A 55,299-nucleotide genomic window follows, 5' to 3' on the forward strand; every position below is an offset into this window, starting at 1 on the left:
CGGCCATCTGGTAGGCGGTTTGCAGGGCTACTTTCAGGCTGCCGGTGTCGATGTTTCCGCTGCCAGCCAGATCCAGCGCAGTGCCATGATCGACGGAAGTGCGGATGATCGGCAGGCCGAGCGTGATATTGACTGCCGCGCCGAAACCTTTGTATTTCAGCACGGGCAGGCCCTGGTCGTGATACATCGCCAGCACTGCATCGCAGTGCTCCAGATATTTGGGGGTAAACAGAGTGTCGGCAGGCAGCGGGCCTCGCAAGTCGATGCCTTCGCTGCGCAGACGCTCCAGGGTTGGTTCGATGATGTCTATTTCTTCGCGGCCCAGATGACCGCTTTCGCCGGCATGCGGATTGAGGCCGCAGACCAGAATGCGTGGCCGGGCTATGCCGAACTTGTTGACCAGATCGGCATGCAGGATGCGTGTGACGCGCTCCAGGCGTTCCGGTGTAATGGCATCGGCAATGTCGCGCAGCGGAAGATGGGTGGTGACCAGCGCCACGCGCAGATCGCCCGTAGCCAGCATCATCACGACTTGCTCGGTGTTAGTCAGTTCTGCAAGAAATTCCGTATGGCCGGAGAAGGCGATGCCGCCCTCGTTGATCACGCCCTTGTGGACAGGAGCGGTAATCATCCCGGCGAACAGCCCGTCGACACAGCCTTGAGCGGCGCGAGTCAGGGTCTGCAGTACGAAAGTGGCATTGGCCTTGTCCAGCGCGCCAGTAACCACCTTGGCCTGCAAGGGCGTATCCCAGACATACAGGCTGCCGGCAGGCGCCGGTGCGTCCGGAAAGGCGTCAGGGGTGACGGCAAGCAGATTGACAGCCACGCCCAACTGCGTGGCCCGCTCCAGGAGCAGGTCACGGTTGGTAATTGCTATCAGGGGGTATGGCTGAGGCTGCGTGGCGAGCAGCAGGCACAGGTCAGGACCAATGCCGGCCGGCTCGCCGGGTGTCAGTGCGAAACGCTTTGGCTTCACTGTGCAGCCTGGGCTGCGCCAGGGAGTTTGATTTCAACGTAGGCTTCGTCACGGATCTGACGCAGCCAGGTTTGCAGCTCTTCGTCGTATTTGCGGTTACGCAGTACGCCCAGGGCTTGCTGGTCACGGGCCTGGCTGGTGGCGTCGGTGGCGCGGCGGCCAAGAACTTCCAGAATGTGCCAGCCGTAAGCTGTCTTGAAGGGTTTGGACAGCACGCCTTGTGGTGTGTCGTTCATCGCTGCGCGGAACTCTGGAACCAGAGAGTTCGGATCCACCCAGTTCAGGTCGCCACCATTGAGCGCCGAACCCGGGTCTTCCGAGAAGCTCTTCGCCAGTTCGCCGAAGTTCTCGCCAGACTCGATGCGATCATAAAGCTTGGTAGCCAGACGGCGTGTCTCTTCTTCGCTGCGGATTTCGCTTGGCTTGATGAGGATGTGACGCACATGCACTTCGTCGCGTATCTGGGTCTGGCCTTCGCCGCCGCGTTTTTCCAGCAGCTTGAGGATGATGAAACCGCCCGGTGTACGTGCCGGTGGAGTCACCTCGCCTGGACGCATCGAACTGAGCATGTCACCGAAAGGTGGTGGGAGTTGAGCTGCCTTGCGCCAGCCCATGTCGCCGCCTTCCAGTGCGCTTTCGCTTGCCGATCGTGCAACGGCCAGTTGAGCGAAGTCGGCACCTTTCTGCAATTGACCGTAGATGTCCTGAGCCTGACGGGCCGCCGCCTGAATCGCATCGGACGAAGCGCTGTCTGGTGTCGCGATCAGGATGTTGGCCAGATGGAACTCTTCGGACAACTGAGCCTTGCCCAGATCCGAGGCCAGGAAGTTCTTCACTTCCTGTTCGGACACCTGGATACGCTCGGCCACACGACGCTGGCGCACGCGGCTGATGATCATCTCGCGACGAACCTGCTCGCGGGCATCGTTGTAGGACAGGCCGTCATGAGCCAGGGCTGCACGGAATTGCTCAACGCTCATGTTGTTACGCTGGGCAATGGTGTCGATAGCCTGGTTCAGCTCTTCATCGGTGATGCGAATGCCGGAGCGCTCGCCAATCTGCAGTTGAAGGTTTTCCAGGATCAGGCGATCGAGTACCTGCGGCTGAAGCGCTTCGGCCGGTGGTGTGCCGGCCCCGCGCTTGGCAATGGTCTGCTGGACTTCGCGAACACGCTGGTCCATCTGGCTTTTCATGATCACGTCGTTATCGACGATGGCCACTACGCTGTCCAGAGGTTGGACCGCTGCATGAACAGCGCCGCTCAGGAGTAACGCGCCCAGCATCAGCGGGCGCAAACAATCAGAAAGCTTGGTCTTCACGTTCACGATAACCTTGAATGCCTTTGTCCAGGAAGGTCTCTACTTTGGCGCCGGTAACGCCACCAAGTCCCTTCAGCACAATTTGTAGGAATATGCCGCGGTCGCCTTTTTCGTTCTGAGGGGCTTCCTGGCTGTATTCGTCGTAGTCGACCCAGTAACGGTTGATCAGACGCAGTTTCCAGCAGCAGTTGTCGTACTCGAAACCACCAAAGGCTTCAAGGGTACGGTCGCGGTTGTAGTCATACTGCCAGCGGCTGATCAGGCTCCATTGCGGCACGATTGGCCAGATGACCGAGAAATCGTGTTGCTGGATCTTGTAGTAGTCCTTCACGTAGCCCGGCTGGCCAGGCGTACCATAGTTGCCACCGCCCACTGTCCAGCGGCCAGTGTTCTCGTCGTAGCGGACCTGGTCGTTGCGATAGCGGTAGCCGGCGTTGATGATCTTGCCCGGGTTATCTTCAGGCTGGTAATGCAGCATCGTGCTGCCCGAACGGGTGCTGCGGCTGTCCGGATCCCAGTTGAAGTCGGAGTTGATACGGAAATCGCGGTTGAAGCGATATTCGTGCTCCAGTGCATAAGGCGAAACATTGGCCTTGGCATCGTCGCGGTCGGCGAAGGTGATGCCCGGCAGTTGAACCTTGCGATCACTGAAGTACACCGCCTGACCAATGCTGAAGCGCTGACGTTCAAAGCCGTTTTCTTCGATCCAGCGGTTGGTGACACCGAAGGAAAGCTTGTTCTCGTCACCGATACGGTCGTAACCGGTAAAGCGGTTGTCGCGGAACAGGGACGAGTAGTTGAACGTGCTTTCACTCGTGTCGAAAACCGGAATGTCTTCCTGATCTCTCTCGGGTGAATAGAGATAGAACATGCGCGGTTCAAGAGTCTGGCGATAATCCTTGCCGAACCACTGGGTATTGCGGTCGAAGTACAGGCCGCTGTCCACGCTCACGATTGGCACGCTGCGGGTCTGCTTGCTTTCGAAGTCAGGCACGGCGGCTCTGCCGCGGCTGTCCAGATCCAGGTCGTACTGGGTGTAGACATACTTCAGCTTGGGCGTCAGGAAACCATAGGTCCAGTTCATCGGCAGGCTGACCGACGGAGCCAGGTTCAGACGATCACCGTTGGCGCGTGCAAGGCCGCCTACGTTGGTGTCCAGACGGGCTTCCGGGTTGCCATCCCTGTCGAAGTAGGTGCCGGTTTGCAGGTCACGCTCGAAACGCACGGCTTCGGTTTCATAATCGAAACGAAGGCCCGCCGGCCTGAAGGGCAGTGTGCCGTTGAGGGTCAGCTGTGGCAGACGGTCGTATGGCGTGATGTTGGCGATCGATGCCATCTTGTAGGCATGGACGTTGAACATTGCCCTGTAGCTGTCACCGCGATAGGTCAGGGACCCTTGCTGGTTGAGGAACTCAGGTGTGTTCACGCCGATCTGATCGGTTTCCAGATCCTGGAAGTAGTACGGGTCGCTGATGTCGGTGTAGTCGACCTTGGTCATCCAGCGGGAGTCCAGGCCACCCACGTGCTGCCAGTTCATCATCCAGCGGGTTTTTTCGTACTCGGACTGCAGCCTGCGCTCGTCATTCTCGTCATTGAGGTAAGCGCCGCCGAACTGGCCTTCGCTGCTCTTGGTGAGGTAACGGAATTCGCCTTCCATCAACAGGCCGCGGTCGGCCATGTAGCGTGGATACAACGTGGCGTCGTAGTTGGGCGCCAGGTTGAAGTAGTAAGGCGTGACCAGCGTGAAGCCGTTGTCGCCACCTGCAGCAATGGTCGGTGGCAGGAAGCCTGACTGGCGACGATCGTCGATCGGGAAGTAGATATACGGCGTGTAGAGTACCGGTATGTCCTTGACCCGCAGCGTAACGTTGGTCGCGGTGCCGAAACCGGTAGCCGGGTTCAGCGTGATGTTGTTGCCCTTGAGCGTCCAGGCATTGCTGCCGGGTTCGCATGAGGTGTATGTACCATCCTTGAGGCGGATGATCGCGTTCTCTGCACGTTTTGCGTAACGGGCGTTACCGCGGATGTTCGACTTGTGCAGGACATACTCGGCGTTGTCGACCTGGGCTTCGCCGGTGTCGAGTTGCAGCTCTGCCCTGTCGCCAACGATCAAGGCGCCGTTGTCGCGCAAACGGACATCACCGTTGAGTTCGCCACGGTTCTCGGCCTGATACAGGGCCGCTTCCTGAGCCTGGACCTGCATGCTGCCCTGACGCAATACGACATCGCCTGCCAGGGTCGCGATCTGCTCTTCCTGCTGGTAACGCGAGACCTTGGCTCCGATGAATGTCGGGGCGTCGCTCTTGGGCGTCTTGTCATCCATGCCCGGACGGATCGGCTCTACATAGGCACCGGAGCAATAAGGACCGGTTTCGGCCAGTTGCGCAGGCGTGAGCTTTTCACGGGGAACCCAGTCAAGGTGGCTGTAGTCAGCACTACGCGATGCCAGGCCTTTGCCTTTGGCTTCGGTGACCAGCAGCGCTGTATTGGCAGGTTTGCCAGCCGTGGTGCCTTGCGAAATCACTGTGCCGTTGGAACTGACCTCGGTCGCGTTATGCACGGGACGTGGAGGCAGCTCTACAGCAGCTGTATTTGATTTCGGCGCACAGTTCCAGGCACCCGAAGCAGAGACTGAGCAGTCATACTGTTCCGCGGCAACCACGAACTGAGTGGCCAGAGGTTGCATCGCCAGCAGACTGCCGGTTACGAGCAACGGAAATTTTTTACGAAACGCGGGGGATTTCAATGCCATCTTATTAGTCCGGGCTTCCTGCGCGCCATCTGCCCGCGGGGGGGCCGCACGCCTCTCGATGGGCTGAAAAAGATCCCGGATAATAAAGCATGACCCGCTTGACGGCTAGCGCCGTCGGAGACCCTTGTAATGTCAGACCAAGATATACGCCTTCAATCCCTGAAAGTTTGGCTCGATGAGCAGTTGCCAGCGCTCTTTGCCAGGCAACAATGGGGCGCCGTACCCCCGGCCACGTTGACTGCGGCCAGTAGCGACGCAAGTTTCCGTCGCTATTTCCGCTGGGAAGGCGGCGATAAAACTTTTATTGTCATGGATGCGCCTCCACCGCAGGAAAACTGCAAACCCTTCGTGGATATTGCTCATTTATTGGCCAGATCCGGCATTAATGTTCCGAAAATTTATGCCGAAGACCTGACGCAGGGCTTTTTGCTGCTCAATGATCTGGGGCGTCAGACCTATCTGGACGTGATCGATGCGGACAACGCCGATGCGTTGTTTGGCGATGCCATCGAAGCGTTGCTGGCCTATCAGCAACTGCCGATGGATGCGCCATTGCCCAGCTATGACGTAGCCTTGCTGCGCCGTGAGCTGGAGCTTTTTCCAGAGTGGTATGTGAAGCGGCATCTGGGTATCGAAATGGACCCGGCGCAACAGACCAAGTGGCAACATGTCAGCGACCTGTTGATCGAAAGTGCTCTGGCACAGCCCAAAGTGCTGGTTCATCGCGACTATATGCCGCGCAACCTGATGATCAGTGAACCGAATCCGGGCGTGCTGGATTTCCAGGATGCGGTATACGGGCCGGTTACTTATGACATCACCTGCCTGTTCAAGGATGCTTTCCTGAGCTGGCCTCAGGAGCGTGTGAACGGCTGGTTGCAGACCTACTGGGACAAGGCGCGTGCGGTGGGCATTCCGGTTCATGAGGATTTCGCCAGTTTTTCGCGAGCCAGTGATCTGATGGGCGTGCAGCGGCATTTGAAGGTCATCGGGATTTTTGCCCGTATCTGCCATCGTGATGGCAAGCCGCGCTATCTGGGTGATGTTCCGCGCTTCTTCTCCTATATAGAGGCCGTTGTGTCGCGACGCCCGGAACTGGCGGAGCTGGGACAATTGCTGAACAGTTTGCAGCACCGCGTCGATGCGTCGGCGTGACGTGTGATTTTTAAAAGGGATCGATTGTGTTGAAGAGGATTGAATGAAAGCGATGATTCTCGCCGCCGGCAAAGGCGAGCGGATGCGCCCCTTGACCCTGCACACACCAAAGCCTTTGGTGCGTGCCGGTGGTGTTCCCCTGATCGAATACCATCTCAAGGCATTGCATCAGGCCGGGTTTCACGATCTGGTCATCAATCACGCCTGGTTGGGACAACAGATCGAAGACTATCTTGAGGATGGTCAACGTTGGGGGCTGAATATCCGTTACTCCCCGGAAGGCGAACCACTGGAAACAGGTGGCGGCATTCTCCGGGCTTTGCCACTGCTGGGCGATGAGCCTTTTGTGGTGGTAAACGGCGATATCTGGACCGACTACAACTTTGCCGAACTGCGCAGGCCCATAGCCGGGCTTGCCCATCTGGTGATGATCGATAATCCCGCGCACCACCCGACTGGCGACTTTTCCCTGATCGACGGCCAGTTGCAGGATGGCGTTCCAGATGCGCAGCGCCTGACCTACAGCGGCATTGCCATCTTGCATCCACGCTTGTTTGCAGGCTGCGAAGCCGGTGCGTTCGCACTGGCTCCGTTGCTGCGTCAGGCGATGGCGCAAGGGCAAGTGACGGGCGAGCATTTTCGCGGCACCTGGATCGACGTCGGCACTCATGAGCGTCTTGGCGAAGTCGAGCGATTACTGTCGGGGACCCGCTAGATGCTGTGGCCAGGCACACTGTTCGGCGCCGGTGCTGGATATGCCATTGCCGATATTCCAGGGGCGCTGCTGGGTTCTTTGTTGGGGCAGGCTCTTGATCGCCGCCTGCAACTGCACACCTGGGCTCATGTGCGTGAGCGTCTGGGCGGGCGCTCTGCCGTGCGCGACGAGGATCTGCTGTTCGTGCTGCTGGGGCGTCTGGCCAAGAGCGGTGGTCGGGTCGTTGCCAGCCATATTCATCAGGCGCAGGCGGAAATGCGCCGCTTGAATATGGATGAGGCGGCACAGCGTCTTGCGATTGCGGCTTTCAATCGTGGCAAGGACGGCGCTGACGGGCTGCGCAGTTATCTGCGTCGTCTGCGCAGCCAGCCGGGCATGGCTGAGGGCTTGCTGCGAGCTTGTTGGCGTATGGCCTGGGCTGACGGAAAGGTCACTCGCATCGAGCGTGAACTGATCGGCGCGTGGGGGATGTGGCTGGGCTGGTCGGAGCTGAAAATCGAGGCGCTGGCTGCCGAGCATGATCCGATGAAAAGACGGCCCGTCAGCAGCACGGATGAATACAGCGGAGCGTTGTCACTCCTGGGCGTGGAGGCCGATACGGATCCTGCGAGCATCAAGCGCGCCTATCGTCGTCTGCTCAGTCGTCACCACCCCGACAAGATTGCCGGGGGCGGTGCCAGTGCATTGCAAGTGCGTGTTGCCACTGAAAAGACCAGCGAACTGCATAGCGCTTACAGAGTGATCAAGGCGCGTCGCGGGTTTCGTTGATTGCGTTTGTTCGCGAATGAATCCGCTCCTGCGTGATCGACGCAGGAGCGGATTCATTCGCGAAAAGGACTGTCATTCCGCCTCTACCCAACCCCGAATACGGCGAAATATCTGCTCCTGTTCGGCGTCTTCATTACCCACAATGTTGATCAGCGCAACCTGGGTAAAGCCTGCACCCTTGGCGCGCTTGCTGACTTGCAAGCGAGCACTGGCTGCCTGGGGTGCCTGATTCTTGTAGATGAAGTCCGCTGTTTTCATTTTCAGTGTCGGTACCAGATCCAGCAGCAAAGGCTTGGTATTGACCGGCTCGCGGGCGGCAACCATCGCGAACTTCTGGACCAGCGGAGATTGCCGCTCACTCAGAAAGCGCGCAGCCCAATAGGCACCACTGCTGTGGCCGATCAGTACGATGCTGCGCGCCTTGTTCTGCTGTGCGAAGCTGATTGCGCTTTCGATGCGGGCAAAGATGTGCTCGGCTTCGGCCTTGGCGCGCTCCTCGGCAGCGGCAGCTCTGGCGACCTCGTCACCAGCCTGCGCCTGAGTGTCGGCTGCTTTTGCCGCGTCATCCTTCGGCGCATCCTTGGGTTTTTCCTCGGCGGCAGGTGCGTCCGGCTCGCGAGGCATCAGGGCTTCGTCCTGTACATCCGGCAGGGTGATACTCAGCGTGGCCCAGCCGGTATCGGGGAACTTGCGACGTAGCGGGCCGACCACATCCGGCCAGTCGGCCGATTCGCCAGCACCCGGCAGGAAAATGATCGCGCCTTTCGGGTCGGCGCTGTTTGCGGGCTTCCAGAGGGCCAGGAAGCTTTCGTCACCCGCCTGCAATTGCTGCAGATCCTGCGGTGGCAACTGACGCTCAAGGGCAATGGCGTCTTCCTGCGCACGGGTCAGCAGTGGCGCACGCTCCACGGGAGCATCGGCGGACGCTGCATCCTTGGCGGGTGCAGGATCGGCAGCCACCACTGGCAGCGCGCAAGGTACTATCAGCGACAGGAGCAACGCAGGAAGCGTTGCACGAAAGGTATGGGACATCGAATATTCCAGGCCAGAAACTATCCCGGCAGCCTAATGCGTTGATCGGTATTTGTCAGGTCCCGGGGGCGATCCATGGTCGCCAAACGAAAACAGACGAGAACGACACGTTGATGATTGGTCTTCTGCGCACCGGTTTTATCGGCTGCCTGGCTTTGCTCTTGATGCTTCAGGTGGCGAATGCACAGGCTGATGAGTCGCAACCTTCTGTGCAGGTGCCGCTGAGCCAGGAGCTGCGTACCTGGCTGGACCAGCATGGCCCGCTGCGGGTCGGTCTGGTGATGCACGCTCCCTATGCCCAGTTCGATCAGCGTTTACAGCAATTGTCCGGTGCCAACGTCGACTTGATGAATGCACTGGCGGCGGCCTTGCGGGTCGAGTTGCTCTGGCGCAATTTTCCCGATCAGGCGGCCCTGGAAAAGGCGGTGGCTGCGGGGCAGGTAGATCTGGCACCAGGCCTGATGCAAACCCCGGCCGGGCTGCGAACATGGCAGTTTTCCGATCCTTATCTGCGAGTTTCGCAATTGGTGATCGGAGAGCGTGATGGCAGCTCGGTGGTGGATCTGGAAAAAGTCGATGAGCGTTCGCGGGTGGCCGTGCGCATGCCGAGTTCGACGGCAGATTATCTGCGCAGCAATTACCCTCACCTGAACCTGCAAGGTGTGCCACTTGAACGCCAGGCCCTGCAATTGTTGTTGAGTCAGCAGGCGCGCTATGCCGTGGTGGATGAAGCGCAACTCAGCCGTCTGTTCCGGGAGCCTGAGTTTGCCGGGCTGGCCGTGGTGGGCGATATCGGTTTGCCGCAATTGCTGCGCGTGGCGACACGCCGGGATGCTCCGCAACTGGCCACTATCGTCAGCGAGGCCTTGCATGTGATTCCGGCGAAAGAACTGGACCAGTTGCACTCGCGCTGGATGCCACTCAAGTCTTCGCGTTTCAGTGAGTCCCCCGGCCTGTGGCAGAACCTCTGCCTGCTGCTGTTGGTGATGTTGCTGGCCTGTTTTGCGATTGTGGTCTGGCAGCGCCGTCAGCAGCAGGCCCTGGAGCAAGAGCTGGTCGACGCACGCGAAGACATTGCCCGGCGTGTGGAAGGCGAGGAGGCGCTACGTCTGGCGCAGTTCTCCATCGATCAGAGCACGGTCGGCATTCTCTGGGTCAACTGGGACAGCCGGGTGCGTTATGCCAACCATGCGGCCGAGACCATGCTCGGGTATGCGCGCGGCGGTGTGGTGGATCGGCCGCTGATCGATTTCGAGCCCGGTCTGCATATGGATCGCTGGCTGAACCTGTGGAAGAACGCCCGCTCTAGCGAAGACAGCCCGCAAGTGTTCGAGACCAATTGCATCCGCGCCGATGGCAGCGTGCTGCCCACTGATGTGTCTTTGAGTTTTCTGCGCTTTCGCGAGGCGGAGTATCTGGTGGTGTTCCTCAGTGACGTCAGCGAACGGCGTCGCGCCCATGACCAGTTACGCGAGCTGTCGGCGCATCTGGAGAGTGTGCGCGAAGAGGAAAAAGCCCGTATCGCTCGTGAGGTCCATGACGAACTGGGCCAGATGCTGACAGTGCTGAAGCTGGAAACCTCCATGTGTGAACTGGCTTATGCCGACCTCGATCCCGGGTTGAGTGAGCGCCTGAACAGCATGAAGCGTCTGATCGCTCAACTCTTCCAGTTGGTACGCGACGTTGCCACAGCGTTGCGTCCGCCGATTCTCGATGCGGGCATCGCCTCGGCCATCGAGTGGCAGGCCCGGCGCTTCGAGGCCCGCACGCAGATTCCGTGTCTGGTTCAGGTGCCGGACAACCTGCCGCCACTCAGCGACGCCAGGGCCACTGGCATGTTTCGTATCCTTCAGGAAGCGCTGACCAACGTTATCCGCCACGCCCGGGCGGATACGGTAGAAGTCAGCCTGACGCTGGACGACGGTGTGATGTGCATGACCATCGCCGACGACGGTCAGGGCTTTGTGATGCAGTCTGGCCGGCCTGTCTCCTTCGGTCTGGTGGGAATGCGCGAGCGTGTCCTGATGCTGGGTGGCAGATTGGAACTGGACAGCGAGGTCGGTGAGGGCACAACCTTGCGCGCATATATCCCGTTGGACCCCATTGGGCAGGAGCGAGAAAAGTGATTCGTGTACTGGTAGCTGAAGACCACACCATTGTGCGTGAGGGCATCAAGCAGCTTATCGGCCTGGCGAAGGATCTGCTTGTGGTGGGCGAGGCCAGTAATGGCGAGCAGTTGCTTGAAACCCTGCGGCATGTGCCCTGCGAAGTGGTGCTGCTGGATATCTCCATGCCGGGCGTCAACGGCCTGGAGGCGATTCCCCGGATTCGGGCGTTGAATAATCCGCCGGTGATTCTGGTGTTGTCGATGCATGACGAAGCGCAGATGGCTGCCCGTGCATTGAAAGTCGGCGCGGCAGGATATGCGACCAAGGACAGCGATCCGGCCCTGTTGCTGACAGCCATTCGTCGGGTGGCGGCCGGAGGGCGTTATATCGACCCGGATCTGGCGGACCGCATGGTATTCGAGGTCGGTCTGACCGACAGTCGCCCGTTGCACTCGTTACTGTCGGAGCGCGAGTTTTCGGTGTTCGAGCGTCTGGCTCAGGGCGCCAACGTCAATGACATCGCTCAGCAACTGGCCCTGAGCAGCAAGACCATCAGCACCCACAAGGCGCGCCTGATGCAGAAGATGAACCTGCATTCGCTGGCGGACCTGGTGAAATATGCTATGGAGCACAAGCTGCTCTGATCCTGAAAACGACACCGTAGGAGCGAATTCATTCGCGAAAAACTATGTGCCTGTGGTGTCAGGTAGGGCGCTTTCCCGAATGAATTCGGTCCTACGGGGTTTTCTGCGTACAAAAGTGCTTGATTGCCACTTATCCAATCCCGCCATCCGTGTAGGGCAATCCCTACACCGGGGCTTCCAGCCTGCTTAGGCAAATCTCTCCTGGCCCCCGATTTGCGCGGTATGTGCGCTGTTCTAGTCTTGATCCCACGCAGACAAAACAAAGGTGTGGGTAATGAGCGACGTCGATTCAAGCGCTGGGGCAAATGATGTTCTGGTCAGCTTTCGTGGTGTGCAGAAGAGCTACGACGGCGAAGCACTGATCGTCAAAGACCTTAACCTGGACATTCGCAAAGGCGAATTCCTCACCTTGCTCGGGCCGTCGGGTTCCGGCAAGACCACCAGTCTGATGATGCTGGCCGGTTTCGAGACGCCGACCTCGGGTGAAATCCTGCTGGGCGGCCGGGCCATCAACAACGTGCCGCCGCACAAGCGCGACATCGGCATGGTGTTCCAGAACTACGCTCTGTTCCCGCACATGACCGTCGCCGAGAACCTGGCGTTCCCGCTGTCGGTGCGTGGCATGAGCAAGACCGATATCGGCGAGAAGGTCAAACGCGCACTGGGCATGGTCCAGCTTGACGCTTTTGCGCATCGCTATCCGGCGCAATTGTCCGGTGGTCAGCAGCAGCGCGTGGCCCTGGCCCGCGCACTGGTTTTCGAGCCACAACTGGTGCTGATGGACGAGCCGCTCGGCGCGCTCGACAAGCAACTGCGCGAACACATGCAGATGGAGATCAAGCATCTTCACCAGCGTCTGGGTGTGACAGTGGTCTACGTGACCCACGACCAGGGCGAAGCGCTGACCATGTCCGACCGTGTTGCGGTGTTCCATCAGGGCGAAATCCAGCAGATCGCTCCACCGCGCACCCTTTACGAAGAACCCAAAAACACCTTCGTCGCCAACTTCATTGGCGAGAACAACCGTCTCAACGGGCGCTTGGTCAGCCAGAACGGCGACCGCTGCGTCGTCGAGCTGGGGCGTGGTGAAAAAGTTGAGGCATTGGCGATCAATGTCGGCCAGGCCGGTGATCCGGTCACCCTGTCGATCCGCCCTGAACGTATCAGCCTCAATGGCCGTAGCGAAAGTTGTGTAAACCGTTTCTCGGGCCGTGTTGCCGAGTTCATTTATCTGGGCGACCACGTTCGAGTGCGTCTGGAAGTGGCAGGCAAGACCGACTTTTTCGTCAAGCAGCCTATCGCCGAGCTGGATGCGGCTTTGAGCGTTGGCGACGTCGTGCCCCTTGGATGGCAAGTCGAGCACGCTCGCGCGCTCGATCCCTTGCAGCAAGTGCATTGATCTATCGATAAAAGCAACAACAGAGGCGAACGATCGCCCATCCCAATCGCTTACCAACACTGCTCGTGGAGAAAAGAATAAATGCTGAAATCATTGAAGTTCACCGCTATCACGTTGGGCATGATGTGCGCGGCGCAAGCCATGGCCGCTGATCTGACCGTTATCTCCTTCGGCGGCGCCAACAAGGCGGCCCAGGAAAAGGCTTTCTATGCCCCTTGGGAGAAAGCGGGTAATGGCAAGATCATCGCTGGCGAGTACAACGGTGAAATGGCCAAGATCAAGACCATGGTCGACACCAAGAGCGTTTCCTGGGATCTGGTAGAAGTTGAATCGCCCGAGCTATCCCGCGGTTGCGACGAAGACATGTTCGAAGAGCTGGACCCTGCGTTGTTCGGCAAGGCCGAAAACTTCGTACCGGGCGCGCTGACCACCTGCGGTGCAGGCTTCTTCGTATGGTCCACCGTGTTGGCTTACAACGCCGACAAGGTCAGCACTGCTCCGACCAGTTGGGTCGACTTCTGGGACACCAAGAAATTCCCGGGCAAGCGCGGCCTGCGCAAAGGCGCCAAGTACACCCTGGAATTCGCTCTGATGGCTGATGGCGTTGCGCCGAAGGACGTCTACAAGGTACTGGCCAGCAAGGACGGTCAGGACCGCGCCTTCAAGAAGCTCGATGAGCTCAAGCCAAACATTCAATGGTGGGAAGCAGGCGCTCAGCCTCCTCAGTACCTTGCCTCCGGCGACGTAGTCATGAGTTCGGCCTACAACGGTCGTATCGCTGCGGTGCAGAAGGAAAGCAACCTGAAAGTGGTCTGGACCGGCGGCGTTTATGACTTCGACGCATGGGCCATTCCAAAGGGCTCGAAAAACGTTGAAGCGGCGAAGAAGTTCATCGCTTACATCCTGAGCCCGGAGCAGCAGAAGACCTATTCGCAGAACATTGCCTACGGCCCGGCCAACACCCAGGCGGTTGCTTTGCTGGACAAGGAAACCCTGCAGAACATGCCGACCACTCCTGAAAACATCAAGGATCAGGTGCAGATGGACGTGACGTTCTGGACTGACAACGGCGAGTCGCTGGAACAGCGCTTCACCGCTTGGGCAGCCAAGTAATCGCGTCAACCTGAGTTAGATCCAGGAGCGTTTCCGGTTCAGGAAACGCTCCCCTCGTTCAAAGATTTCGGAGTTCGCTATGGCCACCGCCGTGCCCCTGACTGAAGGCGCCAGTCCCAACTTGAAGCAACGCCTGGCTCGTGCCGAGCGGGTCAACCGCTGGAAAGCCCAGGCGCTGATTGCTCCGTTGGTCATCTTTCTGCTGCTGGTCTTTCTGGTGCCCATTGCTGCGTTGCTTTACAAGAGCGTCAGCAACCCGGAAGTCGTTGCCGCACTGCCGAGCACCGTGATTGAAGTCGAGAAGTGGGACGGTAAAGGGCTTCCGCCCGAGTCGACCTACATGGCATTGAGCCTGGATCTGGCTGAAACCCGCAAGAATTCGACCCTGGGCGAGTTGTCCAAGCGCCTGAACATGGAACTGGCCGGTTATCGCAGCCTGCTGAGCAAGACCGCTCGCGCGCTGCCCTTCAAGACCGAGCCTGCCTCTTATAAAGATGCACTGGAAGCGCTGGACGAACGTTGGGGCGACCCTGCCTATTGGCAGGCCATTCGTCGCAACACCAGCAGCCTTACCCCCTATTACCTGCTGGCCGCTGTCGACCACCGCATCGACGATGTCGGTGAAGTGGCCGCTGCAACTCCGGACCAGGCCATTTACCTGGATATCTTCACCCGCACATTCTGGATGGGCCTGGTAATCACCACCATCTGTCTGGTGCTGGCGTATCCACTTGCCTATCTGTTGGCCAGCCTGCCTGCACGGCAGAGCAACCTCTTGATGATTCTGGTCCTGCTACCGTTCTGGACCTCGATTCTGGTCCGGGTAGCAGCCTGGATCGTGTTGCTGCAATCGAGTGGTCTGATCAATGGTGCGCTGATCGCCATGGGCATCATCGACAAGCCGATCGAACTGGTTTTCAACCGGGTCGGCGTCTACATCTCGATGGTGCATATCATGCTGCCGTTCATGATCCTGCCGATCTACAGCGTGATGAAAAACATCTCGCCAACTTACATGCGTGCTGCCATTTCCCTGGGCTGCCATCCGTTCACCAGCTTCTGGCGCGTGTACTTCCCGCAGACCTATGCCGGGATCGGGGCTGGCTGCCTGTTGGTCTTCATCCTGTCGATCGGCTACTACATCACCCCGGCATTGCTGGGTAGCCCGAACGACCAGATGGTCAGCTATTTCGTGGCCTTCTACACCAACACCAGCATCAACTGGGGCATGGCGACGGCACTGGGCGGCCTGCTGCTGTTGGCAACCGTCGTGCTGTATCTGATCTATAGCTGGCTGGTCGGCGCGAGCCGCCTGCGTTTGAGCTGAGGGGAATCATCATGCTGAATTCGTATTCGTCGCCCATCGAGCGCATCTGGTATTACGCACTGCGCATCATCTGCGCACTGGTGCTGCTGTTTCTGGTGTTGCCGGTGCTGGTCATCGTCCCGTTGTCGTTCAACTCGGGCAGTTTTCTGGTTTACCCGCTGCAAGGCTTTTCATTGCAGTGGTATCAGGACTTCTTCGGTTCCGCCGAGTGGATGCGCTCGCTGAAGAACAGCATGATCGTCGCGCCGGCCTCCACGCTGCTGGCGATGATCTTCGGGACATTGGCCGCCATCGGTCTGACCCGTGGTGATTTCCCCGGCAAGCCGCTGGTCATGGCGCTGGTGATCTCGCCGATGGTGGTGCCGATGGTGATCGTGGGCGTTGCCAGCTACCTGTTCTTCGCGCCGCTGGGGCTGGGCAACAGCTACACCTCGCTGATTCTGGTGCATGCGGTGCTGGGCGTACCGTTCGTGATCATCACCGTGTCGGCCACCTTGCAGGGCTTCAACTACAACCTGGTGCGCGCTGCTGCCAACTTGGGCGCTTCGCCACTGACGGCGTTTCGTCGAGTGACCCTGCCGCTGATCGCTCCGGGCGTGATTTCCGGTGCGCTGTTCGCCTTCGCGACCTCCTTCGACGAAGTCGTGGTCACCCTGTTCCTCGCCGGTCCAGAACAAGCGACCCTGCCACGCCAGATGTTCAGCGGCATCCGCGAAAACCTCAGCCCGACCATCGCCGCCGCCGCGACCTTGCTGATCGCTTTCTCGGTGGTGTTGTTGCTGGTGCTGGAGTGGCTGCGCGGACGCAGCGAGAAGCTGAGGACGACAGGGGAGTAGGTGGGCGCGGCAAGCTACAAGCTTTAAGCTTCAAGTCAAAAGCTTGTAGCTTGTAGCTTGTAGCTTGTAGCTTGTAGCTTGATCTTGCGGCTTACAGCTTGAAGCTTGTCGCTTTCTCCTTGCTGCTTCTGCGCTTACAATGCGCGCCACCGTGATTCAGCTCAAACAGGTGCGCCATGCAGCCCTTCGTTATTGCCCCATCGATCCTTTCCGCTGACTTCGCCCGTCTGGGCGAGGAAGTCGACAATGTACTTGCCGCTGGCGCGGACTTCGTCCACTTCGATGTCATGGACAATCACTATGTCCCGAACCTGACCATCGGTCCGATGGTGTGCAGCGCGTTGCGCAAGTATGGCGTCACTGCACCCATCGACGTGCATCTGATGGTCAGCCCGGTGGATCGCATCATCGGCGATTTCATCGAAGCGGGTGCCACGTACATCACCTTTCACCCTGAAGCGACCCAGCATATCGATCGCTCGCTGCAACTGATCCGCGAGGGCGGCTGCAAGGCTGGTCTGGTGTTCAACCCGGCGACGCCTCTGAACCTGCTGGAATATGTCATGGACAAGGTCGACATGATCCTGCTCATGAGCGTCAACCCGGGCTTCGGCGGTCAGAAGTTCATTCCCGGTACGCTGAACAAGCTGCGCGAAGCGCGTGCCTTGATCGATGCGTCGGGACGTGACATCCGTCTGGAAATCGACGGTGGCGTCAACGTCGGAAACATCCGTGAAATCGCTGCTGCGGGCGCCGATACTTTTGTCGCCGGCTCGGCTATCTTCAATGCCCCCGACTACAAAGAAGTGATCGAGAAAATGCGCAACGAACTGGCGTCAGCCCGCGCATGAGCGGCTTCGAGCAGTTGTTTGCGGGCAAGTTGCCCAGGCTGATCATGTTCGATCTGGACGGGACCCTTGTGGATTCAGGGCCTGATCTGGCCGTGGCCGTTGACAAGATGCTGCTCGAACTCGGTCGCCCTCCGGCCGGTCTTGAGTCGGTTCGGCAATGGATTGGCAACGGCGCGCCGGTACTGGTGCGTCGGGCGCTGGCCAATGACATTGATCACAGCGCTGTCGATGACGCCCTGGCCGAGCAGGCGCTGGAAATCTTCATGCAGGCTTATGCCGAAAAACACGAATTCACCGTGGTCTACCCCGGCGTTCGTGAAACCCTGAAGTGGTTGCAGAAGATGGGGGTCGAGATGGCCCTCATCACCAACAAGCCGGAGCGCTTCGTCGCTCCGTTGCTGGATGAAATGAAGCTGGGGCGTTTCTTTCGCTGGATCATCGGCGGCGACACCATGCCGCAGAAAAAACCGGACCCGGCAGCCCTGTTCTTTGTCATGAAAATGACCGGTATTCCTGCCTCCCAGTCACTGTTCGTCGGCGACTCTCGCTCCGATGTGCTGGCGGCGAAGGCGGCTGGCGTGGCCTGTGTCGGGCTGACCTATGGCTACAACCATGGCCGGCCCATCGCTGAAGAATCCCCGTCGCTGGTGATCGATGATCTGCGCAAGCTGATTCCCGGTTGCCTGGATCAAGACGCTGAGATACTGTTGCCCGACATTCAACGTCCCTCCCTTAGAGATTCCATCGTGGTGGTCACTCGCAAACTCTGGATGAAAGTCATCAAGGCCCTGGCCCGTTGGCGTTGGCGCGCCTGATTTGATTCCGGCCGCTTGTGCGGCATGTTTGCCTACCTGACCGTTTTACCCTCAAACCACGAGGCTGTTCATGAACCGTGAAGAATTCCTGCGTTTGGCTGCTGCTGGCTATAACCGCATTCCGCTTGCCCACGAAACCCTGGCCGACTTCGATACACCGCTGTCGATCTACCTGAAACTTGCCGATCAGCCGAACTCCTACCTGCTGGAGTCGGTACAGGGCGGTGAGAAGTGGGGCCGTTACTCGATCATCGGCTTGCCTTGCAGCACCGTGATGCGTGTTCATGGTCACCATGTCAGCGTGACCCACGAGGGTGTAGAGGTCGAAAGCCACGACGTCGAAGACCCGCTGGCCTTCGTCGAAGAGTTCAAGGCACGCTACAACGTTCCGACCATTGCCGGCCTGCCGCGTTTCAACGGTGGTCTGGTGGGCTATTTTGGCTACGACTGTGTGCGCTATGTCGAAAAGCGTCTGGCCAACTGCCCGAATCCGGACCCTCTGGGTGTGCCGGATATCCTGCTGATGGTTTCCGATGCTGTCGTTGTTTTCGATAACCTGGCTGGCAAGATGCACGCCATCGTACTGGTCGATCCGGCCCTGCAGGACGCTTATGAAAGCGGCCGTGCGCGCCTCGATGAGCTGATGGAAAAACTGCGTCAGCCGATCACGCCGCGTCGTGGTCTGGCGCTGGACAGGCCGCCAGCCGCCGAGCCGGTGTTCCGTTCCAGCTTCACCCAGAACGATTACGAAAAGGCGGTCGACACCATTAAGCAATACATCCTGGCCGGGGATGTGATGCAGGTCGTACCGTCGCAACGCATGTCCATCGACTTCAAGGCTGCGCCTATCGATCTGTATCGGGCGCTGCGCTGCTTCAACCCTACGCCTTACATGTACTTCTTCAACTTCGGCGACTTCCATGTGGTCGGCAGCTCGCCGGAAGTACTGGTGCGGGTCGAGGACAATCTGGTCACTGTTCGCCCGATTGCCGGTACACGCCCGCGTGGCGCCACCGAAGAGGCCGACCGCGCGCTGGAAGAAGACCTGCTGTCCGACGACAAGGAAATCGCCGAGCACCTGATGCTCATCGATCTGGGACGTAACGACACGGGGCGCGTCTCGGAAATCGGTTCGGTCAAGCTGACCGAGAAGATGGTCATCGAGCGTTATTCCAACGTGATGCACATCGTTTCCAACGTCACTGGCCAGTTGAAAAGCGGGCTGACGGCCATGGACGCGCTGCGTGCCATCCTGCCTGCGGGCACCCTGTCCGGCGCGCCGAAAATCCGTGCCATGGAAATCATCGACGAGCTGGAGCCCGTCAAGCGCGGTGTCTACGGCGGGGCAGTGGGGTACATGGCCTGGAACGGCAACATGGACACCGCGATTGCCATTCGTACTGCCGTCATCAAGGATGGCGAACTGCATGTGCAGGCGGGCGGCGGTATCGTTGCCGACTCGGTGCCGGCTCTTGAGTGGGAAGAAACCATCAACAAGCGCCGTGCGATGTTCCGGGCGGTGGCGTTGGCGGAGCAGACGAGCAGCGAGAAGGAATAAGCTTCAAGCTTCAAGTAGTGAGCTTCAAGTGAAACGCGGTGTCGGCTTTGGCCGACGCCGCGTTTTTGTTTGGGTCAGGCTGCCCGTGCTTCTTCCAGGGCTTCGGCGGACAGTTGCTGGTTGTGGCGGTTGGCGTAGTTCTCGGCCATGACCGAGCAGACGATCAACTGCATGGGGTGGTAGATCATGATCGGCAGCAGGATCAGACCCAGCCCCGGATTGGCGCCGAAGATCAGGGCTGCCATCGGCGCACCGGCGGCCAGGGATTTTTTGGTGGCGCAGAACACCGCCGCCACCCTGTCAGCATGATCGAACTTCAAGGCACGGGCGGTGCGGGTGGTCATGAACAGGATCACTGCCAGCAGGATGGCGGTGCCGATGAAGGCCGTCAGAATCACGCTGCTGCCCTGGGATTGCCACATGCCTGAAATCATCGAGTTGCAGAACGCGGCATAGACCAGCAACAGGATCACGATCTTGTCGATCAGGTTGGTGTACTTCTTGTGACGCGCAAAGAACTTGCCTGCCAGCGGGCGAATCAACTGGCCGAGAATCAGCGGCAACAGCAACATGCCGCACAGATCCAGCAGGGTCGAACCCAGGTCGATCCCGCCAGAACCGGTGCCCACCACCAGGCTGACCAGCCATGGCGTGATGAAAATCCCCAGCACGCTGGAAAGGCTTGCATTGAGAATCGCCGCCGGTACGTTGCCTTTTGCGCTGCCGGTCAGGGCCACCGAAGAGGAAATGGTGGACGGCAGGGCGCACAGGTAGAGGAAACCGAGCATCAGCAGTGCAGGAATGTAGGCGCTCAGCAGCTTGTTGCCGATCAGCCAGAGGACCGGGAACACCACAAAGGTGAATGCCTGAATCATTACGTGCAGGCGCCAGTTCTTCAGCCCCTTTTTGATCTGCTCGCTGGACAGATTGACGCCATGCAGGAAGAACACCACGAACACGCCGATATTGATGACGTACTCGGCATGCATGCTGCCGCCCGTGGCGCCGAAGTGTGGGAAGAAGTAGGCCAGAACCGTCGCCAGGACCATTCCGCAGAGGAACCAGTCGGTCACGACGCGCTTGAGGTGTTTGAGTGCTTGCATAGGAGGCTCGTGCATTCTTTGTAAAAGTGAATGTCCGCAGGCTACTCTGTTGCTTTTTAGCCGTCTTGCGACATAAGGCCATTAGATGCCGAGTAACGGACAAATCAGTGCTCATCCTCCTACTGGCGAGCGGCAGATACCTGTCTTGCAGGATTTGCCGCGCCCGCTTTATGCCCGTGCCGAAAGCTTGAGCGCCGGATCGTGGACGCCGCCCCATCGTCATGACTGGGTGCAGTTTTCCTACGCCATCAGCGGCGTATTGGGCGTGCATACCGCAGAAGGCAGCTTCTTCGCGCCCCCGCAGTGGGGCGTCTGGATACCCGCCGGGCTTGAGCATCAAGTGGTGACGTCCATGCGCGCCGAGATGCGCAGCCTGTATGTGCGAACCGAGGATTGCGGCTGGGCGCCGGAGCGTTGTCGGGTGCTGGAAGTCACGCCGCTGGCTCGCGAATTGATCAAGAGTTTCTGCCTGCTGCCCGTGGCCTATCCGCAAGGCGATAGCCATGAAGCACGTCTGGTGCAGGTATTGCTGGATCAGTTGGCCCGGTTGCCTGAGGTGGGTTTTTCCCTGCCGTTGCCTCGGCACCCTCGGTTACTGGGGCTATGCAATGAGCTGATCGAAAACCCCGCTCAACTGATTACGCTGCATGACTGGGCCGAACGGCTCGGTACTTCCGAGAAAACCCTGATGCGCCTGTTTCAGCGGGAAACCGGCCTGAGTTTTCGGGGCTGGCGCCAACGGGCGAGGCTGTTGTCATCGCTCAGCGCACTGGAGGAGGGCGACAGCGTGACCAACACTGCGCTGGCGTGCGGTTACGATTCGACTTCGGCCTTTATTGCGGCTTTCAAGGGGCTGTTCGGCTACACGCCTGGGGAACTGTTCAAATAGATTTCGGCACAAAAGAACGGCTGATTGATGCTTTTTCCTACAGCAAAAATTTTTGAATTCGTAATATCTTTCACGGCTCATGCGGCATGAAAGGTGCTTGAATCCGGGAGTTATAGCTGTTTTCCACGAAAACTATTCAATCCCGACTGCCATTACCCCTACTCGCTGGCGGAGGATTGCCGTATAACGGCAACAATCGCGTATCTGGCAACAAAGGACCCACAATAAAAGCTGATGAAAACTCCTAAACGCATTGAACCCCTGATCGAAGACGGTCTGGTCGACGAGGTGCTGCGCCCTCTCATGAGTGGGAAAGAGGCAGCTGTTTATGTGGTGCGCTGTGGCAAGGAGCTGCGGTGTGCCAAGGTTTACAAGGAGGCGAACAAACGCAGTTTCCGTCAGGCGGCCGAGTATCAGGAAGGCCGCAAGGTACGCAACAGCCGACAGGCCCGGGCCATGGCCAAGGGTTCCAAGTTCGGTCGCAAGGAAACCGAAGACGCATGGCAGAACGCCGAGGTTGCGGCCTTGTTCCGTCTGGCCAACGCCGGTGTCAGGGTCCCCAAGCCTTTTGATTTTCTGGAAGGCGTGCTGCTCATGGAGCTGGTTGCCGACGAGTACGGCGATGCGGCACCACGTTTGAACGATGTGGTGCTGGAGCCGGATCAGGCGCGTGAATACCACGCTTTCCTCATCGAGCAGATCGTGCTGATGCTGTGTGCCGGTCTGGTACACGGTGACCTGTCCGAGTTCAACGTACTGCTGGGGCCGAGCGGGCCTGTGATCATCGATTTGCCTCAGGCGGTGGATGCAGCAGGCAACAATCATGCATTCAGCATGCTGGAGCGGGATGTCGGCAACATGGCCTCCTACTTCGGGCGCTTCGCACCGGAACTCAAGGCAACCCGATACGCCAAGGAAATGTGGTCGTATTACGAAGCCGGTACGTTGTCGCCGTCCACGGTGCTGACAGGTCAGTTCGAGGATACGGAAGAGGCCGCTGACGTCAGAGGCGTGCTGCGCGAGATCGAAGCGGCGCGTCTGGATGAAGCACGTCGTCAGGCTGCCCGTGCCGCCGACGATGCGCCACCGGGCAAGCCCAACGAAGAACCGCCGCCGCCCTGGATGCAGTAGTTTGATTTCGCGAATGAATTCGCTCCTACGGCCGCCGTAGGAGCGAATTCATTCGCGAAGGGCCGTTCAGCTACAACAGCCGCCCGAAGCCAGGTCCTTGAGGATCGGGCAATCGGGTCGGTCGTCGCCGTGGCAATGTTCCACCAGCTCCTGCAGGGTATCGCGCAGGCTCGCCAGCTCTTCGATCTTCTGGTTCAGATCGGCGATATGTTTATGAGCCAGCGCCTTCACATCGGCACTGGCACGCTGACGATCCTGCCAGAGGGTCAGCAGCTTGCCGACCTCCTCCAGTGAAAAGCCCAGATCCCGTGAGCGCTTGATGAACGCCAGTGTGTGCAAGTCTTCGGAGCGGTACAGGCGGTAACCGCTGTCGCTGCGACTGGCAGCCTGCAGCAGCCCGATGGACTCGTAGTAGCGAATCATCTTTGCGCTCAAGCCGCTTTTGCTGGCCGCCTGACCAATGTTCATTGGGCCTCTCCCGGATCATTGGGCTTCCAGGTTTTCAACAGCAATGCGTTGCTCACCACACTGACGCTGGACAAGGCCATGGCGGCTCCGGCCAGCACCGGGTTGAGATAACCCAGGGCCGCCAACGGAATGCCGATCAGGTTATAGACAAAGGCCCAGAACAGGTTCTGGCGGATCTTGGCGTAGGTCTTGCGGCTGATCTCCAGCGCGGCAGGCACCATTCGCGGATCGCCGCGCATCAGGGTGATTCCGGCGGCGTGCATCGCCACATCGGTGCCGCCGCCCATGGCGATGCCGATATCGGCCGCAGCCAGTGCCGGAGCATCATTGATGCCGTCACCGACCATCGCCACGACATGATCCTTTTTCAGTAACTCCACGATCGAGGCTTTTTCGTCGGGCAGCACTTCGGCGTGTACATTTCTGATGCCTAGCGCTTCGGCGACTGCCTTGGCGCTGCCGGGATTGTCGCCGGTCAGCAAGTGGCAACTGATTCCCCGTGCGCTCAGTTGCTCCATGGCCTGTTCTGCGCCGGGCTTGAGGGTGTCACCAAAGGCGAACATGCCCAGCACGACCGGCTGAGGGCCTTGCTCGATCAGCCAGGACAGGGTTCTGCCTTCTGCCTCCCAGGTTTTGGCTGACTCGGCCAGTTCGCCCATCTGCAAATCGTTTTCTTCCAGCAGGCGCCTGTTGCCCAGCGCCAGTTGATGCCCTTCGACGTCACCGGCGATGCCGCGTCCGGTGAGTGCCTGGCTGTGCTCGGTGCTATCGAGTTTCAATTGCCACTCGCGACAGACTTCCAGCACCGCCTTGGCCAGCGGATGCTCGCTGCCGCGCTGCAAGGCTCCGGCCCGCTCCAGTAACTGCTCTTCGTTGCCCTTCACCGCAATCATGTTGGTGATACGGGGTGTGCCGCAGGTCAGTGTCCCGGTCTTGTCGAACACCACGGCGTCCACCTCATGGGCACGCTCCAGTGCTTCGGCGTCCTTGATCAAAATGCCGTAGCGCGCAGCAACGCCTGTCCCGGCCATGATTGCAGTCGGCGTCGCCAGGCCCAGAGCGCACGGGCAGGCAATCACCAGTACGGCGACCGCATTGATCAAGGCGACTTCCAGCGATGCCCCGCTCAGCATCCAGCCCGTCAAGGTGAAAAAGGCGATGACCAGCACGGTCGGGACGAAGACCTGGCTGACCTTGTCCACCAGCTTCTGTATCGGCGCCTTGCCCGCCTGAGCGTCCTCGACCAGCTTGATGATGCGCGCCAGTACCGTTTGAGTGCCCAGGGCCGTGATCTTGATCAGCAACCGGCCTTCGCCGTTGATGGCGCCGCCGGTGACACTGTCGCCGGGTTGTTTGGGGACTGGCAGGCTTTCGCCGCTGATCAGGGCTTCATCGGCATGGCTCCGGCCTTCCATGACCTGGCCGTCCACCGGAAAGCGCTCACCGGGTTTGATCAGCACCAGATCATCGAGGCGCAAGGCACTGATCGCGACATCGTGTTCCTGGCCATCGATCACTTGCAGAGCGCGCTCCGGGCGCAGGGCTTCCAGGGCCCGGATAGCGCTGGCGGTCTGGCGCTTGGCGCGGCTTTCCAGGTATTTGCCCAGCAGCACGAGCGCAATGACCACTGCCGAAGCCTCGAAATAAAGATGCGGCATGTTGCCTGGCGTGGCAGTGATCCATTGGTAGAGGCTCAGGCCGTATCCGGCGCTGGTTCCGATGGCAACCAGCAGGTCCATGTTTCCGGCGCCTGCCCGCACGGCTTTCCATGCGGCGACGTAAAAGCGTGCGCCGAGTATGAATTGCACCGGCGTGGCCAGCGCGACTTGCACCCAGGCGGGTAACATCCAATGCACGCCCAGCGGGCTCAGCAACATGGGCAAGACCAGCGGCAAGGCGAGGATCAGGGCTGCTATCAAGGCCCAGCGTTCGTGGTTCAGGTGCCGGATTTTTCTTGCGGTATCGGCCTGTTCGCTCTGAAACAGGGTCGCGCCATAGCCTGCATGGCTGACGGCGGCGATCAAGGTCTGCGGGTCGGTTCCGTTCTGTGTCTGTACATGGGCGCGCTCACTGGCCAGGTTGACCGTGACGTTGGTGACCCCGGGCACTTTGGCCAGGGCACGCTCGACCCGACCTGCGCAGCTTGCGCAGGTCATGCCGGTGATCGGCAGGTCGAAGGTGGTGTGTTCGTGCATCTTTTCACTCCCTGAAGGCTTGATACCTGCAAGGGTCAACCTTGCCACATGGACAAGGTCAAGTGCGAATCAATAGTTCAAGTCAGCTTTCTTCAGGTACATGCCGTTCAGGTCGGTCGCGATGCGGTACTTGAGAATGTCCCCGGCGCGCAGTTTGATCTTGGTACTGCTTTGCGCTTCCATCCCCGATGCGCAACCGACCACTGTCCCTGGCAACCTGCGCAGGCGTACCGAGACGTCGCCCGGCGGCAGATTGAAAGACACCGAGTCTTCCTGAAACAGGCGTCCGGCCAGCTGGTCTTGAATGTAAATGCCGATTTCGCAGGAGGTCGCGACTTCCAGACGCTCTCGGGAAATGATCAGGATGCCGTAATCCTGAGCGGCCTGAACGCTTGGGGAAGTAGCCAAAAGACCGAGAATGCCGAAGAGGCTCAATACTGACCAGCGCATTGCTGATACTCCTGCTGTAGACGTCGATGACGAAGCTTGGCTCAGGGCTGCGACTAATACCAGCCCGGCAGGAAAAACAGAAACTTGACCTTGCCACGATGACAAGGTTGAAGATGCCCGGCATCCATCACTCAAGGAGCATCACCATGCAGTTATTCACAGTACAAGGCATGACTTGCGGGCATTGTGTCCGCGCGGTGACTCAGGTTATCAAGAACGATGATCCGACTGCCGAAGTGCAGATCGATCTGGCCAGCTCGCAAGTGCGTGTGCAGAGTTCCTTGACCACGGAGCGGGTTATCGAATTGATTGGCGAAGAGGGCTATCAGGCACAACTGGCTGGATAGGCTAAAGCCTGAAAAGCCTTGAATTAAATTTCTTTGTCCGGCGTTATCGGCAAGGCAAGCCGGTTAGACTAGCCAGCTGCCTTGCATACGTTTATGGACACCCGATGAATTATAAAACCATCCTCATTCTTGGTGCCCTGAGCGCCTTTGGCCCCTTGGCCATCGACTTCTATCTTCCCGGTTTCCCCGCCATGGCCGCGTATTTCGGGACCGATGAAAAACATGTGCAACTGACGCTGGCGGCCTATTTCCTGGGCTTGTCCATTGGGCAACTGGCCTATGGACCTGTGGCAGACCGCTTTGGTCGGCGTATCCCCTTGCTGGTTGGCGTGACCCTGTTCACCCTGGCTTCGCTGGCCTGTACCTTCGCGCCGAATCTGGAGTGGCTGATCGGTGCACGTTTCGTTCAGGCACTGGGCGGCTGTGCCGGGATGGTGCTGGCGCGGGCCATCGTCAGTGATAAATGCGATGCGGTGGAGTCGGCCAAGGTCTTTTCGCAACTGATGCTGGTCATGGGGCTTGCGCCTATCCTGGCGCCGATGCTCGGTGGTGTGTTGGTCAATGTCTCTGGCTGGCAATCGATCTTTGTCTGCCTGACGATTTTCAGTGCGCTGTGCCTGACGGCTGTCGCCATTGGCTTGCCGGAAAGCATGCCGGCTGGCGTTCCGCGTCAGCCGCTGCGCGGTGCGCTGAAGCAGTACGGCAATCTGCTCAAGGATCATGTCTTCATCGGCCATGCCTTGACCGGTGGCATTGTCATGGCCGGGATGTTCTCCTACATCGCAGGTTCGCCTTTTGTGTTCATCAAGTTGTATGGCGTCCCCGCCGAGCATTACGGCTGGCTGTTCGGCATGAATGCGGCGGCGTTCATTCTGGTGGCGCAGGTCAATGCACGTCTGTTGCGCAAGAGCAGCCCGGCTTCTCTGTTGCTGCGTACCATCTGGATCTATCTGGCTGCGGCCCTGACTCTGCTGGGCATTGCCAGCCTGCGTACCGAACAGCTCTGGCCGTTGCTGATTCCGCTGTTCATCTGTATTGCCAGCCTGGGCTGCATCATCCCCAACGCCTCGGCCTGCGCCATGAATGGCCAGTGGGCACGGGCCGGCAGTGCTTCGGCGTTGCTGGGCTGTTTGCAGTTCAGTGTCGCGGCGGGCGCGGCGAGTCTGGTGGGTGTGCTGCATGACGGCACGGCAACGCCGATGGCGGCCGTGATCAGCTTGTGCGGCGTGCTTGCAACGCTTGTCGCGCTGTATACCCGCCGCTTGCAGGCGCGCCGTGATGCATCCAGGCAGGAACCGATCAGTTAAGGCCTGAACAAAACTTGTTGGAGGCAGCTTGCTGGCGAAAAGGCCTGAAAACCGGCAGATATTTTGCGTCTGAAGTCGCCAGCAAGCTGCCTCCCACAAATGAACGGCATTACTCCTGCCTCTTGCTTATCAGAACCCCTCAAGCACGATCTTGCCCTTGGCCTTGCCGCTTTCCAGCAACTCATGGGCGCGGCGCAGGTTTTCGGCATTGATCGTGCCGAAGTGCTCCCCGAAGGTTGTTTTCAGGGTTCCGGCATCGATCAGTTCGGCGACGCGGTTGAGCAGGTTGTGCTGTTCGATCATGTCTGGCGTCTCGAACATCGAGCGGGTGTACATGAACTCCCAGTGCAGCGACAGGCTCTTGCGCTTGAGTTTGGAGACATCCAGCGCCTTGGGGTCATCGATCAGTGCCAGCTTGCCTTGAGGCTGGAGCGATTCCACCAGTTGGTCCAGATGCACATCGGTCTGGGTCAGGCTGGCGACGTGAGTGACCTGGTTCTGGCCGATGCGCTTGAGTTCGTCGCTGAGCGGCTTGCTGTGATCTATGACGTCATGAGCGCCCAGGTCGCGTACCCAGGCGTTCGTTTCCGGGCGCGAAGCGGTGCCGATGACTTTCAGTGAAGTCAGTTGGCGAGCCAGTTGAGTCAGGATAGAACCGACACCGCCCGCGGCTCCGACGATCAGCAGGCTCTGCTCTTTTTCAGCCTGACCCTCTGCAATCTGCAAGCGCTCGAACAACAGCTCCCAGGCGGTAATCGCCGTCAGTGGCAACGCCGCTGCGTGCGCAAAACTCAGCGTTTTCGGCATGTGCCCGACGATTCGCTCATCCACCACATGCAATTCACTGTTGGCACCCGGACGAGTCAGCGAGCCGGCGTAGAACACCTTGTCGCCCGGCTGGAACAGCGTCACCTCGCTGCCGACCGCTTTCACCACGCCTGCCACATCCCAACCCAGAACCTTGGCGGCTCCGGCTTCGGGCTGGACGTTTTGCCGGACCTTGGTATCCACGGGGTTTACGGAAATCGCTTTGACCTCTACCAGCAAATCACGGGCACCCGCGACCGGCTCTGGCAGTTCGATATCTTGTAGCGAATGGAGGTCGCTGATGGGCAGGGACTGGTAATAGGCAATGGCTTTCATGCTGGGCTCCGTAGTGTGGGAAAGTTGATGAACAGATGATTCGCCATTTCCATTAAAGATAAAACCCGCTAAAACGGCAGTCTCTTTCAATATTATTTTGATAATCCGAGGCTGACATGCTGCGTTTCGATGATTTGCAGTTGTTTGTGCGGGCGGCTGATCTGGGCAGCCTGTCTGCGGCAGCGCGGGGTATGGATATGTCGGCGGCGGTTGCCAGCGCAGCACTCAAGCGTATCGAGCAGCAGCTTGGCGTGCGTCTGCTGGCGCGCTCTACGCGCAGCTTGCGCCTGACGGCCGATGGTGAAGGTTTTCTGGAATACGCCCGTGCGGCCCTTGGCAGCCTGGAAGATGGTCGACGCTTGCTGGCCAGCAATCAGGAAAGCTGCAATGGCATCCTGCAACTCTCGGCTCCTTCGGATTTCGGGCGCAACGTGCTGCTGCCCTGGCTCGATGAGTTTCAGCAGCAACATCCGCAATTGTCCGTACGCCTGCTGGTGGGCGACCGTGTCGACGATCTGTTTCGTCAGCCTGTGGATGTTGCCTTGCGTTATGGCGAGCCAGGGGATTCAAGCCTGGTGGCTCGACCTGTGGCTCCCGACAATCGGCGAGTGCTGTGCGCGGCCCCTGATTATCTGGCCCGTCACGGGGAGCCGCAGCAGGTCGGGGAACTGGCGCAGCATAATTGCCTGCTGCTGATGCTTGGTGACCGGGTACACGATCACTGGACCTTTCACGACGGCAAGCGGGAGGTGAGCCTGACCGTGGGCGGTAATCGCTTCAGTCCTGATGGTGATGTGGTGCGCCGCTGGGCATTGGCAGGGGCAGGCATCGCGTACCGTTCATGGCTGGATATCGCCGCCGATGTTCATGCAGGGCGCTTGAAAGTCTTGATGCCGCATGTGCGCGGTGAGTCGGTACCGCTGAATCTTTTGTGTGCTCATCGAGTGCAATTGAACAAGTCCGTCAACCTCTTGCTTGAAATGCTTCGTACCCGATGCGCCCAGCAGTCAGCGCTCATAAGTCGTTAGTTGTTTGTATGACTAAAAGTTTTTGGGAAAAGGCTGACGGATACTTCGGAAAATATAAAAGGTAAATACAGTTTTCAATTTCAAAGTGCCAACATAAGGAAGAGGTTGCGCACGATGATGATCGAGGGCTTCTGGCTCGTCAGTCGCAGGCTTTGCCTGTCTTGCACTGTGGGGGTTGCAGGTCATGGAGTTGAAGGCTTCGAGTGGCGCTGCCGGTACGGAAATATTAGGGTTTCCATATTTAAGAAGGTCCTGCAAACTTTGGGTATTGCTTTGAAAGTATGTCGGGTCATGAGCCGGAGAAGGTAACTTTTACCTGCTCGGGTTATAGAGCGTAGAGTTTGTACTTTTCATTTCAGGTTGGGTCCACGTTCAACTTTACGGGAGCGGGATTGTTATCAATATGCCATCGCTATAGACGAATGTTTCAACAGGGAGTGAACACATGGAATATGCACCTTGCATCAGTCAGATTGCGACACTGCTGGCCGACCCCAAGCGTAGCGCAATGATTTGGGCATTGATGGATGGTACCGCTCGTCCTGCCAATGAGTTGGCATTACTGGCTGGGCTCTCGACGTCTTCTGCAGGTGCGCATTTGGCGCGATTGGCCAGTGGCGGGTTGTTGAAGCAGGAGGCGCGCGGGCGCACCCGGTTCTTCCGGTTGGCAGCGCCTGAAATCGGGGCTGCCGTGGAGGCGCTGGCCAATGCGTCGATGGTAAGTGCCGACCAGATCAGCCGCAATATGGCGCAACCCATGCCGCCTTTGCCCATACGTCGCGCACGCATCTGCTCCGATCACCTGGGGGGTGAAATGGCGGCCGAGCTTTACCAGCGCTTGCTGGGGGCGGGCTGGATAGAGCAGATGGAGCAGCGGGTCGAGGTTACCAGCAAGGGGATGGCCAAATTTGCCGAGCGAGGAATCTACGTTCCCGCGCTGGCGCAGCGACAGCGTGAGACTGTCTGTGTCTGCCCGGACTGGAGCGAGCGCAGCCCGCATCTGGGGGGCGCGCTGGGTGCAGGGCTTTTGCAGTTGTTCATTCAGATGGGATGGTTGCGCACAACCGAGGAGTCCAGCACCTTGCAGGTTTCGTCCAACGGGCAGCGTGAAATCGGCAAGATAGCCTCTGCGGCCTGACAGGTCGCAATCGCGGGCGGGCGGTTTCGCGCCAGCCCGCGATGCTGTGATTACGGCTTGACCAGACGTGCATCCAGACTGTTCTGCGCCAGGCGTCTTGCCTGGTCCTGGGTCATGCCCAGATGGGTATGCAGCGCCTGGAAGTTCTCGGTGACATAACCACCGAAGTAGGCCGGGTCATCCGAGTTCACGGTGACTTTCACGCCACGCTCCAGCATGTCGAGAATGTTGTGCTGCGACATGTGATCGAACACACACAGCTTGGTGTTGGACAAGGGGCAGACCGTCAGCGGGATCTGCTCGTCGATGATCCGTTGCATCAGACGTTCGTCTTCGATGGCGCGCACGCCATGATCGATTCGCTGGATCTTCAGCAGGTCCAGCGCTTCCCAGATGTACTCGGGCGGGCCTTCTTCTCCGGCATGGGCCACGGTCAGGAAGCCCTCGTTGCGGGCGCGGTCGAAAACGCGCTGGAACTTGCTGGGTGGGTGGCCCATTTCAGAGCTGTCGAGGCCGACGGCCACGAACGCATCACGAAACGGCAGTGCCTGATCGAGGGTTTTCTCGGCTTCTTCTTCGCTCAGATGGCGCAGGAAGCTCAGGATCAGGCCGCTGCTGACGCCCAGTTGCGACTGGCCGTCTTTCAAGGCGCCGGTGATACCTGCCAAAACCACTTCAAACGGGATGCCACGGTCGGTGTGGGTCTGCGGATCGAAGAACGGCTCGGTATGGATCACGTTCTGAGCCTTGCAGCGTTGCAGGTAGGCCCAGGTCAGGTCGTAGAAATCCTGTTCGGTGCGCAGCACGTCAGCGCCCTGATAGTAGAGGTCCAGAAACTCTTGCAGGTTGTTGAAGGCATAAGCCCCGCGCAAGGCTTCGACATCATTCCAGGGCAACGCGATTTTGTTGCGCTCGGCCAGGGCGAACAACAGCTCAGGCTCCAGAGAACCTTCCAGATGCAAGTGCAGTTCTGCCTTGGGCAGAGCGTTCAACCAGTCGTACATGTTCTTTTCTCATCAGGTGCAGATGGCGGGCATTCTACAGATGCAGCTCTTCTACAGGGTAAAACCTGACCATCAGTTCAGGTAATGGCCTCCTGCTCGCGTCGATAGGCATAGGTGTCGGCAAAGCGTGACAGCAGAAACTCCGAGCAGGTCGTTACAGGGTAGCGCGCCGGGCTGGTTTCGCTCTGGCAGCCGGGTAAACATTCGATACGAGTGTCCGGATGCGGTTCCGCAAAGAATGGCATGGAGTAGCGGTCGACACCCAGCGGGCTGATGACCCGGTGCGGCGTGGACACATAACGGTCGTTGCTCCAGCGCGCCATCATGTCGCCGATATTGACCACGAAAGTACCTTCAATCGGAGGAGCATCGATCCACTGGCCGCGCACGTCACGCACCTGCAACCCACCGGCAGCGTCCTGATACAGCAGGGTGATGCAGCCGTAATCGGTATGGGCACCGGCACCTTGCTGCTCGGTGGAAGTCGCCGTATGGCGTGGCGGGTAATGGATCATGCGAAAGACGCTGACCGGGTCCTTGAAGCGCTGATCGAAGAAATCACGCTCGATACCCAAGGCCAGGGTCATGGCGCGCAGCAGTGTCTGGGCCAGGGCCTGCATGTCCAGATAATGCTGTTCCATCAGGCTTTCCCAGCCCGGCATATCGGGGTGGCGATTGGGGCCGCGCAAGGGTTTGCCTGCCAGTACATCGGGATGCCGGGCATCCAGATGCAGACCCATGTCGAAGGTTTCCTTGAGGTCGCTGGGCAGGTTCGGGTCCAGTTGTTCGGTTGCAATCGCACCATAGCCGCGATGGTGTGAGCTTTGAGTGATATCGATAGTGAGCTTTTCAGCCATGGGACGGGCAAAGAATTGCTTCCCGGTGGTCAGCACCTGCTCGATGCGTTGAGCCGTGATCGGGTGGCCCTTGATGTAGAAAAAGCCCCACTCGCGGCAGGCTTGATCGATCTGGCTGGCAACCGCCTGCCAGGCCTGTTCGTCAGGTGTGTAGAGCGGGGCAATGTCGATGATGGGAAGCCGGTTCATGAACCATTCCTGAGTGTTCGTTGTGTTGCCTGGGCGCGCGAGCAAGCGGGCGTACTCCGGCCTGCTCGCGAGCAGATTACTTCGGCAGCTCTGCCGTAATCCCTTCAACGTAATAGTTCATCGAGGCCAGTTCGGCATTGGTTGCAACCTTGCCTTCCGGAATTTTCACCGCGCCGGTCTGGTCCTTGATCGGGCCTGTGAACGGATGGAATTCGCCGCTTTCGATGCTGGCGATGATCTTCTGCGCTTCGGCTTTCACGTCAGCCGGAACGATATCGCTGATCGGCAATTCAACCGTGCCTTCCTTCAGGCCGCCCCAGTAATCCTGAGGTTTCCAGGTGCCCGCGATCACGCCCTCGGTGGCCTGGATGTAATGCGGGCCCCAGTTGTTGACGATGGAAGTCAGAACCGCCTTCGGCCCGAAGTGCGCCATGTCCGAAGCATAGCCAACCGCGTAGACGCCACGACGCTCGGCGGTCTGGATCGGTGCCGGGCTGTCGGTGTGCTGGAACACCACGTCCACGCCCTGGTCGATCAAGGCGTTGGCGGCGTCCGCTTCCTTGCCCGGATCGAACCAGGAGTTGACCCAGACCACCTTGATTTCAGTACCGGGGTTGTACTTGTTCAGCGCCAGCTGGATGGCGTCGATATCGCGCAGTACCTCGGGGATCGGGAACGAGGCGACATAACCGATCTTCTTGGTCTTGGTCATCTTCGCGGCGAGGAAGCCGCCGACATAACGACCTTCATAGGTGCGGGCCAGATAAGTGCCCATGTTCTTGTCCTGCTTGTAGCCGGTGGCATGCTCGAACTTCACGTTCGGGAACTGCTTGGCGACCTTCAGCGTCGGGTTCATGTAGCCGAAAGAGGTGCTGAAAATCAGGTCGAAGCCACCTTTGGCCATATTGCGAATCACGCGCTCGGCGTCCGCACCTTCCGGCACGTTCTCGACGTAACTGCTGCTGACCTTGTCGCCCAGCGCCTCGACCATCGCCTTGCGGCCTTGCTCGTGTTGGTAAGTCCAGCCGTGGTCGCCGATGGGACCGATGTAGACGAAGCCGACTTTCAGAGGGTCGGCAGCCGAAGCGAGCAGACTGGAACCCAGGCCGACAACAGCGGCCATGGCGCACAGCAGTTTTTTCAGAGGACGACTTGGGTTGGTCAGGTGCATCGGGTCTAGCTCCTTGCGGTCTTGTTGGCGTGGCCGACTAAGCGGGGTATGCCAGCAATGCAAAAAACTGACCAGAAAGACAGCTTATGACAGGCTGCCGGTTCCAGGCCTCAAAGCCCGTCGCGGCATGCAGCCCGAAGGTGCAGAAGCGTTCGCGACGCTTCTAACTGGTGCAGCGTGTGCTGCGTTCGACAATGCACATCGGCGTACCGGCCACCGGCTCACGCATGATCAGCACCTGCACATCGAATACCCGGCCGACCAGCTCGGCATCCAGCACTTCATCGGGCGTTCCGCTGGCCACCAGACGCCCGGCCTGCATCACCGCCAGATGGTCGGCATAGCGACAGGCCTGATTGATGTCATGCAGCACGGTTATGACGGTCTTGCCCTCGGCGCTGAGCTGACGCATCAGGTCCAGCAGCTCGACCTGATGGCTGATGTCCAGATACGTGGTGGGCTCATCCAGCAGAACGATGGCGGCATCTTGCGCCAGCACCATCGCCAGCCATGCCCGTTGACGTTGCCCGCCGGACAGATCGGATAAAGGGCGTTCGGCCAGTGCTTCCAGCTCCATGCGTTGCAGGGCCTGATCGACACTGTTGCGGTCGGCACCACTCAAGCGTCCCCACAGGCTGTTATGGGGGCTGCGCCCGTAAGCCACGAGCTGCCGTACGCTGACACCTTCCGGGATCGGCAGCACCTGCGGCAGAAAGGCAATCTTGCGCGCCAGCTCTCGTGGCGAAAGTTGCGCGTAGGCCTGGCCGTCAAGGCTCAGCGTGCCCGATTGCGGGGTAAGAATCCTGGCGAACGCCTTGAGCAGGGTGGATTTGCCGCAGCCGTTGGGGCCGATCAATGCCGTGACCTTGCCCGGCGGCGGGCTGAACGACAGCGACTGCACGATACGGGTATCGCCGTAGCCGATGTCGAGTTGCTGTGCCTGGAGAATGCTCATGGAATCAACCTTTGAATCGTGCCAGCAGCCAGAGGAAATACGGGGCACCGATCACCGCCGTGAGGATACCGGCAGGAATCTCGCTGGGTGCGATCAGCGTGCGTCCCAGGGTGTCGGCCAGCACCAGCAACAGCGAGCCCAGCAGCATCGAGGCCGGTAACAGGTATTGATGATGGCCGCCCACCAGACGCCGGGCCATGTGCGGCGCGACCAGACCGACGAAACCCACCGGCCCGATGATCCCCACCCCCGCGCTGGTCAGCAGCACCGCGCCGCCCATCGCCAGCCAGCGGATGCGCTTCAAACCGGTCCCCAGACTCTGCGCGGCTTCGTCTCCCAAACCGATCAGGTTCAAAGGTTTGGCGAGCAACAGACACGCCGGGATCAGCACAAGAAACGGCAAGGCCAGCCAGACATGGTGCCAGTTGCGACTCCACAGACTGCCGGTCAGGGCCAGCAGAGCGGTGTTGATATCCAGCGGATTGGACAGGATCAGGAATTCGGTGATGCTCGATAACGTGACCGCAATCGCTACTCCCGACAGCGCGAAACGTACGCCGGAAAACTGCACGCCGGTGTTGTACAGCGCCAACAGCAACGCACCGGCCGCACCGCCGAGGCACGCCACCAAAGGCAGCCAGACCACCGGCAACTGCGGTAAGCCGATGATCGCGATGGTCAGTGCCAGCCCGGCACCCTGAGTGACGCCGAGGATTTCCGGCGAGGCCAGCGGGTTGCGGATCACGCCCTGCACGATGGCACCGGCCAGCCCGAAGGCGCTGCCGGTGAGAATTGCGATCAGGCCGCGTGGCAGGCGATGGTTCCAGACCTCGAAGTCCTTGCTGTCGTGGGCGATCAAGTGATCGAGCACTGCACCGGGCGTCAGCCAGACCGTGCCCGCACTCAGGCTGAGCAGCAGCGCCAGCAGTAACAGCACGAACAGAATCAGTAATCTCGAACGTGGCTGATTCATAGCGTGCGCCTTGCCAGAAACAGAAAGAACGGCGCGCCAATCAATGCAGTGACGACACCGGCAGGCGTCTCCACCGGAAAGGCCACGGCACGGCTGATCAGATCGGAAGCCAACACAATCGCGGCACCCAGGCCGGCGCTGACGGGGATCAACCAGCGGTAGTCGTTACCCAGCCATTGGCGTGCGATGTTCGGTGCAATCAGACCGACAAAGGCAATCGGCCCCACGGCACAGACACTGGCGCCGACCAGCAACAGACTGACAACGAACACCAGAAAACGCAGCGCGCCGATCCTTACGCCCAGCGAGCGTGCGGCATCTTCGCCCAGGTTGATCAGGTTCAGGCGTGGCGCGCAGGCAATCGCCAGCACCAAGCCAATCAAGGTGCAAGGCCAGAGCAGCTGCAATTGTTCGGCGCCCACATTGGCCAGCGAGCCGGCGAGCCAGTTAAGGACGCTTTGCGCCTGGGCTTCGACGAGAATCACAGTCAGCCGGGTCAAGGCCGCGCAGAGAGCCGCTACTGCGACACCGGCCAGTACCAGTCGTCCTTGAGCCGTGGCAGGCGACCATGCGCCGCCGAGACTGAAGACCGTGATCCACGCCAACGCGCCGCCAATGGCCGTCATCAACAAGGCACCGCCAGGGAATGGCGGCGCGACCAGGCCTGTGGAAAACAATGCCAGCCCCAAGGCTGCGCCAGCCGTTACACCAAACAGGGAGGGCGAAGCCAGGCGGTTGCGGGTGATGCCCTGCATCAAGGCTCCGGCGACCCCGAGACAGGCACCGACCAGTGCCGCACACGCCGCCCGTGGAACGCGCAGTTGCGCCACGATGTAAGCGATGTTGCCGCCTTCGCGTCCTAGGCTGAACAAACCGTTCCACGCATCGACCTGCCGGATGCTGAAGGGCGACAACGCGAACAGCGACACCCAGAACAGGCCCAGGCAGGTCACGGCAATCACTGCCGCCATCAGCCAGCGGCGCATTTATGGATTCAGTACGGCCTTGCCGCCCTTGAGAATGGCAAGAGCGTCATCGGCGATCTGCTCGGAGGCCATGATGCCGCGATTGCGCGCCCAGCTATCGCCATCGACTTCAGCGACCTGTTTGTTGCGTACGGCACCCAGCACCTGCCAAAGCGGTTGCTTGCTCCAGGTGTCGACAAGGCTGGGGCGACGGTAATGACCGACCAACAGCCAGCCAGGGTCCAGTGCCAGCAATTGCTCAAGGCTGACGAACTCGGTCGGGGCCGCGTTCTTGCGCACTTCAGGGACTTGCAAGCCGATGGCCTGCAACACGCTGCCTGCATAGGAGTGTGGTCCGTGGACCGAGAAGCTGTCCTCACGCGCAACCCCGAACAGCACCTTGGTATTGGCCGGAATCTGCGCTGCGACGTCTTTGAGGTGTTTCTGGTTTTCCGCGATCCGCGCCTGCATCTGTGGGCCTTTGCCCAGCGCGACGCCAATCAGCTCGGCGGATTTCAGGCTGCCCTGATAATCCTCGCCACGCGACGGCAGCATCAGCGTCGGCGCCAGGCTCGCCAGATCGTTGTAGAGCGCCTGATGGCGTCCCAGGTCAGCAATGATCAGGTCCGGCTTGAGGCGGGCAATCACTTCGATATTGGGTTGCGAGCGCAGGCCGACCGATTGCCATTCACCCACGGCTTTGCGCACCTTGGGCAACACGCGATTGGCATCGCCATCATCGGCCGCACCAACCGGCGTTACGCCCACCGAGGCCAGCCCGTCGAGAAAGGAAAACTCCAGCACTACCACCCGCTTTGGCGCATCCGGCAGATGGACTTTGTGTTGACCGTCATCGATATCGATGGGAGCAGCCTGAACGACACTGGCCGAGAGAGCCAGAAGGCTGCAAGCCAGCAGGTGAGAGAGGCGGGAAGTACGCATGGCAATACCTTTGTAGCGGAGACAGTCGTGTCAGAGCGGCACGAAGAAAACGGCGGGCACTATTTCATATCGAGACGGCAGGATCAAAAGTCATTTGCGCATGAGGCTGTTTCTCACCCATGGCTCTTTTTGAAACCTTTTGTCACAGACCGCACTCTCAACCACTTCATCAATGCTGATCCTCAAGGATGTCACGCGACAATGTGTCGCAAGGGCATGGACACGTAATGGGCTCCTTACTCAGGCAAGAAAAGTTTCTGTTGCTGGCGATCATCGCCACTTTTATCGCCTATCCCCTGGAGCATGTGCTGCTGGGCAATGGCCGGACGGTCGCGCTGATTGCCGGGCTGGCGCTGGTGGGCTTTATCGTCTGCGCTTCGCTGCGGGTTGCTCATCATGCCGAGCAGTTGGCGGAAAAGGTCGGCGACCCTTACGGCACCATGATCCTGACCCTGTCGGCAGTGCTGGTCGAAGTGGTGATCCTGGCAATCATGATGAGCAACGAGCCGTCTCCGACGCTGGTGCGCGACACGATCTATGCCGCCGTGATGCTGGATATCAACGGCATCCTCGGGCTGGCCGCCTTGATGGGCGGGCTCAAGCATGGCGAACAGGCCTACAACGATAATTCGGCGCGCACCTATAGCGTGATGATCCTGACGGCCATGGGCGTGTCGATGGTGGTGCCCGAGTTCATTCCCAAGGCGGACTGGAAGCTGTATTCGGCGTTTACCATTGGCGCGATGATTGTGCTGTACACCTTGTTCCTGCGCATGCAGGTCGGGCCGCACAGTTACTTTTTCAGCTACAGCTACCCCGAGAAAAACAGACGCAAGGATCAGCCTGAAGAACAGGGCGAGTCGATCAACCTGACACGCTCCATCGTGACACTGGTACTGGGCGTTGTGGTGATCGGCGCGTTGGCGGAAGTGATGTCCAAGACCATTGACCTTGGGCTGGAAGGCAGCGGTGCGCCGCCCGTGCTGACGGCGATTCTGGTTGCGGCGATTTCTGCTGCGCCGGAGATCCTGACCGCCTTGCGCGCCGCCCTGGCCAACCGCATGCAGTCGGTGGTCAACATTGCACTGGGCGCTTCGCTATCCACCGTGATCCTGACGGTGCCTGCGATGGAAGCGATGGCGCTTTACAGCGGTCAGCCGTTCCAGATGGCCATGACGCCCGTGCAGACCGTGATGGTCTTCATCACCTTGCTGGTCTGCGCCATCAACCTCAATGACGGAGAAACCAACGCTATCGAGGGCATGACGCATTTCGTGCTGTTCGCAACCTTCATCATGCTCTCTTGCCTGGGACTGTAGGACCGGATTCATCCGGGAAAAAGATATTCCAGACGATAGAAGTGCTGTGAATGTACAGGCCCTTTCCCGGATGAATCCGGTCCTACAGCTCGTGCAATAGCTGGTGCGCGGCCTGGCGGTGATCGGCGATCAGTTTCTTCAGGTCCAGCCCCTCGACCTGTCCATCTATCACTCGCCAGTTGCCTGCGATCATCACTCGATCAGCCCGGTCCGCTCCACATAACAGCAGCGCCGAAAGCGGGTCATGGCTGCCGGAGAAGCGTAGTTCATCGAGCTTGAACAAGGCCAGATCTGCCTGTTTGCCCATGGCCAGTTCGCCGATATCCGTACGTCCCAGCAGTTGCGCCGAGCCCTTGGTTGCCCAGCCCAGCACAAGTTCCGGGGTTATGGCCTGCGCGCCGTAGCGTAGGCGTTGCAGATAGAGCGCCTGCCGCGCTTCGAGGATCATGTTGGAGGCATCGTTGGAGGCCGAGCCGTCGACGCCAAGGCCCAATGGCGCACCGGCGGCGGTCAGGTCCAGTGTCGGGCAGATGCCCGAAGCCAGACGCATGTTTGAGCTGGGGCAATGACAGATCCCGGTGCCTGCTGCGCCAAGGCGCGCAATTTCATCAGGGTTGAAATGAATGCCATGCGCCAGCCAGGTGCGAGGACCGAGCCAGCCGACGCTGTCCAGATAATCCACCGTGCGCAGCCCGAAGCGTTGCAGGCAGAAGTCTTCTTCATCCAGGGTTTCGGCCAGGTGGGTATGCAGACGCACGTCGAGTTTTTCTGCCAGCGCTGCACTCTCGGCCATGATCTGCGGCGTCACCGAAAACGGCGAGCAGGGCGCCAGGGCAATCTGGATCTGCGCACCGTCGCCACGCTCGTGATAGGTCTCGATCAGGCGCTGACTGTCGGCCAGAATCACCTCGCCCTGTTGCACTGTCTGTTGCGGCGGCAACCCGCCATCGGCTTCGCCCAGGCTCATGGAACCTCGGGTCAGCATGGCACGCATGCCAAGTTCGCGAACGCTCTGCACCTGAATATCGATGGCCTGCTCCAACCCATCGGGAAACAGATAGTGATGATCCGCCGCAGTGGTGCAGCCCGACAGCAGCAACTCCACCAGCGCCACTTTACTGGCCAGTGCGAGCTTTTCCGGCGTCAGCCGCGCCCACACCGGGTAGAGCGTCTTGAGCCATGGGAACAAAGGCTGATTGACCACCGGTGCCCAGGCGCGGGTCAGGGTCTGATAGAAGTGATGATGCGTGTTGATCAGGCCCGGCAGCAGCACATGCTCGCGAGCATCGAACACTTGATCACAGGGTCGGGAAGGGTGTTGACCTACGGCCAGCACCTCAACGATCACACCTTCTTCGACCACCAGACCGCCACGGGCATCCAGGTCATTGGCAGTGAAGACGGCAAGGGGATTTTTCAACCAGATACGGATCGCAGGCATGGGCCGACTCCTCTGAAAGTGGGTTCAGGTTAGCCAGCTCAGTTTTGCCCTGTCTGCTGATCCAGGGTTGCCGGTGATTGTGAACAATGCACGGGCAAGACGAAGAAGTGTATTACTCGCTCAACTCACAATCAAACATCAACACCTGGCTTGTAATCAGGCTGCATCCAGACGCATGGAAACAACAAGCCCTGCATTTGCCGTCAGATCGACCAGGGCGTCAAGGCTGAACAGATCCACTCGCCCGGACTTCAAGTTGGAAAAACGTGGCTTGGTAATCCCCAGGCGAGCCGCTTTTTCGGTATCGGTGCCAGGCCATTTCTTGATGGATTCGTTCAGCTCGATCATGAGTGTCGAGCGTAACGTCAAGTGAGCTGCCTCTTGAGTGGTATTGGCAAGGGCATCCCAGACACTGGAAAAGATGTGTTCGTCGTTCATTGTTAACTTCTCATCAAATCACGCAGCCATTTACGATTGTGAGCCACCGACATTCATGAGTGGTCCTGCTCTGAAAGCCAGAGCAGAACCCGTTCATCCATCAGTGTGTTGCTTCACCAGACAATCGTCTCGCCCTTGTAGTTGATGAAGTGGTGCCCGCCCTTGCCGGCGTAGTCGTTGAGTTGCTTGACCAGGCCAGTGGTGCTGGTCAGGACGTCGATATCGGCACCTTCGCCGCCCATTTCGGTTTTCACCCAGCCCGGATGCAGGGAAAGGACGGTGGGACGATTTTCGCCCAGTTTGCTGACGAAGGAGTTGGTCATGGAATTGAGTGCGGCCTTGCTCGCCTTGTAGAGGGCGATTTCGTTTCCGTCCGGGCAGGCGACGCTGCCGAGCACCGAGCTCATGAAGGCCAGGACGCCGGTCTGCGGACGAATCTGGTCGACCAGACGTTCTGCCAGACGAATCGGTGCAACGGCGTTGGTCAGGAACAACTGGCCCAGTTCGGCGGCGGTGGATTGGGCTGCGCTTTGATGCTTGGGCCCGATCACGCCAGCATTGACGAACAGCACATCGAACACTTCGCCCTTGAGCTTCTGGACCAGCACTTCCAGCGACGCGACTTCATCGATATCCAGCGTTTCGATGCGTACCCCGGAAATGCCCTTGAGGCTATCGACCTTTTGCGGATCGCGAACGGTTGCAATCACATTCCAGCCTTGTTCGGTCAGACGCTGGACCAGCCCGAGTCCCAGGCCACGGGATGCGCCGATGATCAGAGCGGTTTTGGTAGCAGTCATGAAAAAACTCCTTGGCAGTTGAAAGAGAAAAACTTCAGGGGCTCAGCGGGCAACTCTGGTGCAGACGTGCTTGAAGTTCGCTACGCAAGTCACCCAGCTCCGCAATACGTGTGTCGATCAGCGTCAGCTTGTCCCGAAGCAGTTGGGCAATCGCGATATCCGGCGCGGGTGCCTTCCACAGTTCGGCCACGTTATTGCCTATTTCGTTCAGGCTGAAGCCCAGGCGCTGCGCAACCTTGATGAATTGCACCAGTTGCACCGTCTCCACTGGGTAATGACGATAGCCGTTGCCGGTGCGTTGGGCTGAAATCAGGCCGCGCTGCTCATAAAAGCGCAGCGTGTCGCGACTGACGGCGGTGGCTTGAGCCAGTTCACCAATGCGCATGCAATCCTGTCCTTAAGGGCTTGACCCTGGAGCGTACTCCACCCTTTAGCCTGTTGGTATCTCAATCAACAGGACCTGTTTTATGTGGCAAACCCGACAGTATCGCCAAGTGGTCCGTGCCAGCGCCTGGTACGACCTGATCGTCACCGCCGCTTTCGCTACGCCCTGGACGTTCATGGCGCTGCACGGAATGTTATCGACTTTGAGCCAACAGTGGGGGCTGCCGGGAGAATTACCAACGTTCGAGCCCATGCACATGCTGATGGCAAATTTGCTGGGCTCGATTGTCTGCGTGTGGGCGGTACTGCGCATCCGTGATCCACAGCAGGTATTCGGCCGCTATGACGCGGCGGGACGATTACTGTTTGCCGCCTGGCAGGGCTATGCGCTTATGCACGGCGCCAGCAGCTTGCTGATCGGGATTATGGTGATGGAGCTGGTTTGGGCTGTTGTGCAGTTATGGCCGGTGCGGAGTGATGGCGAGCAATCATCTTGACATCATTTTTTGCTGCCAGTAGAAAGTATGAAGATCCCTGGCCATGGAGAGGCCGATGTCGATACCTGTCCCCGAAACCCCGGCAAAGAAAATTTCTACCAAACCCAGACACGACTGGGTTGCACACGATGACTTCTACGACGGCGATTTCCTCCGTGGATGGCTATTCGCAGTCCATCGGGTGCATACAGCTGCTCTTGGTTATAGCCTTCTGCCCGAGACCAGATCAGGGATTAAGGGCTACAAGCGCCTGTTCAATGAAAAGAGTTTTTCCTTATCCAGCCGGTCACTCATTTTCAACACACCGCTCGCATCGAGTGATTGGGGCGCCGCTTTGAAAACAGAGTTGCGTGCCATTCAGATTTCTCGCGCTTCCAAGGGCAAGGAGGGTTACGCACAAGTGGCTTTGTATCGCCTCAATGACGCGAAAACAGGTCTGGCAAATGAGCGAATTCTGGAAACGACCCAAAGTGCTGTTATCGCATATTTGCGTCACGGCACAGAGTTTCCGCCATCTGAAAACGGTAATGAGCCAGCATGACGACTCATGTTTATCGCAAGATTACTGAGCCAGTCAGAACTGGACTGACCCATGCCCAAATCTGGGAAGCTGACGACAAAGGGCTGATTCAGTGCTGGGAAAACGGGCGTGAGCGTGCCAAAGAACTGGAGGAACTGGCAGCCCGATGTCTAGCAAACCAATTGCCAATCCTGGGGTGGAAAGGCGGTGTTTCGCACACCTTGAAAAAACGCGAAAAATTCGGGTCGCTGAAGTACTTGGCTCAATGGCAGGGGTTGAGAGGAGAAGACCTCGATATTGATCTCTCCAAGGAGTACAGGCTGACATGTTCGGCAACCGGCATGATTGTCACCTTTACTCCGGAACAGTCGAAGTACCTCAGTAAGACCACTGCAACAGTCAACGATGGAGAAATGGTCGATGGTCGACTTGCATCAGGAGTTTCAGAACAGTCGCTTTTTTAACGCAGCCCGGATGGATCAACGATCTGTAGATGCCTTGATCGGCATCAGCGCTGGTTTGTGTGCTGATGGCAAGATCAATCAGATGGAGGCGCTTTTTCTCAAGGAGTGGATTGAGGCCAATCTCGCTCACCTTGACGATCCAGTGGTTAACATTCTTTATCGTCGACTGGAAAACATGTTGAGCGATGGGATTCTTGATGAGGACGAGTCTCAGGAGCTCTTTAGTCTTCTTAAACAATTTGGTGGTGGTCAAAAGACCTCGTCGGTGAACTTTTCGACGCCGAGCACTTTGCCGCTCAACGATCCGCTTCCTGCTTTCAGCTGGGAAAATAACGTTTTCATGTTTACCGGCACGATGGCGTACGGTCCAAGGAAACACTGCGAGGCACTGGTCGTTGAGCGCGGTGGCCTGATTGGAGGCACTCTCAGCAAGAAGGTTAACTTTCTTGTCATTGGCAGCATTGGCAATGACCAATGGCTTCATAGTAGTTACGGGCTCAAGATCAAGAAAGCTGTAGAGCTTCGAGAGACAGGTGTACCTATTGCCATTGTCAGTGAAGAGCATTGGCAGCAGGCTTTGTTTGGATAGTCTGTCAGACGCCTTCGCGACTGAAGTCTCTCCTACCGGTTCGGCATTACGGCGTAAGCGAATCGGGCGGCGCTCCGCTCATTCGCGAAACGGGGGCACCCTCAATGCCCCGCCTGCCACGGCTGCCCCAATGAAACCGGCGCATACAGTTTGGTTCTCAGCGCATCACGCGACAGCAGCACCAACACGATGATGGTCGCCACATACGGCAACATCGCCAGCAGGTTGGAGGGGATCGCCAGGCCGATACCCTGTGCCACAAGATGCAGGATGCTGGCGAGGCCGAAGAGGTAGGCGCCCAGCAGCAGGCGCCAGACTCGCCAGCTGGCGAACACCACCAGTGCCAAGGCGATCCAGCCGCGCCCCGCGCTCATGTTTTCGGCCCACATCGGTGTGTAGGCCAGGGACAGATAAGCGCCTGCCAAGCCTGCCATTGCTCCTCCGAACAGCACCGCCAGGGTTCGTACCCGCAATACCGGCAACCCCATGGCGCTGGCGGCATCGGGGTTTTCGCCGACGGCCTGGATAATCAGGCCGATGCGGCTTTTGAGCAGTACCCAGGCCACCAACGCAAACAGCGCGAATGACAGGTACACCAGCAGGTCCTGTGCAAACAGCATGCGACCGATCAGCGGGATATCGCTGAGGAAGGGAATCGCCATCGGCTCGAAACCATGCAGGGGTTTGCCCACCCAGGCTGCGCCGACAAAGCTTGAAAGGCCCACGCCAAAAATGGTCAGCGCCAAGCCCGTGGCAACCTGATTGGCATTGAATAGCAGAGCCACAATGGCAAACAACGCCGACAGCAGCATGCCCGCCAGCATGGCCAGCAGCACACCCAGCCAAAGGTTGCCGGTGCTCAGGGCGATGATGAAACCAATCACTGCACCGAACAGCATCATGCCTTCCTGACCCAGGTTGATGACGCCGCTTTTTTCGCAGATCAGTTCACCCAGGGCCACCAGCAGCAGCGGTGTGCCGCAACGAATCATGGCGTAGAAAATATTGCTCAGTAGATCGATATCCATCACGCGGCTCCCGCGACAGGCGCCATCTGGCGTTTGGCCCAGCGCAGTTTCAGGCGCGGGCGATAAAGGATCAGCACATCGCAGGCCAGCAGGAAGAACAGCATCATCCCCTGGAACAGTTGCGTAATGGCCAGTGGCAGGTTGAGGGTCATTTGCGCTTGCTCGCCGCCCAGGTACAGCAGGGCGATCAGCAGGCTGGAAAACAGAATGCCGATGGGGTTCAGGCGTCCGAGAAAGGCCACCGTGATTGCGGCATAGCCATAACCGGGCGATACCTGCGGAACCAGTTGGCCGATGGGGCCGGTCACTTCACTGACGCCCGCCAGCCCAGCCAGTGCACCGCTGATCAAAAGGGCCAGCCAGACCAGACGCTTTTCACGAAAGCCCACGAACCCCGCCGCCCGCTTGTCCAGCCCCAGCACTTTTATCTGGAAGCCGACAAAGCTGCGTTGCAGCAACACCCAGACCGCCACCAGCGCCAGCAGGGCGAAATACACACCCGCGTGGGCGCGGCCATCTTCCGTCAAAAGCGGCAGGCGGCTGGCATCGCCGAAGGTGGCTGACTCCGGGAAGTTCATGCCCGCCGGGTCCTTTAGTGGCCCGTGGACAAAGAACAGCAGCAGGTTCAGGGCGATGTAGTTGAGCATGATGCTGGTGAGGATTTCATTGGCATTGAAATGAGTACGCAGCCAGGCCGTCACTCCAGCCCATGCCGCGCCAGCCAGAGTCCCGGCGATCAGAATCATCACCAGCGCCCAGCGACTTTCCATTTCGATCACGTTGACCGCCACTGCGCTGCCGACCAATGCGCCCAGCAGCAATTGGCCTTCTGCGCCGATGTTCCAGATTCGGGCCTGATAGGCGACCGCCAGCCCGAGTGCGCAGAGCAGGATTGGCAAGGTCTTGACCATCAATTCCGAGACGCCATACCAGTCGCTGACCGGTGCGATCAGCAGGGTATGCAGCGTCACCCACGGGTCGAGCTTCAGGCCGATGAACAGCAGCGAGCCGCAGACAAGTGTCAGGGCGGCCGCCAGCAAGGGCGAACACCACAGCATGGCGCGCGATTGTTGTCCGCGCGGTTCCAGGGAAAGCAGCATGTTTGGCTCCGTTAACCCAGCGCGACGGCTTGGGGGTGAGAATGATCGAACTGTCCCGCCATCCAGCCGCCGATCTGCACGGCGTTGGTCTGTTCGGTGGGGACCAGTTGCGAAAGCTTGCCGCTGCTAAGGGCCGCGAGTCGGTCGCTGATCTGGAACAGTTCGTCCAGGTCTTCTGAAATCACCAGAATCGCTGCGCCTGCATCACGCAAAGCAATCAGGGCGCGATGGATTGCAGCCGCTGCGCCGACATCGACGCCCCATGTCGGGTGAGCGGCCACCAACAGTTTCGGGTTTTGCAGAATCTCGCGGCCCAGAATGAATTTCTGCAGATTGCCGCCTGACAGGCTGCGTGCCGCGGCCTGGGAATCGGGTGTCTTGACCGCAAAGCGGCGAATGATTTCGTCGGCCAGCGCCCGCACCTTGCTGCGCTGGATCAGCCCGTTGCTGATCAGACCTTGTTGAAAGGCGGTCAGCAGGGCGTTGTCGGCCAGGCTCAGTTCGGGAACCGCGCCATGGCCCAGGCGTTCGGCGGGGACAAAAGCCAGGCCGCGTTTGCGGCGCGCGTCCGGGCGCAGGTTGCCGACATTGGTTTCTGCGAAGCGGATAGTCGCAGCCTGTGCGCTGGCCAGTGTCTGTTCACCACTGAGCAAGGCCAGCAGTTCGTCCTGTCCGTTGCCCGCGACGCCCGCAATTCCGACGATCTCGCCGCTGCGCACTTCAAGGTTCACATCCAGCAGCGAGCAGCCAAAGGGATCGGGGTTATGCCAGGACAGTTTTTCGACTTGGAGGAAAGGCGCTGCGCCACTGGCCTTCTCGTATTGAGCGGTCAGTCCTTCTGCATCGCCCACCATCAACCGCGCCAGTTCCAGATCGGTGCATTGCGCAGGAATGCAATGCCCGGAAACCTTGCCGCCACGCAGCACCGTCGCGCTGTGACACAAGGCTCGTACCTCACCCAGCTTGTGGCTGATGAACAGGATGCTGCAGCCTTCCCCGGCCAGGCGTCGCAAGGTGACGAAAAGCTCGTCGGCCTCCTGGGGGGTGAGCACCGAGGTGGGTTCGTCCAGAATCAGCAGGCGGATATCCTGCATCAGGCAGCGGATGATTTCGACTTTCTGGCGCTCACCAATCGACAGGCTGTGGACAAGTCGCTGTGGCTCCAGTGCCATGCCGTAGCGTTGCGATACCTCGCGAATGCGCGGCTCCAGTTGTTTGGGCGTACCTGCTGCGCTGCCCATGGCCAGTGCAATGTTCTGTGCGACGGTCAGTGTCTCGAACAGAGAGAAATGCTGAAACACCATGCCGATCCCCAACCCTCTGGCTTGCGCCGGGTTGCGCATGGTCAGCGCTTCGCCGTGCCAGGTGATCGAGCCCGAATCCGGCTGGGTAACGCCGTAGATGATTTTCATCAGCGTACTTTTGCCAGCACCGTTTTCACCCAGCAGGGCATGGATTTCGCCGGGCTGGATGCTCAGATCGATAGCGTCGTTGGCCAGACAGCCAGGGTATTGCTTGGTGATATGACGCAGTTGCAGGCGCGGGGGCAGCGCGTGGTTTGGCATGACAGGCTCGGATCATAGAGTGGGTCGCCGGGTGATAAGCAAAATCCTGGCCAGTGAGTCAGGTTTGTGGCGAATGTTGCCGGGTGGCCGCATGCAGGGCGCTACGAGGTTTATGAAGCCGGTGCCTCGACAGCTTTGGCACCAGTTCGGGGCGTCCCGCAGAGAGAAAGATTCAATATGGCACATCATGGCTGTGCAAAAAATGTACAGCGCGCGGCAAGGTCGATACCCCAAGCGATTGCGCGACCCTTGCACCTGTTATCCACAGGTTGTTCCACAGTAACTGTGCGCAAGCCGAAAACCCGGTAATAAAGGAATCTTCAGTAGCTTCCAATGGTGCTAAAGAGCGTTAAGACGCTGTTTTAGCATTGCTTTTATCCCGTTGGCGGGCTGTTGTGCAAAAAACGATCACTTGTCTGTGCCGTACGTCCGGTAAGGCTTGCAGCCTGATGTGCTCAGCTTATCCACAGCCGGATGCACAGTAGATGTGGGCAACTCATGCCTGAAATCGGGAAACCGCGAATTACTGATTCAAGGCTGGATGCAGGAGAATTCTGCCGCGGCTCAAATCCGCCAGTTGGCGTTGCAGTGTGGCGATATGTTCCGGACCGATGGCAATCGACATTTCCACGCCATTGGCGGTGAAGTTTTCGGCTTCCACCAGCCCGTTGAATTCGGCAAGTCGTACTTTGACCACTGCCAGCTCGCTGAAACTGCATTCAAGATTGAAGTGCTCGCGATTGATCAGCGGCACACGCTGCGCCTGTTGCAGGCATTTGTTGGCGCCTCCTCCATAAGCCCTTGCCAGCCCTCCGGTCCCCAACTGGATGCCGCCATACCAGCGAATCACCAGCACCACGACCTGATCGAACTCTTGGGCTTCGATGGCTGCCAGTATCGGTCTGCCAGCCGTACCTCCCGGCTCGCCGTCATCGCTGCTGCGATATTGGGCACCCAGTTTCCAGGCCCAGCAGTTATGAGTCGCATCCAGATCGCTGTGCTGTTCGATGAAGGCCTGGGCTTCGGCCGGGCTGGCAATAGGCGCCGCGAGGGTGATGAAACGGCTCTTGCGAATCTCTTCACGATATTCGCAAGGGCCGGGGAGGGTAAAAGGCATGGGGGCTTCCAGCAAACGACAAGGTCCGAATATTACAAGACCGGCGGCGTAAGCCCACATCCTTTGAGAATGATCTGGATCAGATTGGTGCTGGCATCGTCCATGTCCTGCTTTGTCAGCCGGTTGCGACCGGTTACCCGGCAGATCTGGGTGGCGAAGTCGGCGTAATGCTGAGTACTGCCCCACAGCAGAAAGATCAGGTTGACCGGGTCGATCGGGTCCATTTTACCGGCGTCGATCCAGGCCTGGAACACGGCGGCGCGGCCCTGAAACCAGGTGCGGTAATCCTGGCTGAAAAACTCGCCCATGCATTCTCCGCCACTGATGATCTCCATCGCGAAAATTCGCGAGGCCTGAGGGTTGCGGCGAGAGAACTCCATCTTGGCGCGAATGTAGCGGGCCAGCGCTTCGGCCGGATCGTCTTCGACAGTCAGATTGTTGAAGGTGCTGTCCCAGAGCTCGATGATATTGCTCAGCACGGCGACATACAGACCAAGCTTGTTGGTGAAGTAGTAATGCAGGTTGGCTTTCGGCAGCCCGGCCTTCAGCGCGATTGCATTCATGCTGGTGCCCTTGAAACCATGGCGGGCAAATTCATCTTCGGCGGCCTTGATGATGGTTTCTTCGTTTTTCTGGCGAATACGGCTTGCAGGCTTGGTGCCGTGAGTACTGTGCGCTGGGACTTCAAGGGTCATGTGCAGGTCCGGACAGGTCATAGGGTGCAACGGGTGAACAGATAACGCACCCGCGTGAATCCGACAAGCATTCATGTAGGAAAATTATTCTTGGTGGCCAAGGACTTTGGCTGGCTGCTCGTAGTTTTCCTTGAGAACGACAGATTTTTCTTCCGGGATCAGCAGGCACATGACGATGGCCGTAATGCCGCCGCTGGTGATTGCCGAGTCGAACAGGTTCTGGACCAGTTGTGGCATATGGTGCAGCAGCGCAGGTTGCGCGGCGATACCCAGGCCAACACCGAACGAGGTGGCAATGATCAGCATGCTGCGTCGGTCCAGCGGTGCCTGGGCAAGAATGCGCACACCTGCTGCCGCGACGCTGCCAAACATCACCAGTGTCGCGCCGCCCAGCACGGGTTTGGGAATCTGCTGCACGACGGCGCCAATCATGGGGAACAGGCCGAGCAGAAACAGCACAACTCCGATGTAGAGGCCGACATAACGGCTGGCGACCCCGGTCAACTGGATCACGCCATTGTTTTGGGCAAAGGTGGTGTTGGGGAACGCGCTGAAGGTGGCGGCAATCATGCAACTGACGCCATCGCCCAGCACGCCGCCTTTTAGCCGGGCCACATAGCTCGGGCCACTGATGGGTTGGCGTGCCAGCATGCAGTTGGCGGTCAGGTCGCCGACGGTTTCGATGCTGCTGATCAGGTAAATCAGTGCGACGGGCAGGAAAGCCGTCCAGTCGAAACTGAAGCCGAACTTGAACGGGACCGGCACGCTGATCAGTGGCAAATCATGAATGGGTTGCGGGACCAGTTTGCCGCTCATCCACGCCGCCACACTGCCGATGGCCAGGCCAATGATGATCGCGGACAGACGAATCCAGGGAGTGCTGGAGCGGTTGAGCACAATAATGATCGCGAGAACGAATACGCCCAGTGCGAGGTTGACGGGGGCTCCGAAGTCCGGCGCGTTGAAGCCGCCTCCCAGGTCGGTGACGCCGACCTTGATGAGGCTGATACCGATCAGCGTAATGACAATACCGGTAACCAGTGGCGTGATGATGCGTCGCAATTGGCCAATGAACCGGCTGAGGACGATCTGCACCAGTGCGCCGAAGAAGCAGACGCCGAAGATCATCGCCATGATGTCTTCCGGGCTGCCGCCGCGTTGCTTGACGATGAAGCCGGCGGACAGGACTGCGCCGAGAAAGGCGAAGCTGGTGCCTTGCAGGCAGATCATTCCTGCACCGATGCCGAACGGGCGACGGGCCTGGATGAAGGTTCCTGTGCCGGAAACCATCAGGGCCATGCTGATCAGGTACGGCAGGTAAGCGCTCAGTCCCAGTGCAGAGCCGATGATCAAGGGTGGAGTAATGATGCCGACGAAGCTGGCGAGGACATGTTGCAGTGCTGCCAGTATGGCCGTTAACGGTTTTGGCCGATCGTTGAGGCCATAGAGCAAGTCATTGTTGTCGCAAGTATCAGGCTGCATGTCGAGCGCTCGGAATGAGGTGTGGTCACGTCTTAGCCAGGCACGTTGCAAAAACCTGTCCAATTGCTCAGGTTATTTTCTGTTCTATCGATACATGTTCATTCGTTTCAGATAGATACGCTGTTTTTATATGTTCTGGCTGGCGCGGTATTCGGCCGTTTTTCGCCTTGGGTGCGTTATCGCGTAGCAGCCAGGCTCTCCAGAAAGCTTTCCAGCACCAAATGAGGGCGACGCCCCTTGCGAGTGACGGAGACCAGGCTCAGATCATAAAACCGTGAGCCCGGTTTCAAGGTTCGCAGCCTGCCTTGCTGGACCCAGACGTTGGCGTAGTGGTCCGGTAGATAGCCTATATAGCGGCCGGTCAAAATCAGAAAGGCCATGCCTTCGCGATCCGATGCGCTGGCGGTACACCTGAGCGCCTGATAATGGGCCTGAATATCGGTCGGCAAACGAAAGGTCGGGGCAATGGCCTCCTGGGCTGCCAGGCGCTCATCCTCAAGTTCAGCATCGTCGACATAGAACAGAGGGTGTCCGACTGCGCAATAAAGCAAGGACCGCTCGCTGTACAACGGCTGGTATTCAAGACCGGGCAGGGCGCTGGCCTGGGGCACGACGCCTACATGCAGCCGCCCGTCCAGCACTCCTTGTTCCACCTCGTTGGGGGCGATCATCCGGATATTGATGTGGACGTCCGGGCCGCGTTCTTTCAATTGCGCCAGGGCATGGGTGATGCGCATGTGGGGCAAGGTCACCAGATTGTCGGTCAGGCCGATGTTCAGCTCGCCACGCAGATGCTGGTGCAGGCCGTTGACTTCGGTCCTGAAACTCTCAAGCGCACTGAGCAATTGCAATGATGACTGATAGACCTCACGGCCTTCATCCGTCACGGAAAACCCGGCGCGTCCTCGCTGGCACAAGCGCAGGCCGAGGCGCTGCTCCAGATCGCTCATCTGCTGGCTGATGGCCGAACGGCCAATCCCGAGCACGCTTTCGGCTGCCGAAAAACCGCCTGCCTCGACTACGCTTTTGAATATGCGCAGCAGACGGATATCGAAATCACTGACTTGGGCCAATGGATCTGTGCGACGAATGCTCATCGTTTAGTAGTTACCTAACTAAAGATCTTAAAAGTTGGATTTTTCAGACTTTATCTCCGTGGCACTTTGGCTGCAATCACTCCTGCCCTACACCCTGCGAGGTCCATTCCAATGAATGCGCTCGAACTGTCCGATGTGCCTGTATCCAGCCAATTGAAGCTCGACGCTCACTGGATGCCATACACCGCCAACCGTAATTTCCAGCGCGACCCGCGGATGATCGTTGCTGCGCATGGCAGCTACCTGACCGACGACAAGGGCCGCAAGATCTATGACGGGCTTTCCGGGCTGTGGACCTGCGGTGCCGGGCATACCCGCAAGGAAATCCAGGAAGCCGTTGCGAAACAGATCGGGATTCTGGATTACTCGCCAGCGTTCCAGTTCGGTCATCCGCTGTCGTTCCAGCTTGCGGAAAAAATCACTGAGTTGACGCCGGGCAATCTCAATCACGTCTTCTATACCGACTCCGGTTCCGAGTGCGCCGATACCGCCGTGAAAATGGTGCGTGCTTACTGGCGTCTGAAAGGCCAGTCGACCAAGACCAAAATGATTGGTCGGGCTCGTGGCTATCATGGTGTGAATATCGGCGGCACCAGCCTGGGTGGCGTGAATGGTAACCGCAAGATGTTTGGTCAACTGATGGATGTCGACCATCTGCCGCACACATTGTTGCCCGGCAATGCTTTTTCCAAAGGGATGCCTGAGGCTGGCGGTATTGCACTGGCCGATGAAATGCTCAAGCTGATCGAGTTGCATGACGCCTCGAACATCGCCGCTGTCATCGTTGAACCGATGGCGGGCTCGGCTGGTGTAATCGTTCCGCCGCAGGGTTACCTCAAGCGCCTGCGCGAGATCTGCGACCAACACAATATCCTGCTGATCTTCGACGAAGTCATTACCGGTTTTGGTCGTACAGGCTCCATGTTTGGTGCCGACAGTTTCGGTGTCACGCCTGACCTGATGTGCATTGCCAAGCAGGTCACCAACGGTGCAATCCCCATGGGGGCCGTGGTTGCCAGTAGCGAGATCTATCAAACCTTCATGAGCCAGCCAACGCCGGAATATGCCGTCGAATTCCCGCATGGCTATACCTATTCCGCTCACCCGGTTGCCTGTGCGGCAGGTCTGGCGGCGCTGGAGTTGTTGCAGCGTGAGAATCTGGTCCAGCAGGTCGCTGAAATCTCTCCGCATTTTGAAAGCGTGCTGCATGGCCTCAAGGGCACAAAGAACGTTATCGACATCCGTAACTACGGGCTGGCGGGCGCCATTCAGATTGCGCCGCGTGATGGCGATGCCATCGTTCGCCCATTCGAGGCAGCGATGAAGTTGTGGCAGGCCGGTTTCTATGTGCGCTTTGGCGGCGACACCCTGCAGTTCGGCCCTACCTTCAACTGCAAGGCGCAAGAGCTGGATCGATTGTTCGATGCCGTAGGTGAGGCGCTCAACCTTATTGACTGATTAGCACCGGTATATAGACGCAAATTTTCTGGAGCCATTTTGCATGAGCAGTATCCAACACTTGATTCACGGTGAACTCACTTCCGATAACGGGCGTACTGCGGATGTATTCAATCCGTCGACAGGTCAGGCGATTCATGACGTCGCGCTGGCCAGTCGCGAAACCGTGCAACAAGCCATTGACTCGGCCAAGTCTGCCTTCCCGGCCTGGCGCAATACGCCGCCGGCCAAGCGTGCCCAGGTGATGTTTCGTTTCAAGCAACTGCTGGAGCAGAACGAAGCGCGTATCGCTCAGCTCATCAGCGAAGAGCATGGCAAGACTCTGGAAGATGCGGCGGGCGAACTGAAGCGCGGGATCGAAAACGTCGAGTACGCCTGTGCTGCGCCGGAAATCCTCAAGGGTGAGTACAGCCGTAATGTCGGGCCGAACATCGATGCCTGGTCGGACTTTCAGCCATTGGGCATTGTTGCGGGCATCACACCGTTCAACTTCCCGGCCATGGTGCCGTTGTGGATGTATCCATTGGCCATTGCTTGCGGCAATTGCTTCATTCTCAAGCCTTCGGAGCGTGATCCGAGTTCCACCTTGCTGATCGCGCAGTTGCTGCACGAGGCCGGGTTGCCCAAGGGCGTGTTGAATGTCGTGCATGGCGACAAGGTTGCCGTCGATGCACTGATCGAAGCACCAGAGATCAAGGCGCTGAGTTTTGTGGGGTCTACGCCTATTGCCGAGTACATCTATAAAGAAGGCGCTGCGCGAGGCAAGCGTGTTCAGGCGCTGGGTGGAGCAAAGAACCATGCGGTATTGATGCCTGATGCCGATCTCGATAACGCAGTCAGTGCCCTGATGGGTGCCGCTTATGGTTCGTGCGGCGAGCGTTGCATGGCGATTTCGGTTGCGGTCTGTGTCGGTGATCAGATTGCCGATGCGCTGGTGGCCAGGCTGGTTCCGCAGATCAAGAGCCTGAAAATCGGTGCAGGTACCAGTTGTGGTCTGGACATGGGGCCGCTGGTTACCGGGCAGCACCGCGAAAAGGTCAGTGGCTATATAGATGATGGCGTTCAGTCTGGAGCGACGCTGGTTGTCGATGGACGCGATATTCGTATTGAAGGCCATGAAGACGGCTTCTTCATGGGCGGCTGCCTGTTTGATCGGGTGACGCCGCAGATGCGCATCTATAAAGAAGAGATCTTCGGGCCGGTGCTGTGCATCGTGCGTGTCGCTAGCCTTGAGCAAGCGATGCAGTTGATCAATGAGCATGAGTACGGCAACGGCACCTGTATCTTCACTCGTGATGGTGAGGCGGCTCGTTTGTTCTGTGATGAAATCGAAGTCGGGATGGTCGGTGTTAACGTCCCGCTGCCCGTACCGGTTGCCTACCACAGCTTCGGCGGCTGGAAGCGTTCATTGTTTGGTGACCTGCATGCTTATGGCCCGGATGGTGTGCGTTTCTATACTCGCCGCAAGGCCATTACCCAGCGTTGGCCGCAGAGGGCCAGCCATGAAGCGTCGCAATTCGCTTTCCCGAGTCTGTAAGTAATGGATGCTGGGGGGAGGTCTTCATGAAGACCTCCCCCGGTGTTTATTGGGCTAGCAGATATTTATGACAGTATTTTGAAATTAACGGTTGACGGGCGATTTAATGTCTCTATAATTCGCCCCACTTCCGGCGCAGACGGAG

The 55,299-nt window shown here is 58.9% G+C and carries 52 protein-coding genes (1 of these 52 cut by a window edge); 25 read left to right on the plus strand and 27 right to left on the minus strand.

Annotated elements, in window-relative coordinates; all coding sequences use genetic code 11:
- The 3 genes in view from pdxA to ACODS3_RS23155 are tightly spaced (each overlapping or abutting the next) and all read right to left on the minus strand, a layout consistent with a single transcriptional unit that may run on beyond the window.
- Nucleotides 1–976, minus strand: partial view of a 4-hydroxythreonine-4-phosphate dehydrogenase PdxA gene (gene pdxA, locus ACODS3_RS23145; protein WP_489036460.1) — the 5' portion only. 14 nt of this gene lie to the left of the window's left edge; the window shows 976 of its 990 coding nt (coding positions 1–976); the start codon lies at nt 974–976; its stop codon lies off the left edge, out of view.
- Nucleotides 973–2,295, minus strand: a complete 1,323-nt coding sequence (locus ACODS3_RS23150; RefSeq protein ID WP_201018141.1) for a peptidylprolyl isomerase — start codon at nt 2,293–2,295, stop codon at nt 973–975. The genes pdxA and ACODS3_RS23150 overlap by 4 nt, the downstream gene beginning before the upstream one ends.
- Nucleotides 2,276–5,047 (minus strand): LPS-assembly protein LptD, encoded by a 2,772-nt coding sequence (locus tag ACODS3_RS23155; protein ID WP_489036463.1) that lies wholly within the window; start codon nt 5,045–5,047, stop codon nt 2,276–2,278. The genes ACODS3_RS23150 and ACODS3_RS23155 overlap by 20 nt, the downstream gene beginning before the upstream one ends.
- 129 nt (nt 5,048–5,176) lie before the next feature.
- Here ACODS3_RS23155 and ACODS3_RS23160 point away from each other — a divergent pair, with 129 nt between their 5' ends.
- Genes ACODS3_RS23160 through ACODS3_RS23170 form a run of 3 tightly spaced genes read left to right on the plus strand, consistent with a single transcriptional unit; the run spans nt 5,177 to nt 7,685 of the window.
- Nucleotides 5,177–6,202, plus strand: a complete 1,026-nt coding sequence (locus ACODS3_RS23160) for an aminoglycoside phosphotransferase family protein (RefSeq protein WP_201001813.1) — start codon at nt 5,177–5,179, stop codon at nt 6,200–6,202.
- Between the two features lie 43 nt (nt 6,203–6,245).
- Nucleotides 6,246–6,917, plus strand: coding sequence for an N-acetylmuramate alpha-1-phosphate uridylyltransferase MurU (gene murU, locus ACODS3_RS23165; RefSeq protein ID WP_201018139.1), 672 nt, complete (start codon nt 6,246–6,248; stop codon nt 6,915–6,917).
- Nucleotides 6,918–7,685 (plus strand): TerB family tellurite resistance protein, encoded by a 768-nt coding sequence (locus tag ACODS3_RS23170; protein ID WP_489036465.1) that lies wholly within the window; start codon nt 6,918–6,920, stop codon nt 7,683–7,685.
- Nucleotides 7,686–7,757: 72 nt separating this feature from the next.
- Here ACODS3_RS23170 and ACODS3_RS23175 read toward each other — a convergent pair whose 3' ends face one another.
- On the minus strand, nt 7,758–8,717 hold the full coding sequence (locus tag ACODS3_RS23175) for an alpha/beta hydrolase family protein (RefSeq protein WP_201001816.1): 960 nt from the start codon (nt 8,715–8,717) through the stop codon (nt 7,758–7,760).
- 113 nt (nt 8,718–8,830) lie between these two features.
- Here ACODS3_RS23175 and ACODS3_RS23180 point away from each other — a divergent pair, with 113 nt between their 5' ends.
- The 9 genes from ACODS3_RS23180 (at nt 8,831) to trpE (ending at nt 19,368) form a co-directional block, all read left to right on the plus strand.
- On the plus strand, nt 8,831–10,843 hold the full coding sequence (locus ACODS3_RS23180; protein WP_489036467.1) for a sensor histidine kinase: 2,013 nt from the start codon (nt 8,831–8,833) through the stop codon (nt 10,841–10,843).
- Nucleotides 10,840–11,469 (plus strand): response regulator, encoded by a 630-nt coding sequence (locus ACODS3_RS23185; protein WP_025258351.1) that lies wholly within the window; start codon nt 10,840–10,842, stop codon nt 11,467–11,469. Before ACODS3_RS23180 ends, ACODS3_RS23185 begins: the two co-directional genes overlap by 4 nt.
- Before the next feature lie 274 nt (nt 11,470–11,743).
- The gene (locus tag ACODS3_RS23190) at nt 11,744–12,868 is read left to right on the plus strand and encodes an ABC transporter ATP-binding protein (protein WP_122320537.1); all 1,125 of its coding nucleotides are present in this window, start codon (nt 11,744–11,746) and stop codon (nt 12,866–12,868) included.
- Between the two features lie 81 nt (nt 12,869–12,949).
- A complete protein-coding gene (locus ACODS3_RS23195; RefSeq protein WP_201001818.1) occupies nt 12,950–13,981 on the plus strand; it encodes a polyamine ABC transporter substrate-binding protein in 1,032 nt (343 codons plus the stop codon).
- Between the two features lie 79 nt (nt 13,982–14,060).
- Nucleotides 14,061–15,308 carry an ABC transporter permease gene (locus tag ACODS3_RS23200; protein WP_489036469.1) on the plus strand — a complete coding sequence of 416 codons (1,248 nt, stop codon included), beginning with the start codon at nt 14,061–14,063 and terminating at the stop codon, nt 15,306–15,308.
- An 11-nt stretch (nt 15,309–15,319) separates the two neighbouring features.
- A complete protein-coding gene (locus ACODS3_RS23205) occupies nt 15,320–16,144 on the plus strand; it encodes an ABC transporter permease (protein WP_201018135.1) in 825 nt (274 codons plus the stop codon).
- A gap of 176 nt (nt 16,145–16,320) precedes the next feature.
- Nucleotides 16,321–16,995 (plus strand): ribulose-phosphate 3-epimerase, encoded by a 675-nt coding sequence (rpe, locus tag ACODS3_RS23210; protein WP_201001820.1) that lies wholly within the window; start codon nt 16,321–16,323, stop codon nt 16,993–16,995.
- Nucleotides 16,992–17,810, plus strand: coding sequence for a phosphoglycolate phosphatase (locus tag ACODS3_RS23215; RefSeq protein ID WP_489036472.1), 819 nt, complete (start codon nt 16,992–16,994; stop codon nt 17,808–17,810). The genes rpe and ACODS3_RS23215 overlap by 4 nt, the downstream gene beginning before the upstream one ends.
- Nucleotides 17,811–17,880: 70 nt before the next feature.
- Nucleotides 17,881–19,368 carry an anthranilate synthase component I gene (gene trpE / locus ACODS3_RS23220; protein WP_201018132.1) on the plus strand — a complete coding sequence of 496 codons (1,488 nt, stop codon included), beginning with the start codon at nt 17,881–17,883 and terminating at the stop codon, nt 19,366–19,368.
- A 74-nt stretch (nt 19,369–19,442) separates the two neighbouring features.
- On the opposite strand, the gene ACODS3_RS23225 is transcribed toward trpE, so the two are convergent.
- On the minus strand, nt 19,443–20,471 hold the full coding sequence (locus ACODS3_RS23225; protein ID WP_201018131.1) for a bile acid:sodium symporter family protein: 1,029 nt from the start codon (nt 20,469–20,471) through the stop codon (nt 19,443–19,445).
- An 85-nt stretch (nt 20,472–20,556) separates the two neighbouring features.
- On the opposite strand from ACODS3_RS23225, the gene ACODS3_RS23230 reads away from it, so the two are divergent.
- Nucleotides 20,557–21,360 (plus strand): AraC family transcriptional regulator, encoded by an 804-nt coding sequence (locus ACODS3_RS23230; protein ID WP_489036474.1) that lies wholly within the window; start codon nt 20,557–20,559, stop codon nt 21,358–21,360.
- A gap of 234 nt (nt 21,361–21,594) precedes the next feature.
- Nucleotides 21,595–22,491 (plus strand): PA4780 family RIO1-like protein kinase, encoded by an 897-nt coding sequence (locus ACODS3_RS23235; protein ID WP_201018130.1) that lies wholly within the window; start codon nt 21,595–21,597, stop codon nt 22,489–22,491.
- A 66-nt stretch (nt 22,492–22,557) separates the two neighbouring features.
- Here ACODS3_RS23235 and cueR read toward each other — a convergent pair whose 3' ends face one another.
- The 3 genes from cueR to ACODS3_RS23250 form a co-directional block, all read right to left on the minus strand.
- Nucleotides 22,558–22,959, minus strand: coding sequence for a Cu(I)-responsive transcriptional regulator (cueR, locus tag ACODS3_RS23240; protein WP_201018129.1), 402 nt, complete (start codon nt 22,957–22,959; stop codon nt 22,558–22,560).
- Nucleotides 22,956–25,154: a heavy metal translocating P-type ATPase gene (locus ACODS3_RS23245; protein WP_489036477.1), complete on the minus strand. Its 2,199-nt coding sequence runs from the start codon at nt 25,152–25,154 to the stop codon at nt 22,956–22,958. The genes cueR and ACODS3_RS23245 overlap by 4 nt, the downstream gene beginning before the upstream one ends.
- A gap of 69 nt (nt 25,155–25,223) precedes the next feature.
- Nucleotides 25,224–25,604 carry a hypothetical protein gene (locus ACODS3_RS23250; protein ID WP_201001827.1) on the minus strand — a complete coding sequence of 127 codons (381 nt, stop codon included), beginning with the start codon at nt 25,602–25,604 and terminating at the stop codon, nt 25,224–25,226.
- Between the two features lie 146 nt (nt 25,605–25,750).
- On the opposite strand from ACODS3_RS23250, the gene ACODS3_RS23255 reads away from it, so the two are divergent.
- Together ACODS3_RS23255 and ACODS3_RS23260 are read left to right on the plus strand one after the other, a co-directional pair.
- Entirely contained in the window at nt 25,751–25,951 is a 201-nt protein-coding gene (locus ACODS3_RS23255; RefSeq protein WP_201018127.1) for a heavy-metal-associated domain-containing protein, read from the plus strand.
- Between the two features lie 104 nt (nt 25,952–26,055).
- Nucleotides 26,056–27,258: a multidrug effflux MFS transporter gene (locus tag ACODS3_RS23260; RefSeq protein ID WP_489036479.1), complete on the plus strand. Its 1,203-nt coding sequence runs from the start codon at nt 26,056–26,058 to the stop codon at nt 27,256–27,258.
- A gap of 129 nt (nt 27,259–27,387) precedes the next feature.
- Here the strand turns inward: ACODS3_RS23260 and ACODS3_RS23265 are convergent, their stop codons facing one another.
- Nucleotides 27,388–28,401, minus strand: coding sequence for a zinc-binding alcohol dehydrogenase family protein (locus tag ACODS3_RS23265; RefSeq protein ID WP_201001830.1), 1,014 nt, complete (start codon nt 28,399–28,401; stop codon nt 27,388–27,390).
- A 116-nt stretch (nt 28,402–28,517) separates the two neighbouring features.
- Between ACODS3_RS23265 and ACODS3_RS23270 the strand changes: the two genes are divergently transcribed.
- Together ACODS3_RS23270 and ACODS3_RS23275 are read left to right on the plus strand one after the other, a co-directional pair.
- Nucleotides 28,518–29,429: a LysR family transcriptional regulator gene (locus tag ACODS3_RS23270; protein WP_489036481.1), complete on the plus strand. Its 912-nt coding sequence runs from the start codon at nt 28,518–28,520 to the stop codon at nt 29,427–29,429.
- Between the two features lie 445 nt (nt 29,430–29,874).
- A complete protein-coding gene (locus ACODS3_RS23275) occupies nt 29,875–30,567 on the plus strand; it encodes an ArsR/SmtB family transcription factor (protein WP_201001832.1) in 693 nt (230 codons plus the stop codon).
- A gap of 50 nt (nt 30,568–30,617) precedes the next feature.
- Here the strand turns inward: ACODS3_RS23275 and ACODS3_RS23280 are convergent, their stop codons facing one another.
- The 7 genes from ACODS3_RS23280 to ACODS3_RS23310 form a co-directional block, all read right to left on the minus strand.
- Nucleotides 30,618–31,571, minus strand: coding sequence for an adenosine deaminase (locus ACODS3_RS23280; RefSeq protein WP_201018125.1), 954 nt, complete (start codon nt 31,569–31,571; stop codon nt 30,618–30,620).
- Between the two features lie 77 nt (nt 31,572–31,648).
- Nucleotides 31,649–32,617: a 2-oxoglutarate and iron-dependent oxygenase domain-containing protein gene (locus ACODS3_RS23285; RefSeq protein WP_201018124.1), complete on the minus strand. Its 969-nt coding sequence runs from the start codon at nt 32,615–32,617 to the stop codon at nt 31,649–31,651.
- 76 nt (nt 32,618–32,693) lie between these two features.
- Nucleotides 32,694–33,788 carry a BMP family ABC transporter substrate-binding protein gene (locus tag ACODS3_RS23290; RefSeq protein ID WP_489036484.1) on the minus strand — a complete coding sequence of 365 codons (1,095 nt, stop codon included), beginning with the start codon at nt 33,786–33,788 and terminating at the stop codon, nt 32,694–32,696.
- A 163-nt stretch (nt 33,789–33,951) separates the two neighbouring features.
- Nucleotides 33,952–34,743 carry a Fe(3+) dicitrate ABC transporter ATP-binding protein FecE gene (fecE, locus tag ACODS3_RS23295; protein WP_489036486.1) on the minus strand — a complete coding sequence of 264 codons (792 nt, stop codon included), beginning with the start codon at nt 34,741–34,743 and terminating at the stop codon, nt 33,952–33,954.
- A 4-nt stretch (nt 34,744–34,747) separates the two neighbouring features.
- Nucleotides 34,748–35,716 carry an iron chelate uptake ABC transporter family permease subunit gene (locus ACODS3_RS23300; protein WP_025258374.1) on the minus strand — a complete coding sequence of 323 codons (969 nt, stop codon included), beginning with the start codon at nt 35,714–35,716 and terminating at the stop codon, nt 34,748–34,750.
- On the minus strand, nt 35,713–36,702 hold the full coding sequence (gene fecC / locus ACODS3_RS23305; RefSeq protein WP_201018121.1) for an iron-dicitrate ABC transporter permease FecC: 990 nt from the start codon (nt 36,700–36,702) through the stop codon (nt 35,713–35,715). Before fecC ends, ACODS3_RS23300 begins: the two co-directional genes overlap by 4 nt.
- On the minus strand, nt 36,703–37,623 hold the full coding sequence (locus tag ACODS3_RS23310) for a Fe(3+) dicitrate ABC transporter substrate-binding protein (protein WP_201018120.1): 921 nt from the start codon (nt 37,621–37,623) through the stop codon (nt 36,703–36,705). It abuts the gene before it with no gap.
- A gap of 227 nt (nt 37,624–37,850) precedes the next feature.
- On the opposite strand from ACODS3_RS23310, the gene ACODS3_RS23315 reads away from it, so the two are divergent.
- Nucleotides 37,851–38,942 (plus strand): calcium:cation antiporter, encoded by a 1,092-nt coding sequence (locus ACODS3_RS23315; RefSeq protein ID WP_304575705.1) that lies wholly within the window; start codon nt 37,851–37,853, stop codon nt 38,940–38,942.
- Between the two features lie 82 nt (nt 38,943–39,024).
- Here ACODS3_RS23315 and ACODS3_RS23320 read toward each other — a convergent pair whose 3' ends face one another.
- The 4 genes from ACODS3_RS23320 to ACODS3_RS23335 all read right to left on the minus strand — a co-directional run bounded on the left by ACODS3_RS23320 (nt 39,025) and on the right by ACODS3_RS23335 (nt 42,006).
- Nucleotides 39,025–40,383 carry an 8-oxoguanine deaminase gene (locus ACODS3_RS23320; RefSeq protein WP_489036489.1) on the minus strand — a complete coding sequence of 453 codons (1,359 nt, stop codon included), beginning with the start codon at nt 40,381–40,383 and terminating at the stop codon, nt 39,025–39,027.
- Between the two features lie 156 nt (nt 40,384–40,539).
- Complete coding sequence (locus tag ACODS3_RS23325) at nt 40,540–40,821, minus strand: helix-turn-helix domain-containing protein (RefSeq protein WP_489036491.1); 282 nt, start codon at nt 40,819–40,821, stop codon at nt 40,540–40,542.
- Nucleotides 40,822–40,934: 113 nt separating this feature from the next.
- Nucleotides 40,935–41,621, minus strand: coding sequence for an SDR family oxidoreductase (locus tag ACODS3_RS23330; protein WP_201018114.1), 687 nt, complete (start codon nt 41,619–41,621; stop codon nt 40,935–40,937).
- A 34-nt stretch (nt 41,622–41,655) separates the two neighbouring features.
- Nucleotides 41,656–42,006 (minus strand): MerR family transcriptional regulator, encoded by a 351-nt coding sequence (locus tag ACODS3_RS23335; RefSeq protein ID WP_304575709.1) that lies wholly within the window; start codon nt 42,004–42,006, stop codon nt 41,656–41,658.
- Nucleotides 42,007–42,088: 82 nt separating this feature from the next.
- Between ACODS3_RS23335 and ACODS3_RS23340 the strand changes: the two genes are divergently transcribed.
- From ACODS3_RS23340 to ACODS3_RS23355, 4 genes are read left to right on the plus strand one after another with little or no spacing between them, the layout of a single operon-like run.
- Nucleotides 42,089–42,502 carry a hypothetical protein gene (locus ACODS3_RS23340; RefSeq protein WP_489036493.1) on the plus strand — a complete coding sequence of 138 codons (414 nt, stop codon included), beginning with the start codon at nt 42,089–42,091 and terminating at the stop codon, nt 42,500–42,502.
- Nucleotides 42,503–42,557: 55 nt separating this feature from the next.
- Entirely contained in the window at nt 42,558–43,043 is a 486-nt protein-coding gene (locus ACODS3_RS23345) for a hypothetical protein (protein WP_489036495.1), read from the plus strand.
- Entirely contained in the window at nt 43,040–43,486 is a 447-nt protein-coding gene (locus ACODS3_RS23350) for a hypothetical protein (protein ID WP_489036496.1), read from the plus strand. The genes ACODS3_RS23345 and ACODS3_RS23350 overlap by 4 nt, the downstream gene beginning before the upstream one ends.
- Nucleotides 43,443–44,075 (plus strand): BRCT domain-containing protein, encoded by a 633-nt coding sequence (locus tag ACODS3_RS23355; protein ID WP_489036498.1) that lies wholly within the window; start codon nt 43,443–43,445, stop codon nt 44,073–44,075. Before ACODS3_RS23350 ends, ACODS3_RS23355 begins: the two co-directional genes overlap by 44 nt.
- 101 nt (nt 44,076–44,176) lie before the next feature.
- On the opposite strand, the gene ACODS3_RS23360 is transcribed toward ACODS3_RS23355, so the two are convergent.
- The 7 genes from ACODS3_RS23360 to ACODS3_RS23390 all read right to left on the minus strand — a co-directional run bounded on the left by ACODS3_RS23360 (nt 44,177) and on the right by ACODS3_RS23390 (nt 52,159).
- A complete protein-coding gene (locus ACODS3_RS23360) occupies nt 44,177–45,103 on the minus strand; it encodes an ABC transporter permease (RefSeq protein WP_201001845.1) in 927 nt (308 codons plus the stop codon).
- The gene (locus tag ACODS3_RS23365; RefSeq protein WP_201001846.1) at nt 45,103–46,203 is read right to left on the minus strand and encodes an ABC transporter permease; all 1,101 of its coding nucleotides are present in this window, start codon (nt 46,201–46,203) and stop codon (nt 45,103–45,105) included. The genes ACODS3_RS23360 and ACODS3_RS23365 overlap by 1 nt, the downstream gene beginning before the upstream one ends.
- Before the next feature lie 11 nt (nt 46,204–46,214).
- On the minus strand, nt 46,215–47,768 hold the full coding sequence (locus ACODS3_RS23370) for an ABC transporter ATP-binding protein (RefSeq protein WP_489036501.1): 1,554 nt from the start codon (nt 47,766–47,768) through the stop codon (nt 46,215–46,217).
- Between the two features lie 523 nt (nt 47,769–48,291).
- The gene (locus ACODS3_RS23375; RefSeq protein ID WP_489036502.1) at nt 48,292–48,885 is read right to left on the minus strand and encodes an IMPACT family protein; all 594 of its coding nucleotides are present in this window, start codon (nt 48,883–48,885) and stop codon (nt 48,292–48,294) included.
- A gap of 32 nt (nt 48,886–48,917) precedes the next feature.
- Entirely contained in the window at nt 48,918–49,580 is a 663-nt protein-coding gene (locus tag ACODS3_RS23380; protein ID WP_201001849.1) for a TetR/AcrR family transcriptional regulator, read from the minus strand.
- Nucleotides 49,581–49,664: 84 nt separating this feature from the next.
- A complete protein-coding gene (locus ACODS3_RS23385; protein ID WP_304575716.1) occupies nt 49,665–51,062 on the minus strand; it encodes a uracil-xanthine permease family protein in 1,398 nt (465 codons plus the stop codon).
- Nucleotides 51,063–51,238: 176 nt separating this feature from the next.
- Nucleotides 51,239–52,159, minus strand: coding sequence for a LysR family transcriptional regulator (locus ACODS3_RS23390; protein WP_201018104.1), 921 nt, complete (start codon nt 52,157–52,159; stop codon nt 51,239–51,241).
- A 111-nt stretch (nt 52,160–52,270) separates the two neighbouring features.
- Between ACODS3_RS23390 and aptA the strand changes: the two genes are divergently transcribed.
- Nucleotides 52,271–53,617 (plus strand): omega-aminotransferase AptA, encoded by a 1,347-nt coding sequence (aptA, locus tag ACODS3_RS23395; RefSeq protein ID WP_201018103.1) that lies wholly within the window; start codon nt 52,271–52,273, stop codon nt 53,615–53,617.
- Between the two features lie 43 nt (nt 53,618–53,660).
- Nucleotides 53,661–55,154 (plus strand): CoA-acylating methylmalonate-semialdehyde dehydrogenase, encoded by a 1,494-nt coding sequence (locus tag ACODS3_RS23400; RefSeq protein WP_304575717.1) that lies wholly within the window; start codon nt 53,661–53,663, stop codon nt 55,152–55,154.
- Nucleotides 55,155–55,299: the final 145 nt, after the last annotated feature.

Source organism: Pseudomonas sp. FG43 (assembly GCF_057809175.1).

Coding starts and splice junctions, on each gene's coding strand:
- ACODS3_RS23155 (WP_489036463.1), bottom strand. CDS start 5,047: ATGGCATTGAAATCCCCCGCGTTTCGTAAAAAATTTCCGTTGCTCGTA.
- ACODS3_RS23160 (WP_201001813.1), top strand. CDS start 5,177: ATGTCAGACCAAGATATACGCCTTCAATCCCTGAAAGTTTGGCTCGAT.
- murU (WP_201018139.1), top strand. CDS start 6,246: ATGAAAGCGATGATTCTCGCCGCCGGCAAAGGCGAGCGGATGCGCCCC.
- ACODS3_RS23170 (WP_489036465.1), top strand. CDS start 6,918: ATGCTGTGGCCAGGCACACTGTTCGGCGCCGGTGCTGGATATGCCATT.
- ACODS3_RS23175 (WP_201001816.1), bottom strand. CDS start 8,717: ATGTCCCATACCTTTCGTGCAACGCTTCCTGCGTTGCTCCTGTCGCTG.
- ACODS3_RS23180 (WP_489036467.1), top strand. CDS start 8,831: ATGATTGGTCTTCTGCGCACCGGTTTTATCGGCTGCCTGGCTTTGCTC.
- ACODS3_RS23190 (WP_122320537.1), top strand. CDS start 11,744: ATGAGCGACGTCGATTCAAGCGCTGGGGCAAATGATGTTCTGGTCAGC.
- ACODS3_RS23195 (WP_201001818.1), top strand. CDS start 12,950: ATGCTGAAATCATTGAAGTTCACCGCTATCACGTTGGGCATGATGTGC.
- ACODS3_RS23200 (WP_489036469.1), top strand. CDS start 14,061: ATGGCCACCGCCGTGCCCCTGACTGAAGGCGCCAGTCCCAACTTGAAG.
- ACODS3_RS23205 (WP_201018135.1), top strand. CDS start 15,320: ATGCTGAATTCGTATTCGTCGCCCATCGAGCGCATCTGGTATTACGCA.
- rpe (WP_201001820.1), top strand. CDS start 16,321: ATGCAGCCCTTCGTTATTGCCCCATCGATCCTTTCCGCTGACTTCGCC.
- ACODS3_RS23215 (WP_489036472.1), top strand. CDS start 16,992: ATGAGCGGCTTCGAGCAGTTGTTTGCGGGCAAGTTGCCCAGGCTGATC.
- trpE (WP_201018132.1), top strand. CDS start 17,881: ATGAACCGTGAAGAATTCCTGCGTTTGGCTGCTGCTGGCTATAACCGC.
- ACODS3_RS23225 (WP_201018131.1), bottom strand. CDS start 20,471: ATGCAAGCACTCAAACACCTCAAGCGCGTCGTGACCGACTGGTTCCTC.
- ACODS3_RS23230 (WP_489036474.1), top strand. CDS start 20,557: ATGCCGAGTAACGGACAAATCAGTGCTCATCCTCCTACTGGCGAGCGG.
- ACODS3_RS23235 (WP_201018130.1), top strand. CDS start 21,595: ATGAAAACTCCTAAACGCATTGAACCCCTGATCGAAGACGGTCTGGTC.
- cueR (WP_201018129.1), bottom strand. CDS start 22,959: ATGAACATTGGTCAGGCGGCCAGCAAAAGCGGCTTGAGCGCAAAGATG.
- ACODS3_RS23245 (WP_489036477.1), bottom strand. CDS start 25,154: ATGCACGAACACACCACCTTCGACCTGCCGATCACCGGCATGACCTGC.
- ACODS3_RS23250 (WP_201001827.1), bottom strand. CDS start 25,604: ATGCGCTGGTCAGTATTGAGCCTCTTCGGCATTCTCGGTCTTTTGGCT.
- ACODS3_RS23255 (WP_201018127.1), top strand. CDS start 25,751: ATGCAGTTATTCACAGTACAAGGCATGACTTGCGGGCATTGTGTCCGC.
- ACODS3_RS23260 (WP_489036479.1), top strand. CDS start 26,056: ATGAATTATAAAACCATCCTCATTCTTGGTGCCCTGAGCGCCTTTGGC.
- ACODS3_RS23265 (WP_201001830.1), bottom strand. CDS start 28,401: ATGAAAGCCATTGCCTATTACCAGTCCCTGCCCATCAGCGACCTCCAT.
- ACODS3_RS23270 (WP_489036481.1), top strand. CDS start 28,518: ATGCTGCGTTTCGATGATTTGCAGTTGTTTGTGCGGGCGGCTGATCTG.
- ACODS3_RS23275 (WP_201001832.1), top strand. CDS start 29,875: ATGGAATATGCACCTTGCATCAGTCAGATTGCGACACTGCTGGCCGAC.
- ACODS3_RS23280 (WP_201018125.1), bottom strand. CDS start 31,571: ATGTACGACTGGTTGAACGCTCTGCCCAAGGCAGAACTGCACTTGCAT.
- ACODS3_RS23285 (WP_201018124.1), bottom strand. CDS start 32,617: ATGAACCGGCTTCCCATCATCGACATTGCCCCGCTCTACACACCTGAC.
- ACODS3_RS23290 (WP_489036484.1), bottom strand. CDS start 33,788: ATGCACCTGACCAACCCAAGTCGTCCTCTGAAAAAACTGCTGTGCGCC.
- fecE (WP_489036486.1), bottom strand. CDS start 34,743: ATGAGCATTCTCCAGGCACAGCAACTCGACATCGGCTACGGCGATACC.
- ACODS3_RS23300 (WP_025258374.1), bottom strand. CDS start 35,716: ATGAATCAGCCACGTTCGAGATTACTGATTCTGTTCGTGCTGTTACTG.
- fecC (WP_201018121.1), bottom strand. CDS start 36,702: ATGCGCCGCTGGCTGATGGCGGCAGTGATTGCCGTGACCTGCCTGGGC.
- ACODS3_RS23310 (WP_201018120.1), bottom strand. CDS start 37,623: ATGCGTACTTCCCGCCTCTCTCACCTGCTGGCTTGCAGCCTTCTGGCT.
- ACODS3_RS23315 (WP_304575705.1), top strand. CDS start 37,851: ATGGGCTCCTTACTCAGGCAAGAAAAGTTTCTGTTGCTGGCGATCATC.
- ACODS3_RS23320 (WP_489036489.1), bottom strand. CDS start 40,383: ATGCCTGCGATCCGTATCTGGTTGAAAAATCCCCTTGCCGTCTTCACT.
- ACODS3_RS23325 (WP_489036491.1), bottom strand. CDS start 40,821: ATGAACGACGAACACATCTTTTCCAGTGTCTGGGATGCCCTTGCCAAT.
- ACODS3_RS23330 (WP_201018114.1), bottom strand. CDS start 41,621: ATGACTGCTACCAAAACCGCTCTGATCATCGGCGCATCCCGTGGCCTG.
- ACODS3_RS23335 (WP_304575709.1), bottom strand. CDS start 42,006: ATGCGCATTGGTGAACTGGCTCAAGCCACCGCCGTCAGTCGCGACACG.
- ACODS3_RS23340 (WP_489036493.1), top strand. CDS start 42,089: ATGTGGCAAACCCGACAGTATCGCCAAGTGGTCCGTGCCAGCGCCTGG.
- ACODS3_RS23345 (WP_489036495.1), top strand. CDS start 42,558: ATGTCGATACCTGTCCCCGAAACCCCGGCAAAGAAAATTTCTACCAAA.
- ACODS3_RS23350 (WP_489036496.1), top strand. CDS start 43,040: ATGACGACTCATGTTTATCGCAAGATTACTGAGCCAGTCAGAACTGGA.
- ACODS3_RS23355 (WP_489036498.1), top strand. CDS start 43,443: ATGGTCGACTTGCATCAGGAGTTTCAGAACAGTCGCTTTTTTAACGCA.
- ACODS3_RS23360 (WP_201001845.1), bottom strand. CDS start 45,103: ATGGATATCGATCTACTGAGCAATATTTTCTACGCCATGATTCGTTGC.
- ACODS3_RS23365 (WP_201001846.1), bottom strand. CDS start 46,203: ATGCTGCTTTCCCTGGAACCGCGCGGACAACAATCGCGCGCCATGCTG.
- ACODS3_RS23370 (WP_489036501.1), bottom strand. CDS start 47,768: ATGCCAAACCACGCGCTGCCCCCGCGCCTGCAACTGCGTCATATCACC.
- ACODS3_RS23375 (WP_489036502.1), bottom strand. CDS start 48,885: ATGCCTTTTACCCTCCCCGGCCCTTGCGAATATCGTGAAGAGATTCGC.
- ACODS3_RS23380 (WP_201001849.1), bottom strand. CDS start 49,580: ATGACCCTTGAAGTCCCAGCGCACAGTACTCACGGCACCAAGCCTGCA.
- ACODS3_RS23385 (WP_304575716.1), bottom strand. CDS start 51,062: ATGCAGCCTGATACTTGCGACAACAATGACTTGCTCTATGGCCTCAAC.
- ACODS3_RS23390 (WP_201018104.1), bottom strand. CDS start 52,159: ATGAGCATTCGTCGCACAGATCCATTGGCCCAAGTCAGTGATTTCGAT.
- aptA (WP_201018103.1), top strand. CDS start 52,271: ATGAATGCGCTCGAACTGTCCGATGTGCCTGTATCCAGCCAATTGAAG.
- ACODS3_RS23400 (WP_304575717.1), top strand. CDS start 53,661: ATGAGCAGTATCCAACACTTGATTCACGGTGAACTCACTTCCGATAAC.